Origin of the sequence: Streptomyces sp. NPDC088147 (assembly GCF_044741565.1) — a bacterium.
Taxonomy (GTDB): Bacteria; Actinomycetota; Actinomycetes; order Streptomycetales; family Streptomycetaceae; genus Streptomyces.
Genome location: NZ_JBIUSY010000009.1, coordinates 57,672 through 114,967, shown reverse-complemented (window position 1 = coordinate 114,967; position 57,296 = coordinate 57,672). Strand labels below are relative to the sequence as shown.

47 protein-coding genes, 3 pseudogenes and 1 riboswitch (1 of these 51 only partly in view) are annotated in these 57,296 nt (G+C 71.5%); of the genes and pseudogenes, 34 read left to right on the top strand and 16 right to left on the bottom strand.

Features of this window, described 5'->3' with window-relative positions:
* Positions 1-84: 84 nt before the first annotated feature.
* The 5 genes from ACIOGX_RS29370 (at position 85) to ACIOGX_RS29350 (ending at position 4,921) form a co-directional block, all read left to right on the top strand.
* A complete protein-coding gene (locus tag ACIOGX_RS29370; protein ID WP_129772192.1) occupies positions 85-462 on the top strand; it encodes a YraN family protein in 378 nt (125 codons plus the stop codon).
* Positions 462-2,081 (top strand): YifB family Mg chelatase-like AAA ATPase, encoded by a 1,620-nt coding sequence (locus ACIOGX_RS29365; RefSeq protein ID WP_401917668.1) that lies wholly within the window; start codon positions 462-464, stop codon positions 2,079-2,081. Before ACIOGX_RS29370 ends, ACIOGX_RS29365 begins: the two co-directional genes overlap by 1 nt.
* Positions 2,078-3,220, top strand: coding sequence for a DNA-processing protein DprA (gene dprA / locus ACIOGX_RS29360; RefSeq protein ID WP_401917666.1), 1,143 nt, complete (start codon positions 2,078-2,080; stop codon positions 3,218-3,220). The genes ACIOGX_RS29365 and dprA overlap by 4 nt, the downstream gene beginning before the upstream one ends.
* A 245-nt stretch (positions 3,221-3,465) precedes the next feature.
* Positions 3,466-4,302 (top strand): RNA polymerase sigma factor WhiG, encoded by an 837-nt coding sequence (gene whiG / locus ACIOGX_RS29355; protein WP_129772189.1) that lies wholly within the window; start codon positions 3,466-3,468, stop codon positions 4,300-4,302.
* A 79-nt stretch (positions 4,303-4,381) separates the two neighbouring features.
* A complete protein-coding gene (locus ACIOGX_RS29350; protein ID WP_356511586.1) occupies positions 4,382-4,921 on the top strand; it encodes a TetR/AcrR family transcriptional regulator in 540 nt (179 codons plus the stop codon).
* Positions 4,922-5,178: 257 nt separating this feature from the next.
* Here the strand turns inward: ACIOGX_RS29350 and ACIOGX_RS29345 are convergent.
* Positions 5,179-5,595, bottom strand: a pseudogene (locus tag ACIOGX_RS29345) (peptidoglycan DD-metalloendopeptidase family protein); the annotation flags it as partial.
* Positions 5,596-5,984: 389 nt separating this feature from the next.
* On the opposite strand from ACIOGX_RS29345, the gene rpsB reads away from it, so the two are divergent.
* The 9 genes and pseudogenes from rpsB to ACIOGX_RS29300 form a co-directional block, all read left to right on the top strand.
* Positions 5,985-6,908 (top strand): 30S ribosomal protein S2, encoded by a 924-nt coding sequence (rpsB, locus tag ACIOGX_RS29340; RefSeq protein WP_356511424.1) that lies wholly within the window; start codon positions 5,985-5,987, stop codon positions 6,906-6,908.
* Between the two features lie 93 nt (positions 6,909-7,001).
* Entirely contained in the window at positions 7,002-7,838 is an 837-nt protein-coding gene (gene tsf, locus ACIOGX_RS29335) for a translation elongation factor Ts (protein ID WP_030351727.1), read from the top strand.
* Positions 7,839-7,994: 156 nt separating this feature from the next.
* Positions 7,995-8,774, top strand: coding sequence for a UMP kinase (gene pyrH, locus ACIOGX_RS29330; RefSeq protein WP_129772187.1), 780 nt, complete (start codon positions 7,995-7,997; stop codon positions 8,772-8,774).
* A 126-nt stretch (positions 8,775-8,900) separates the two neighbouring features.
* Entirely contained in the window at positions 8,901-9,458 is a 558-nt protein-coding gene (gene frr, locus ACIOGX_RS29325) for a ribosome recycling factor (protein ID WP_030351725.1), read from the top strand.
* Complete coding sequence (locus ACIOGX_RS29320; RefSeq protein ID WP_356511429.1) at positions 9,458-10,528, top strand: phosphatidate cytidylyltransferase; 1,071 nt, start codon at positions 9,458-9,460, stop codon at positions 10,526-10,528. The genes frr and ACIOGX_RS29320 overlap by 1 nt, the downstream gene beginning before the upstream one ends.
* Before the next feature lie 212 nt (positions 10,529-10,740).
* Positions 10,741-11,853, top strand: a complete 1,113-nt coding sequence (gene rlmN / locus ACIOGX_RS29315) for a 23S rRNA (adenine(2503)-C(2))-methyltransferase RlmN (RefSeq protein WP_129772185.1) — start codon at positions 10,741-10,743, stop codon at positions 11,851-11,853.
* A 56-nt stretch (positions 11,854-11,909) separates the two neighbouring features.
* Positions 11,910-12,035: riboswitch (TPP riboswitch) on the top strand.
* Between the two features lie 83 nt (positions 12,036-12,118).
* Entirely contained in the window at positions 12,119-13,258 is a 1,140-nt protein-coding gene (locus tag ACIOGX_RS29310; RefSeq protein WP_401917662.1) for a thiamine ABC transporter substrate binding subunit, read from the top strand.
* 71 nt (positions 13,259-13,329) lie between these two features.
* Positions 13,330-14,943, top strand: a complete 1,614-nt coding sequence (locus tag ACIOGX_RS29305; protein ID WP_401917660.1) for an ABC transporter permease — start codon at positions 13,330-13,332, stop codon at positions 14,941-14,943.
* Positions 14,943-15,974, top strand: a pseudogene (locus ACIOGX_RS29300) (ABC transporter ATP-binding protein); the annotation flags it as partial. The gene ACIOGX_RS29305 and the pseudogene ACIOGX_RS29300, both read left to right, overlap by 1 nt.
* Before the next feature lie 142 nt (positions 15,975-16,116).
* Here ACIOGX_RS29300 and ACIOGX_RS29295 read toward each other — a convergent pair.
* The gene (locus tag ACIOGX_RS29295) at positions 16,117-16,791 is read right to left on the bottom strand and encodes a response regulator transcription factor (RefSeq protein WP_356511437.1); all 675 of its coding nucleotides are present in this window, start codon (positions 16,789-16,791) and stop codon (positions 16,117-16,119) included.
* Positions 16,785-18,005 carry a sensor histidine kinase gene (locus ACIOGX_RS29290; protein ID WP_401917947.1) on the bottom strand — a complete coding sequence of 407 codons (1,221 nt, stop codon included), beginning with the start codon at positions 18,003-18,005 and terminating at the stop codon, positions 16,785-16,787. The genes ACIOGX_RS29295 and ACIOGX_RS29290 overlap by 7 nt, the downstream gene beginning before the upstream one ends.
* 172 nt (positions 18,006-18,177) lie before the next feature.
* On the opposite strand from ACIOGX_RS29290, the gene ACIOGX_RS29285 reads away from it, so the two are divergent.
* Complete coding sequence (locus tag ACIOGX_RS29285; RefSeq protein WP_401917658.1) at positions 18,178-19,377, top strand: glycosyltransferase 87 family protein; 1,200 nt, start codon at positions 18,178-18,180, stop codon at positions 19,375-19,377.
* On the top strand, positions 19,374-20,444 hold the full coding sequence (locus ACIOGX_RS29280; protein ID WP_401917656.1) for a glycosyltransferase family 4 protein: 1,071 nt from the start codon (positions 19,374-19,376) through the stop codon (positions 20,442-20,444). Before ACIOGX_RS29285 ends, ACIOGX_RS29280 begins: the two co-directional genes overlap by 4 nt.
* Positions 20,445-20,509: 65 nt before the next feature.
* On the opposite strand, the gene ACIOGX_RS29275 is transcribed toward ACIOGX_RS29280, so the two are convergent.
* From ACIOGX_RS29275 to ACIOGX_RS29255, 5 genes are all read right to left on the bottom strand, one after another.
* A complete protein-coding gene (locus ACIOGX_RS29275; protein ID WP_401917654.1) occupies positions 20,510-21,634 on the bottom strand; it encodes an LOG family protein in 1,125 nt (374 codons plus the stop codon).
* Positions 21,635-21,844: 210 nt separating this feature from the next.
* Entirely contained in the window at positions 21,845-23,188 is a 1,344-nt protein-coding gene (locus ACIOGX_RS29270) for a hypothetical protein (protein WP_401917652.1), read from the bottom strand.
* On the bottom strand, positions 23,170-23,898 hold the full coding sequence (locus tag ACIOGX_RS29265; RefSeq protein WP_356511447.1) for an ATP-binding cassette domain-containing protein: 729 nt from the start codon (positions 23,896-23,898) through the stop codon (positions 23,170-23,172). Before ACIOGX_RS29265 ends, ACIOGX_RS29270 begins: the two co-directional genes overlap by 19 nt.
* A gap of 183 nt (positions 23,899-24,081) precedes the next feature.
* Positions 24,082-25,461 carry an aspartate aminotransferase family protein gene (locus tag ACIOGX_RS29260; RefSeq protein WP_356511449.1) on the bottom strand — a complete coding sequence of 460 codons (1,380 nt, stop codon included), beginning with the start codon at positions 25,459-25,461 and terminating at the stop codon, positions 24,082-24,084.
* Positions 25,446-25,949, bottom strand: coding sequence for an Lrp/AsnC family transcriptional regulator (locus ACIOGX_RS29255; protein ID WP_129772176.1), 504 nt, complete (start codon positions 25,947-25,949; stop codon positions 25,446-25,448). Before ACIOGX_RS29255 ends, ACIOGX_RS29260 begins: the two co-directional genes overlap by 16 nt.
* A gap of 193 nt (positions 25,950-26,142) precedes the next feature.
* On the opposite strand from ACIOGX_RS29255, the gene ACIOGX_RS29250 reads away from it, so the two are divergent.
* Together ACIOGX_RS29250 and ACIOGX_RS29245 are read left to right on the top strand one after the other, a co-directional pair.
* The gene (locus tag ACIOGX_RS29250) at positions 26,143-27,582 is read left to right on the top strand and encodes a gamma-aminobutyraldehyde dehydrogenase (RefSeq protein WP_356511451.1); all 1,440 of its coding nucleotides are present in this window, start codon (positions 26,143-26,145) and stop codon (positions 27,580-27,582) included.
* 341 nt (positions 27,583-27,923) lie between these two features.
* A complete protein-coding gene (locus ACIOGX_RS29245) occupies positions 27,924-28,793 on the top strand; it encodes an MIP/aquaporin family protein (RefSeq protein ID WP_356511589.1) in 870 nt (289 codons plus the stop codon).
* 22 nt (positions 28,794-28,815) lie between these two features.
* On the opposite strand, the pseudogene ACIOGX_RS29240 reads toward ACIOGX_RS29245, so the two are convergent.
* The 4 genes and pseudogenes from ACIOGX_RS29240 to ACIOGX_RS29225 all read right to left on the bottom strand — a co-directional run.
* A pseudogene (locus tag ACIOGX_RS29240) lies at positions 28,816-29,415 on the bottom strand (histidine kinase); the annotation flags it as partial.
* A 49-nt stretch (positions 29,416-29,464) separates the two neighbouring features.
* On the bottom strand, positions 29,465-30,280 hold the full coding sequence (locus ACIOGX_RS29235; protein WP_356511453.1) for an SAM-dependent methyltransferase: 816 nt from the start codon (positions 30,278-30,280) through the stop codon (positions 29,465-29,467).
* Between the two features lie 97 nt (positions 30,281-30,377).
* Complete coding sequence (locus ACIOGX_RS29230) at positions 30,378-31,151, bottom strand: glycerophosphodiester phosphodiesterase (protein ID WP_356511591.1); 774 nt, start codon at positions 31,149-31,151, stop codon at positions 30,378-30,380.
* 2 nt (positions 31,152-31,153) lie between these two features.
* A complete protein-coding gene (locus ACIOGX_RS29225) occupies positions 31,154-32,179 on the bottom strand; it encodes an adenosine deaminase (RefSeq protein WP_384766452.1) in 1,026 nt (341 codons plus the stop codon).
* Between the two features lie 167 nt (positions 32,180-32,346).
* Between ACIOGX_RS29225 and ACIOGX_RS29220 the strand changes: the two genes are divergently transcribed.
* Entirely contained in the window at positions 32,347-33,138 is a 792-nt protein-coding gene (locus tag ACIOGX_RS29220; protein ID WP_356511457.1) for a DUF4190 domain-containing protein, read from the top strand.
* On the opposite strand, the gene ACIOGX_RS29215 is transcribed toward ACIOGX_RS29220, so the two are convergent.
* Entirely contained in the window at positions 33,128-33,769 is a 642-nt protein-coding gene (locus ACIOGX_RS29215; RefSeq protein ID WP_401917648.1) for an NADAR family protein, read from the bottom strand. The genes ACIOGX_RS29220 and ACIOGX_RS29215 overlap by 11 nt on opposite strands.
* 211 nt (positions 33,770-33,980) lie before the next feature.
* Here ACIOGX_RS29215 and ACIOGX_RS29210 point away from each other — a divergent pair, with 211 nt between their 5' ends.
* The 8 genes from ACIOGX_RS29210 to ACIOGX_RS29175 all read left to right on the top strand — a co-directional run bounded on the left by ACIOGX_RS29210 (position 33,981) and on the right by ACIOGX_RS29175 (position 43,926).
* Positions 33,981-35,501: a gamma-aminobutyraldehyde dehydrogenase gene (locus ACIOGX_RS29210; RefSeq protein WP_383962864.1), complete on the top strand. Its 1,521-nt coding sequence runs from the start codon at positions 33,981-33,983 to the stop codon at positions 35,499-35,501.
* 42 nt (positions 35,502-35,543) lie between these two features.
* Positions 35,544-36,791, top strand: a complete 1,248-nt coding sequence (locus tag ACIOGX_RS29205; RefSeq protein ID WP_356511463.1) for a spermidine/putrescine ABC transporter substrate-binding protein — start codon at positions 35,544-35,546, stop codon at positions 36,789-36,791.
* A 75-nt stretch (positions 36,792-36,866) separates the two neighbouring features.
* Positions 36,867-38,051, top strand: coding sequence for an ABC transporter ATP-binding protein (locus ACIOGX_RS29200; protein WP_401917645.1), 1,185 nt, complete (start codon positions 36,867-36,869; stop codon positions 38,049-38,051).
* Positions 38,048-38,980 (top strand): ABC transporter permease, encoded by a 933-nt coding sequence (locus ACIOGX_RS29195; RefSeq protein ID WP_356511467.1) that lies wholly within the window; start codon positions 38,048-38,050, stop codon positions 38,978-38,980. Before ACIOGX_RS29200 ends, ACIOGX_RS29195 begins: the two co-directional genes overlap by 4 nt.
* On the top strand, positions 38,980-39,774 hold the full coding sequence (locus ACIOGX_RS29190) for an ABC transporter permease (RefSeq protein WP_356511469.1): 795 nt from the start codon (positions 38,980-38,982) through the stop codon (positions 39,772-39,774). Before ACIOGX_RS29195 ends, ACIOGX_RS29190 begins: the two co-directional genes overlap by 1 nt.
* Before the next feature lie 36 nt (positions 39,775-39,810).
* Positions 39,811-41,259, top strand: a complete 1,449-nt coding sequence (locus ACIOGX_RS29185; protein ID WP_401917643.1) for an NAD(P)/FAD-dependent oxidoreductase — start codon at positions 39,811-39,813, stop codon at positions 41,257-41,259.
* A 200-nt stretch (positions 41,260-41,459) separates the two neighbouring features.
* Positions 41,460-41,948: a hypothetical protein gene (locus ACIOGX_RS29180; RefSeq protein WP_401917641.1), complete on the top strand. Its 489-nt coding sequence runs from the start codon at positions 41,460-41,462 to the stop codon at positions 41,946-41,948.
* Between the two features lie 151 nt (positions 41,949-42,099).
* On the top strand, positions 42,100-43,926 hold the full coding sequence (locus ACIOGX_RS29175; RefSeq protein WP_401917639.1) for a chitinase: 1,827 nt from the start codon (positions 42,100-42,102) through the stop codon (positions 43,924-43,926).
* Here the strand turns inward: ACIOGX_RS29175 and ACIOGX_RS29170 are convergent.
* Entirely contained in the window at positions 43,880-44,455 is a 576-nt protein-coding gene (locus ACIOGX_RS29170; RefSeq protein WP_401917637.1) for a phosphatase PAP2 family protein, read from the bottom strand. The genes ACIOGX_RS29175 and ACIOGX_RS29170 overlap by 47 nt on opposite strands.
* Before the next feature lie 471 nt (positions 44,456-44,926).
* Complete coding sequence (gabT, locus tag ACIOGX_RS29165; RefSeq protein ID WP_401917635.1) at positions 44,927-46,261, bottom strand: 4-aminobutyrate--2-oxoglutarate transaminase; 1,335 nt, start codon at positions 46,259-46,261, stop codon at positions 44,927-44,929.
* A 295-nt stretch (positions 46,262-46,556) separates the two neighbouring features.
* Between gabT and ACIOGX_RS29160 the strand changes: the two genes are divergently transcribed.
* The 5 genes from ACIOGX_RS29160 to ACIOGX_RS29140 all read left to right on the top strand — a co-directional run bounded on the left by ACIOGX_RS29160 (position 46,557) and on the right by ACIOGX_RS29140 (position 54,704).
* Positions 46,557-48,740 carry an ATP-binding protein gene (locus ACIOGX_RS29160; RefSeq protein WP_401917633.1) on the top strand — a complete coding sequence of 728 codons (2,184 nt, stop codon included), beginning with the start codon at positions 46,557-46,559 and terminating at the stop codon, positions 48,738-48,740.
* Positions 48,741-48,917: 177 nt separating this feature from the next.
* Positions 48,918-50,558 carry a PucR family transcriptional regulator gene (locus ACIOGX_RS29155; RefSeq protein WP_401917631.1) on the top strand — a complete coding sequence of 547 codons (1,641 nt, stop codon included), beginning with the start codon at positions 48,918-48,920 and terminating at the stop codon, positions 50,556-50,558.
* Between the two features lie 198 nt (positions 50,559-50,756).
* Positions 50,757-52,202, top strand: a complete 1,446-nt coding sequence (locus ACIOGX_RS29150) for an aldehyde dehydrogenase family protein (RefSeq protein WP_356511485.1) — start codon at positions 50,757-50,759, stop codon at positions 52,200-52,202.
* 166 nt (positions 52,203-52,368) lie between these two features.
* A complete protein-coding gene (locus tag ACIOGX_RS29145; protein WP_356511487.1) occupies positions 52,369-54,342 on the top strand; it encodes an acyl-CoA dehydrogenase family protein in 1,974 nt (657 codons plus the stop codon).
* Between the two features lie 179 nt (positions 54,343-54,521).
* A complete protein-coding gene (locus ACIOGX_RS29140; protein WP_356511489.1) occupies positions 54,522-54,704 on the top strand; it encodes a hypothetical protein in 183 nt (60 codons plus the stop codon).
* Positions 54,705-54,787: 83 nt separating this feature from the next.
* Here the strand turns inward: ACIOGX_RS29140 and ACIOGX_RS29135 are convergent, their stop codons facing one another.
* A complete protein-coding gene (locus ACIOGX_RS29135) occupies positions 54,788-55,984 on the bottom strand; it encodes a glycoside hydrolase family 64 protein (protein ID WP_401917628.1) in 1,197 nt (398 codons plus the stop codon).
* A 196-nt stretch (positions 55,985-56,180) separates the two neighbouring features.
* On the opposite strand from ACIOGX_RS29135, the gene ACIOGX_RS29130 reads away from it, so the two are divergent.
* Together ACIOGX_RS29130 and ACIOGX_RS29125 are read left to right on the top strand one after the other, a co-directional pair.
* The gene (locus ACIOGX_RS29130) at positions 56,181-56,672 is read left to right on the top strand and encodes a nucleotidyltransferase domain-containing protein (protein ID WP_401917944.1); all 492 of its coding nucleotides are present in this window, start codon (positions 56,181-56,183) and stop codon (positions 56,670-56,672) included.
* Between the two features lie 105 nt (positions 56,673-56,777).
* A protein-coding gene (locus tag ACIOGX_RS29125) for a hypothetical protein (RefSeq protein ID WP_401917626.1) crosses the window boundary here: on the top strand, positions 56,778-57,296 show its 5' portion. Its footprint extends 273 nt past the window's final position; 519 of the gene's 792 nt are visible here — the first part of the coding sequence; its start codon is at positions 56,778-56,780; its stop codon lies beyond the right edge, outside the window.

The window sequence follows — 57,296 nt, the reverse complement described above, 5'->3', positions numbered from 1 at the left end:
TGTTTTCCACAACCACCGGGTTGTCCACCAAGATCCACTAGTTGCGGGCGGTCGCGTCAGAGTCGGTGCCGGAGGTGGTGCCGAATGAACGCGACGGGGGCACTGGGGCGGTACGGCGAGGATCTGGCGGCGCGGCGGCTGGCCGACGCGGGGATGACCGTGCTGGCGCGCAACTGGCGGTGCGGCAGGGTCGGCGAGATCGACATCGTGGCCCGCGACCGGGACAGCGGGGGCCGGGACGTGCTGGTCGTCTGCGAGGTGAAGACCCGCAGGGCCGGCTGGTTCGAGCATCCGATGGCCGCGGTCACGCCGGTGAAGGCGGACCGGCTGAAACGGCTCGCGCACTGCTGGCTGGAGCGGTACGGCGGTCCGCCGCCCGGCGGGGTGCGGATCGACCTGATCGGGGTGCTGCTGCCCGGCCGGGGCGCGCCCGTGGTCGAGCACGCCCAGGGGGTGGCCTGATGGGGTTCGCGCGTGCGTGCTCGGTGGCGCTGCTGGGCGTCGAGGGTGTGGTGGTCGAGGTCCAGGCGGATCTGGAGCCGGGAGTGGCCGCCTTCACCCTGGTGGGGCTGCCCGACAAGAGCCTGGTGGAGAGCCGCGACCGGGTGCGGGCGGCCGTGGTGAACTCCGGGGGCGAGTGGCCGCAGAAGAAACTCACGGTGGGGCTGAGCCCCGCGTCCGTGCCGAAGGGCGGCAGCGGCTTCGACCTCGCCGTGGCCGCCGCGGTGCTCGGGGCCGCCGAACGGATCGATCCCCGGGCCATCGCCGATCTGGTGCTGATCGGGGAGCTGGGCCTGGACGGACGGGTCAGGCCGGTACGCGGGGTGCTGCCCGCCGTGCTCGCGGCGGCCGAGGCGGGCTACCGCCAGGTCGTCGTCCCCGAGCAGACGGCGGGCGAGGCTTCCCTGGTACCGGGGGTCTCGGTCCTCGGGGTACGGACCCTGCGCCAGCTCATCGCCGTACTGACCGACGAGCCGGTGCCCGAGGAGCCACCGGAGAGCACGCGGGGACGTCCCGACGCGATGCTCGCGGGGCTGATGGTGCCCGGCGCCGGGGTCGGCACCGGTCTGGCCGCGGGCGCCGGGACGGGCGACGGACACCGGCCCGATCTCGCGGACGTGGCGGGCCAGGAGTCGGCCCGTACGGCGCTGGAGGTGGCCGCGGCCGGCGGGCACCATCTGCTGCTCCACGGACCGCCGGGCGCGGGGAAGACGATGCTGGCGGAGCGGCTGCCCGGCGTCCTGCCGCCCCTGACCGGACAGGAAGCCCTGGAGGTCACGGCCGTGCACTCGGTGGCGGGCATGCTGCCGCCCGGCGAGCCGCTCGTCGGCGCCCCGCCCTACTGCGCCCCGCACCACTCGGCGACCATGCAGTCCCTGGTGGGCGGCGGGAACGGGCTTCCGCGGCCGGGCGCGGTGTCGCTGGCGCACCGGGGGGTGCTCTTCCTCGACGAGGCGCCGGAGTTCTCGGGCCGGGCGCTGGACGCCCTGCGGCAGCCGCTGGAGTCCGGCCATGTGGTGGTGGCACGCAGTGCCGGGGTGGTGCGGCTGCCCGCGCGGTTTCTGATGATCCTCGCGGCCAATCCCTGCCCGTGCGGGCGGCACACGCTGGTCGGCGCGGCGTGTGACTGTCCGCCCTCGGCGATCCGCCGCTACCAGGCCCGGCTGTCCGGGCCCCTGCTCGACCGGGTCGATCTCCGGGTCGGCGTCCGGCCCGTCCACCGCGCGGATCTGCTGGGGCAGGGCGGCAGGGGCGAGTCCACGGCGGCGGTGGCCGTGCGGGTACGGGAGGCCAGACAGCGGTCGGCGGCCCGGCTGGAGGGCACACCCTGGACGGTGAACAGCGAGGTGCCCGGCCATGAGCTGCGCACGCGCTGGCCCGTCGCCCCCGGAGCGCTCGCCGCGGCCGAACGCGATCTGGAGCGTGGCCTGCTCACCGCGCGCGGCCTGGACCGGGTGCTGCGGGTGGCCTGGACAGTCGCGGACCTTGCCGGGCGAGCCCGGCCGGAGTCGCGCGATGTGGCGCTGGCGCTGGAGCTGCGTACCGGCGTGGCCCGGGGCGCGGCGGGAGCGGCGTCATGACCATCGTCGCCCCGGCGGAGCGGCTGGCGCGGGCCGCGCTCACGCGGATTCTGGAACCGGGGGACGAGTGCGGCGGACGGTGGCTGCGGAGATTCGGGGCGGCTCGGCTGCTGGAGCTGCTCACCTCACCGGACGCCGGGCCTGAACAGCTCACCGAGGTCGGTGAGCCGCGGCTCGGCGGCTACCGGATACGGGCGGCGAGGGCCGACCCCGAACGCGATCTGGCGGCGGTGCACACGCTCGGCGGCCGGTTCGTCTGCCCCGGCGACCGGGAGTGGCCCAGCCAGCTCGACGACCTGGAGGCGGCAGCGCCCATCGGGCTGTGGGTGCGCGGCGCGGCGGATCTGCGGCTCTGGTCCCTGCGCTCCGTCGCGGTGGTCGGCGCCAGGGCGTGTACTCCGTACGGGGCACATATGGCGGCGAGTCTGGGCTCCGGTCTGGCGGAGCGTGGCTGGGTCGTGACCTCCGGTGGAGCGTTCGGTGTGGACGGCGCCGCGCACCGCGGTGCGCTGGCGGCCGACGGCGCCACCGTGGCCGTCCTCGCCTGCGGGGTCGACGTGGCCTATCCCCGCGGTCATACGGAGCTGATCGGACGCATCGCCGAACAGGGCCTGGTCATCGGTGAATTACCGCCGGGCGACCATCCCACCCGCAGCAGGTTCGTCCTCCGCAACCGCGTGATCGCCGCGCTCACCAGGGGCACGGTCGTGGTGGAGGCGGAATACCGCAGCGGATCCCTGGTCACCGCGCGCGCGGCGCAGCGGCTCGGCCGCTTCACGATGGGCGTGCCCGGCCCCGCCACCAGCGGTCTCTCGGCGGGCGTGCACGAACTGCTGCGCGGTGAGGGAGTGCTGGTCACGGACGCCGCGGAAGTGATCGAGCTGGTGGGGGACATGGGCGAGCTGGCACCGCTCCGGCGCGGCCCCGTACTGCCCAGGGATCTGCTCGATCCGGTCAGCGCACGGGTACTGGAGGCGCTGCCCCCGCGGGGAGCCTCGCGTGGGCCGGAGATCGCGCGCGGCGCGGGTACCACCACGGACGAGGCGCTCGGCAGATTGTACGAACTGCACTCGTTGGGGTTCGTCGAACGGCATGGCGACGGCTGGCAGTTGGCCGCCGCGCGGCGAGGCGGTACTTGACCTGGGGCATTCGGGTGAAAAGGTGATGCGGATGACCCCTGCCTCTCGATCCGTGACGCACCAGGGGCCGGCGCGAGCGGCGTCGGCTCCGGATCGACGGTGTGGTCGGCGGCGTCCGTCGGGGCGGGTGCGGTCGCCCGTTCCTCGCTCAGCGCGATGCGTCAGTCACGCTACGCTCACCAGCGTTCCGGCCCCCGAGACAGATGTCCCCCCGCACGTCACAGCAGAACGGCTCAAGGCGACGCATGCCCCAGCACACCTCCGGGTCTGACCGCGCGGCGGCGCCCCCTGCCGCCCGGAGCGGCGTGCGGCCCCCCGCGCCCTCGTCGCTCGACGAGTTGTGGCGGTCGTACAAGGCCACGGGCGACGAGCGGCTGCGCGAGCAGTTGATCCTGCACTACTCGCCCCTGGTGAAGTATGTGGCGGGCCGGGTGAGCGTCGGACTGCCGTCCAATGTCGAGCAGGCCGACTTCGTCTCCTCCGGGGTCTTCGGTCTGATCGACGCGATCGAGAAGTTCGACATCGAGCGGGCCATCAAGTTCGAGACCTACGCGATCACCCGTATCCGCGGCGCGATGATCGACGAACTCCGCGCCCTGGACTGGATCCCGCGCTCCGTGCGGCAGAAGGCCAGGGCCGTCGAGCGCGCCTACGCCACGCTGGAGGCCCAGCTGCGGCGTACGCCCTCGGAGCCCGAGGTCGCCGCCGAGATGGGGATCGCGCTGGAGGAACTGCACGCGGTTTTCAGCCAGTTGTCCCTGGCGAACGTCGTGGCGCTGGAGGAACTGCTGCATGTCGGCGGCGAGGGCGGTGACCGGCTCAGCCTCATGGACACCCTGGAGGACACCGCCGCCGACAACCCGGTGGAGGTCGCCGAGGACCGTGAGCTGAGACGGTTGCTCGCGCGGGCCATCAACACCCTCCCCGACCGGGAGAAAACGGTCGTCACGCTCTACTACTACGAGGGCCTCACGCTCGCCGAGATCGGCCATGTCCTCGGGGTGACGGAGAGCAGGGTCAGCCAGATCCACACAAAGTCCGTGCTGCAGTTGCGGGCGAAGCTGGCCGACGTCGGACGCTGACGCTGTGGGGGCGCCCGCTCATCCGTAGAGTGGAGGCGTGCCCAGGATTCGAGCGGCCTCCGTGGCCGAGCACCGGACCATGCAACGAGGCGCCCTGCTGGACGCCGCGCGCTCCCTGCTGTCCGAAGGCGGTACGGACGCGCTGACCTTCCCCGCACTCGCCGAGCGCACCGGCCTCGCCAGGTCCTCCGTCTACGAGTACTTCCGCTCGCGCGCCGCCGTCGTCGAGGAACTGTGCGCCGTCGACTTCCCGGTCTGGGCGGCCGAGGTCGAGGCGGCCATGGCCGGGGCGCAGACGCCGGAGGCCAAGATCGAGGCGTATGTGCGCCGTCAGCTCGCGCTGGTCGGGGACCGGCGCCACCGCGCGGTCGTCGCCATCTCCGCGAGTGAGCTGGACGCCGGGGCCCGGGAGAAGATCCGTGCCGCGCACGGCGGGCTGATCGCCATGATCGTGGAGGCTCTCGGCGAACTGGGCCATGAACAGCCCCGGCTCGCCGCCATGCTGCTCCAGGGCGTCGTGGACGCGGCCGTCCGACGTATCGAGCTCGGCGCGGCCGAGACGCCTCCGGAGATCGCCGAGGCGGCCGTCTCCATGGCGCTGCGCGGCGTACGGGGCTGAGGGCCCGGCACGTACACCGACGGCGCGTACACCGTCGGCACGTACACCGTCGGCGCGTACGCCGGCGGATGCGCCGTCAGTGTCCACCGCGCGCCCCACCGCGCTCGTACCGGCTCCGGCTCCGGCTCGGGGACACCGAAGACGGGCAGGAGCCGCGACGGGCCCCGGCGCAGCAGCGCGCGGGGCAGCAGGGACAGCGGGTTCAGATGGACCCTGCCCCGCAGCAGACCCCAGTGCAGACATCCCGGCGCGCAGTGGGACGGAGCGCCCGTCATCGTGGCGACCCGCTGGCCCGCCGTCACGTCGTCTCCTTCGGCGACGAGGGGTGACACCGGTTCGTAGGTGGTCCGCAGTGGCGGATCCCCCGTACCGGTCAGCGTGATCGAGAGCACCCCGCGCCCCGCCACCCGGCCCGCGAAGGAGACCCGGCCCGCTGCCGCCGCGTGTACCGGCGCCCCGGCCGCCGCGGCCAGGTCCACCCCGCGATGACCGGGGCCGTACGCCGTGGCGGGCGGCTCCCAGCCCCGCAGCACCGCCGGGCCCGGACGCGAACCCACGGGCCAGGCCCGGCCCTCGCCGGCGCCGGGCACCTGAGCGGCCACCGCCTCCGGCGCGGCCCACAGCCCGAGCGATGCCAGGACGACGGCGACGAGTACGCCGAGCGCGAGTGGCATGAGCGGTACGCGGCGCGGCCGGAGCGGTACGCGGCGCGGCACGAGCGGTACGCGGCGCGGGGCGAGAGGGACGCGTGTGCCGAAGGGGTTACGGAAAGTAGTCATGCCTGACACGGTCCCGCAGGACGGCACCATCGCGCTGATCATGAACGGGATCTGTGGAGTACCGACCGGTTGTGGACAACGCCGTCACCCAGGGGTGCGAAGGTCCCGTACACTTCTTGTGGCGATCCGGGTCACCGGGTCGACTTCGCACGCCCCGCCATCGGCCCCTTCGCGCCGATGTCAGCGCTTCTCGGTCTCGGTCTTCCGTGGCACAGCGCATCGGGGCGTCAGGCGCGACTGCCGTCCGGCGGACGCGACAACCGAGTATCTCAAGGAGTACGGCCATGGCCGTCGTCACGATGCGGGAGCTGCTGGAGAGCGGCGTCCACTTCGGTCACCAGACCCGTCGCTGGAACCCGAAGATGAAGCGCTTCATCTTCACCGAGCGCAACGGCATCTACATCATCGACCTGCTCCAGTCGCTGTCGTACATCGACCGCGCCTACGAGTTCGTCAAGGAGACCGTCGCGCACGGCGGCTCCATCATGTTCGTCGGTACGAAGAAGCAGGCCCAGGAGGCCATCGCCGAGCAGGCGACGCGCGTCGGCATGCCCTACGTCAACCAGCGCTGGCTGGGCGGCATGCTCACCAACTTCTCCACCGTCTACAAGCGCCTTCAGCGTCTGAAGGAGCTTGAGCAGATCGACTTCGAGGACGTGGCCGCCTCCGGCCTCACCAAGAAGGAGCTGCTGGTCCTCTCCCGCGAGAAGGCCAAGCTGGAGAAGACCCTCGGTGGTATCCGCGAGATGCAGAAGGTGCCCAGCGCCGTCTGGATCGTCGACACCAAGAAGGAGCACATCGCCGTCGGTGAGGCGCGCAAGCTCCACATCCCGGTCGTCGCGATCCTCGACACCAACTGCGACCCCGACGAGGTCGACTACAAGATCCCGGGCAACGACGACGCGATCCGCTCCGTCACCCTGCTCACCCGCGTGATCGCCGACGCCGTCGCCGAGGGCCTCATCGCCCGTTCCGGCGTCGCCACCGGTGACTCGAAGCCGGGCGAGAAGGCCGCCGGCGAGCCGCTCGCCGAGTGGGAGCGCGACCTGCTCGAGGGCGAGAAGAAGGACGACGCCGAGAAGCCGGCCGAGGCCGAGGCCAAGGCCGAGGGCGACGTCCAGACCTCCGCCGAGACGGAGAAGGTCGCCGACGCGGAGCAGGCCGAGGCCCCCGCCGAGGCTCCGGCCGCGGACACCGAGCAGGCCTGACCTTCCCCAGGTTCGGTAGTTGACGGCGGGGGCCCACCGGCCCCCGCCGTTCACCCGTAGATCCTTCAGACCTTCGAGAGAGAATTACAGATCATGGCGAACTACACCGCCGCTGACGTCAAGAAGCTCCGTGAGCTCACCGGCGCCGGCATGATGGACTGCAAGAAGGCGCTCGACGAGGCCGACGGCAACGTCGACAAGGCCGTCGAGCTTCTCCGTGTCAAGGGCCAGAAGGGCGTCGCCAAGCGCGAGGGCCGTTCGGCCGAGAACGGCGCTGTCGTCTCCCTCATCTCCGAGGACAAGACCTCCGGCGTTCTGCTCGAGCTGAAGTGCGAGACGGACTTCGTCGCCAAGGGTGACAAGTTCCAGACCGTCGCCAACACGCTCGCCGCCCACGTCGCCGCGACGTCCCCGGCCGACCTCCCGGCGCTGCTCGCCTCCGAGATCGAGGCCGGCAAGACCGTGCAGGCGTACGTGGACGAGGCGAACGCCAACCTGGGCGAGAAGATCGTCCTGGACCGCTTCGCGCAGTTCACCGGCGGTTACGTGGCCGCCTACATGCACCGCACCATGCCCGACCTCCCGCCGCAGGTCGGCGTCCTCGTCCAGCTGGACAAGGAGAACGCCGAGGTCGCCAAGGACGTCGCGCAGCACATCGCCGCCTTCGCGCCGAAGTACCTCAGCCGCGACGAGGTCCCGGCCGAGACGGTCGAGAACGAGCGCCGCGTGGCCGAGGCCACCTCGCGCGAGGAGGGCAAGCCCGAGGCCGCCCTGCCGAAGATCGTCGAGGGTCGTGTCAACGGCTTCTTCAAGGACGTCGTCGTGACGGAGCAGGCGTTCGCCAAGGACAACAAGAAGTCCGTCCAGAAGGTCCTGGACGAGGCCGGTGTCGCCCTGACGCGCTTCGTGCGCATCAAGGTCGGCGTCTGAGTCTGTACGCGATCAACCCAAGACCCCGATAGGGTCTGACGCAGTCGTCCGGGTACCTGCCGGGCGGCCGCAGATCTGACGAGGAGGCCATTGCCGCACAGGGAACCGCAAGGACCCCGGCAATGGCCTTCTTCGTATGCGCACGAGGAGATCTCCATGGAACAGGCCGACACAAGCGACGACGGCAAGAAGAGCGACGACGGCAGGAACCACGGCCGCGGACGCTTCATGCTGAAGCTGTCCGGTGAGGCGTTCGCCGGACGGGGAGCGCTCGGCGTCGACCCCGATGTCGTCCACGCCATCGCCCGCGAGATCGCCGCCGTCGTCCGGGACGGCGCCCAGATCGCGGTCGTCATCGGCGGGGGCAACTTCTTCCGGGGCGCCGAACTCCAGCAGCGCGGCATGGACCGGGCGCGCTCCGACTACATGGGCATGCTCGGCACGGTCATGAACTGCCTCGCGCTCCAGGACTTCCTGGAGAAGGAGGGCATCGACTCCCGTGTCCAGACCGCCATCACCATGGGGCAGGTCGCGGAGCCGTACATCCCGCTCCGCGCCGTGCGCCACCTGGAGAAGGGCCGCGTCGTGATTTTCGGCGCCGGTATGGGCATGCCGTACTTCTCGACCGACACCACGGCCGCCCAGCGCGCGCTGGAGATCGACGCCGAGGCATTGTTGATGGGGAAGAACGGGGTCGACGGGGTGTACGACTCCGACCCCAAGACCAACCCCGCCGCGGTCAAGTTCGACGCCCTGGAGTACGGCGAGGTGATCGCCGGAGATCTGCGGGTCGCCGACATGACCGCCATCACGCTGTGCCAGGACAACAAGCTGCCGATCCTCGTCTTCGAATTGCTGAAGGAAGGCAATATCGCGCGTGCGGTCAAGGGTGAGAAGATCGGCACGCTCGTGAGCGACCAGGGCACCCGGAGCTGATCCGGGGCCGCCCCGCACGGGATGGACAAAGCCCTGCCGGTCGGACACCGTGCAGGACAAGACGCGACGCAGGTTCCGCCGGCCGATTCGCACGCCGGGCCCACTCAAGACACGCAGGAGCAAGTGGTGATCGAAGAGACCCTCCTCGAGGCCGAGGAGAAGATGGAGAAGGCCGTCCTGGTCGCCAAAGACGACTTCGCCGCGATCCGCACAGGGCGGGCGCACCCGGCGATGTTCAACAAGATCGTGGCCGACTATTACGGTGCCCTGACCCCGATCAACCAGCTCGCCTCGTTCGCCGTGCCCGAGGCGCGGATGGCCGTGGTGACCCCGTTCGACAAGAGCGCGCTGCGCAATATCGAGCAGGCGATCCGCGACTCCGACCTCGGCGTCAATCCGAGCAACGACGGCAACATCATCCGGGTGGTGTTCCCCGAGCTGACGCAGGACAGGCGCAAGGAGTTCATCAAGGTCGCCAAGACCAAGGCCGAGGACTCGAAGATCTCGATCCGCGCGGTCCGCCGCAAGGCCAAGGAGACCATCGACAAGCTGATCAAGGACGGCGAGGTCGGCGAGGACGAGGGCCGCCGCGCCGAGAAGGAGCTCGACGACACCACCGCGAAGTATGTCGCGCAGGTGGACGAGCTGCTGAAGCACAAGGAAGCCGAGCTGCTCGAAGTCTGATGAACGACTCTTCCCGGGGAGCCTCGTCGACAGCCGGATACTGGGGACCGACCGACCCGGGGGCTGTCCCGGCGGGTCCCGCATACGATGAGCATCCCGCACAGCAGACTCGGCCCATGCCCATCGTGCCCGACGGACCCGCCGACAGCGGGAACCAGGATGACGACCGGGGGGCCGCTCGGCCGGGCGGCCCCCTGTTCCGTGACAAGACCCCGCAGGAGCCCATGGCAGCCCCTCCGCCACCCCCGCCGAAGAAGCGGGCCGGACGCGATCTGCGTGCGGCCATAGGGGTCGGTATCGGGCTCGGCGCGGTGGTCGCGGCCTCGCTCTTCATCGTCAAGGCCGTCTTCATCGGCGTCATAGCGGTCGCGGTGGTGATCGGGCTGTGGGAGCTGACCTCACGGCTCCACGAGAAGAAGGGCATCAAGGCACCGCTCGTGCCACTCGCCGTCGGCGGCGCCGCGATGGTCGTCGCCGGGTACGCGCGGGGGGCGGAGGGTGCCTGGGTCGCGATGGCCCTCACCGCGCTCGCGGTGCTGATCTGGCGGATGACGGAACCGCCCGAGGGCTATCTCCGAGATGTCACGGCGGGGGTCTTCGCCGCGTTCTACGTGCCGTTCCTGGCCACCTTCGTCGCGATGATGCTCACCGCGCACGACGGCCCGTGGCGGGTGCTGATGTTCCTGGTGCTGACGGTCGTCAGCGACACGGGCGCGTACGCGGTCGGCTGGCGCTTCGGTACGCACAAGCTGGCGCCCCGTATCAGCCCCGGCAAGACCTGGGAGGGGCTGGCCGGAGCCGTCGGCTTCGCGATGGCGGCCGGTGCGCTCTGCATGGAGTTCATGATCGACGGCGGGGTCTGGTGGCAGGGACTGCTGCTCGGGCTCGCGGTCGCGGCCAGTGCCACCCTCGGTGATCTCGGCGAATCCATGATCAAGCGGGATCTCGGCATCAAGGACATGGGCACGCTGCTTCCGGGCCACGGCGGGATCATGGACCGGCTGGACTCCCTGCTGCCCACGGCGCCCGTGGTCTGGTTGCTGCTGGTGCTCTTCGTGGGCTCCGGATAGTGCTCTCGTCCCCGGCGAGGTCGGCCCGTCGCGGCACTACCCGTACCGGTTACCCTGAAAGGGCTCGCCGCTCACGGGTGGCGGGCCCTTTTTGAGCCCCGCGGCTGTGAAGCCGTTCCCGTGAGGTCTCCCGGCACCGGCACCGTCCTGCCGTACTCCCCGCCACGGCGGGGGTAGCCCGGCCTCGCCGCACCGAGGAGATTTGGTTTTTCATGGCCCCGCCGACACCCGGAGAACTCACTTTCGTCGCGCCTCGCGGAGCCAAGAAGCCCCCGCGGCATCTCGCCGACCTCACCCCCGCCGAGCGCCGCGAGGCCGTCGCCGCGATCGGTGAGAAGCCGTTCCGCGCCAAGCAGCTGTCGCAGCACTACTTCGCGCGGTACGCGCACGACCCCGAGCAGTGGACCGACATCCCGGCCGCCGCGCGCCAGAAGCTCGCCACGGAGCTGCTGCCCGACCTGATGTCGGTGGTACGGCACATCTCGTGCGACGACGACACCACGCGCAAGACCTTGTGGCGGCTGCACGACGGCACCCTCGTCGAGTCGGTGCTGATGCGCTACCCGGACCGGGTCACCATGTGCATCTCCTCGCAGGCGGGCTGCGGGATGAACTGCCCGTTCTGCGCCACCGGCCAGGCCGGTCTGGACCGTAATCTCTCCACCGCCGAGATCGTGCACCAGATCGTCGACGGGATGCGCGCGCTGCGTGACGGCGAGGTTCCCGGCGGTCCCTCGCGGCTGTCCAACATCGTCTTCATGGGGATGGGCGAGCCGCTCGCCAACTACAACCGGGTGGTCGGGGCGATCCGCCGGCTCACCGACCCCGAGCCGGACGGTCTGGGCCTCTCGCAGCGCGGGATCACCGTCTCGACGGTCGGTCTGGTGCCCGCGATGCTGCGCTTCGCCGACGAGGGCTTCAAGTGCCGGCTCGCCGTCTCCCTGCACGCGCCCGACGACGAACTGCGCGACACCCTCGTGCCGGTCAATACGCGGTGGAAGGTGCGGGAAGTGCTGGACGCCGCCTGGGAGTACGCGGAGAAGTCGGGCCGCCGGGTCTCCATCGAGTACGCGCTGATCCGCGACATCAACGACCAGGCGTGGCGCGGCGACCGGCTGGGCCGGCTGCTCAAGGGCAAGCGGGTGCACGTCAATCTGATCCCGCTCAACCCGACGCCCGGCTCGAAGTGGACGGCGTCGCGCCCCGAGGACGAGAAGGCGTTCGTCGAGGCGATCGCGGCCCACGGCGTGCCGGTGACCGTACGGGACACCCGGGGCCAGGAGATCGACGGGGCGTGCGGACAGCTGGCCGCCTCCGAGCGGTAGGAGCCGGAGGAGTCGGTACGGCGCCACGGGGTAGCCTTGGCCTGAACGTATTGCATATTTTCCGACAGGGGAGCGCCACAGCGCTGAGAGTGCGGCACATGTCCGTGGGAGCGGGCAGCGGTCGCAGACCCTCTGAACCTTGCCCAGGTCATTCTGGGTAGGAAGTTCGGACACCACTCAAGCTGTAGCGCCCTGCCCGGAGTCCGGACCGTACGGACCCCGGGCAGGGCCGCGTCTTCTCCTGGACATCCCAGGAGGAAAGTCAGTGAGCAGTACCCGTATTCGTCCCGCCCGTACGCGTACCGGCACGAGAAGGGCGGCGGCCGGCGCGCTCGCCGCCGCGCTCGGCGTCTCGGCGCTCGCCGCCTGCGGCGGGTCCGGCGGCTCCGCGTCGTCCGGTGACGGCGGCAGCGGCAGCCCGGAGTCCAAGACCGTCACCCTCGTCAGCCATGACTCGTTCAACGCCTCGCCCGCCGTGCTGAAGGAGTTCACCAAGGAGACCGGTTACACGGTCAAGGTCCTGAAGAGCGGCGACGCCGGGGAGGCCCTCAACAAGGAGATCCTGACGAAGGGTTCGCCCCAGGGCGATGTCTTCTTCGGTGTCGACAACACCCTGCTCTCCCGCGCCCTCGACAACGGCCTGTTCACGCCGTACAAGGCGAAGGGCCTGGACCGCGTCGAGGAGAGCGCGCGGCTCGACAAGGACAAGAACCGGGTCACCCCGGTCGACACCGGCGACATCTGCGTCAACTACGACAAGAAGTACTTCACGGACAAGAAGCTGACGCCGCCGCGGACCTTCGACGATCTGATCAAGCCCCAGTACAAGAACCTCCTCGTCACCGAGAACGCCGCGACCTCCTCACCCGGCCTCGGCTTCCTCCTCGGCACGGTCGCGCGGTACGGCGACAAGGGCTGGCAGGACTACTGGAAGAAGCTGAAGGACAACGGAGTCCAGGTCGTGGACAGCTGGGAGCAGGCGTACAACGACAGCTTCTCCGGCTCCGCGGGCGGCAAGAAGGCCAAGGCCGACCGGCCGCTCGTCGTCTCGTACGCCTCCAGCCCGCCCGTCGAGGTGCTGTACGCCGACCCCCGGCCCGAGGAGGCGCCGACCGGGGTCTCCACCGGGACCTGCTTCCGGCAGACCGAGTTCGCCGGGCTGCTGGGCGGCGCGAGGAACGAGGCCGGCGGCAAGGCGCTGCTGGACTTCCTGATCGGCGAGAAGTTCCAGGCGGACATGCCGCTGAACATGTTCGTCAACCCCGTGGTCAAGGACGTCGCGCTGCCGGAGCTGTTCACGAAGTTCGGCGCGACCGTCGACACGCCCGAGGCCGTGGCGCCCGACACGATCGCCGCCCACCGTGAGCAGTGGATCCAGTCGTGGTCCTCACTCGTAGTGAAGTAACCGCCAGGACGCCGGGGGGAGGACGGCCGGGGCGCGGCCGGGGGCGCGGAAACGCCGTACGGCTCGCGCTCATGGCCGTGCCCGTCGCCTTCTTCGCGGTCTTCTTCGCCTATCCGGTGGCCGCGATCGTGGGCCGGGGGCTGAAGACGGACGGCGGCTGGCAGGTCGGCCGGATCGGGGACGTACTGGCCCGCCCGGACATCCTCGGCGTCCTGTGGTTCACCACCTGGCAGGCGCTCGCCTCCACCGCGCTGACCCTGCTGATCGCGCTGCCGGGCGCGTATGTCTTCGCCCGCTTCGACTTTCCCGGCAAACAGCTGCTGCGCGCGGTCGTCACCGTCCCGTTCGTGCTGCCGACCGTCGTGGCCGGCACCGCCTTCCTGGCGCTGCTCGGGCGCGGCGGACTCCTCGACGACCTGTGGGGCGTACGGCTCGACACCTCCGTCTGGGCGATCCTCCTCGCGCATGTCTTCTTCAACTACGCGGTGGTCGTCAGGACGGTGGGCGGGCTGTGGGCGCAGCTCGACCCGCGCCAGGAGGAGGCGGCCCGGGTGCTCGGCGCGGGACGGCTCGCGGCCTGGTGGCGGGTGACGCTGCCGGCCCTCGGCCCCGCCGTCGCCGCCGCCGCGCTGATGGTCTTCCTGTTCACCTTCACCTCCTTCGGGGTCGTACAGATCCTGGGCGGCCCCGGCTTCTCCACCCTTGAGGTGGAGATCTACCGGCAGACCGCGCAGCTCCTCGATCTGCCCACCGCCGCCGTGCTCACGCTGGTGCAGTTCGCGGCGGTCGGCGCGGTCCTCGCGGTGCACGCGTGGACCGTACGGAGGCGGGAGACCGCGCTGCGGCTGGTCGACCCCGCGCTGACCGCACACCGGCCGCGCGGCGCCGGGCAGTGGGCGCTGCTCTGCGGGGTGCTCGGCACCGTACTGCTGCTGATCCTGGTGCCGTTGGGGGTGCTCGTCGAACGCTCCCTGGGTGGTCCCGGCGGGTACGGATTCGACTTCTACCGGGCCCTCGGATCGGTGGAGTCCAGCGGCGGCACCTTCCTCGTACCGCCGCTGGAAGCGGTCTGGAACTCCCTGCGGTACGCGCTCGTCGCGACCGCCGTCGCGCTGGTGGTCGGAGGACTGGCCGCCGCCGCGCTCACCCGGCGCGCGGGCCGTCTCGTGCGGGGCTTCGACGCGCTGCTGATGCTGCCGCTCGGTGTCTCGGCCGTGACCGTCGGCTTCGGTTTCCTGATCACGCTGGACAAGCCCCCGCTGGATCTGCGCGCCTCCTGGATCCTGGTGCCGCTCGCCCAGGCGCTGGTGGGGGTCCCCTTCGTCGTACGGACCATGCTGCCGGTGCTGCGGGCGGTGGACGGTCGGCTGCGCGAGGCGGCGGCCGTGCTCGGGGCGTCGCCGCTGCGCGCCTGGCGGGAGGTGGATCTGCCGCTGGTACGGCGGGCGTCGCTGGTCGCCGCCGGGTTCGCGTTCGCCGTCTCGCTCGGCGAGTTCGGCGCGACGGTCTTCATCGCGCGCCCGGACCGGCCGACGCTGCCGGTGGCCGTCGCACGGCTGCTGGGGCGGCCGGGTGAGCTGAACTACGGCCAGGCGATGGCCCTTTCCACGGTCCTGATGGTGGTGTGCGCGGTGTCGCTGCTGGCGCTGGAACGTATCCGTACCGACCGCTCGGGAGAGTTCTGATGGCCTTGCTGACCCTGTCGGACGTGACCGTACGGTTCGGCTCCCGCACCGCGCTCGACGCGGTGGATCTGGAGATCGCCGAGCACGAGATCGTCTGTGTGCTCGGACCGAGCGGCAGCGGCAAGTCGACGCTGCTGCGGGTGGTCGCCGGGCTCCAGGAGCCGGCCGGCGGACGGGTGGCGCTCGACGGCTCCGACCAGTCGGGGGTACCGGTGCACCGGCGCGGCGTCGGCCTGATGTTCCAGGACCATCAGCTCTTCCCGCAGCGTGACGTGCGCGGCAATGTCGCCTTCGGCCTGCGGATACGCGGCGCCACCCGGGACGAACAGGACCGCCGCGTCGCCGAGTTGCTCGACCTCGTCGGGCTGCCGGGGGCCGGCCGCCGGGCCGTCGCCGAGCTGTCGGGCGGCGAACAGCAGCGGGTCGCGCTGGCACGGGCGCTCGCGCCGAGGCCGCGGCTGCTGATGCTGGACGAACCGCTCGGCCAGCTCGACCGCGGCCTGCGCGACCGGCTCGTGGTCGAACTGCGCGGTCTGTTCGGACGGTTGGGCACGACCGTGCTCGCCGTCACCCATGACCAGGGGGAGGCCTTCGCGCTCGCCGACCGGGTGGTGGTGATGCGCGACGGCCGTATCGCCCAGACCGGCACCCCGCTGGAGGTCTGGCAGCGGCCCGCCTCCGCCTTCGTCGCGCGGTTCCTCGGCTTCGGCAATGTCGTGGACGCGACGGTGAGCGGCGCCGTCGCCGACACGGTCTGGGGCAGGGTCCCGGTCCCCGACGGATCGGCCCAGGGCGAGCGGACGGTGCTGGTCCGGCCCGCGGGGGTACGTCTCGTGGACCCCGGCGAAGGGCTGCGCTGCACGGTCGGGGCGCGTACGTTCACCGGCGGCCGGGTCACCGTACTGCTACGGCCCGGCGCACTCACCGGCGCACCGGACATCGAGGCCGAGTGCGGGCTGCGCGAGGCGCCGGAGGAGGGCGCGGAGGTGGGGGTCGCCTTCGCCGCCGAGGAGGTGGTGGTGCTGGCCGCCCAGGACCGGCCGGGCATGAGGGCGGGGGATCAGGACCGGCCGGGCATGAGGGCGGCGGATCAGGACCCGCAGAGCGTGCGGGCATCGGACCGGGGCCGGCCGGGCGTGCGGGTGGCGGACACGGCCGGGCCGTCCCCGAACCTCACGGGTCATGGCGCCCCGCGCCCGGCCGCACCAGACCGAGTTCGTACGCCAGGATCACCGCCTGCGCCCGGTCCCTGAGCCGCATCTTCGCGAACAGCCGGTTGATATGCGTCTTGACCGTGTGGTCCGAGATGGTGAGCCGGCCGGCGATCTCGGCGTTGGACAGACCGCGCGCGATCAGTACGAGCACCTCGGCCTCGCGCGCGGTCAGCCCGTCCAGCGTGCGCACGGGCAGCACCGACTCGCGCTGCCGAGCGAACTCCGCGATCAGCCGCTTGGTGACCTCGGGCGCGAGCAGCGCGTCGCCCCTGGCCACGACCCGTACGGCGTGCAGCAGTTCGGGAAAGGTCGCGTCCTTCAGGAGGAAACCGCCCGCTCCCGCCGCGAGCGCGTCGTACACGTACTCGTCGAGATCGAAGGTGGTCAGGATCAGCACCTTCGTCGATCCACCGGACGCGGCGAGGATCTCGCGGGCCGCCTCGATGCCGTTCTTGTGCGGCATGCGGATGTCGAGCAGCGCCAGATCGGGCCGGTGCTCGGCGGCGGCCCGGACCGCCTCGACGCCGTCCTCCGCCTCCGCCACCACGGTGATGTCGTCCTGCGTGGCCAGCAGATTGACGAAGCCGGTCCGTACGACCGCCTGGTCGTCGGCCACGATCGCCCTGATCACCAAGGGAGTTCCGCCTCCACGAGAAAACCGCCGTCAGGCCCCGGACCGGCCGTGAGCCGGCCGCCCAGCAGGGCGGCCCGTTCCCGCATCCCCGCCAGACCGTGTCCCCAGGGCCGGCCGGCGGCGGGCCCCGGACCGTCGTCGCCGACCCGGATGGCCAGCCGGTCGGCGAGATAGCCGATCTCCACCAGCGTACGGGCGCCGGGCGCGTGCCGGCGCGCGTTGGTCAGCGCCTCCTGCACGATGCGGTACGCCGACAGCTCCCAGGAGGCGGGCAGTCCGTTCCGCTCGCCCGCGGCGCCCCGCTCGCCGGTGAACCGCAGCTCCGCCTCGCCGCCCACCGCGCGGTGCTGCTCCAGCAGTTCGTCCAGCGTGTCGAGCGACGGCGGCGGCGCGGTCGCGGCCTTCTCGTCGGGACGGGTCCGCAGCACCCCCAGCAGCCGCCGCAGTTCGGCCATCGACGAGCGTGCCGTCCCGGCGATGTCCTGGAACGCGGTCCGGGCCTCGGGCGAGAGGCCGGGCGTGGTGTACGCCGCGCTCTCCGCCTGCACCGCGATCATCGAGACCGAGTGGGAGACGACATCGTGCAGTTCGCGGGCGATCGCCGCGCGCTCGGCCTCCGCCGCCCGGCGGCGCTCCATCGCGATCAGCCGTTCCTGCGCGGCGCTCCGTTCGCGCCGGGTCTCCTCGCGTGCCCGTACGGCGTCCCCGGTGCTGACGGCGCCGAGGACCACGGCGGTCAGGACGAAGGTCTCGGCGAACCACCCGAGGGAGAACGCGTCGCCTCGCCGCAAGGAGGGGATGAGGTCCCGGGCGGTGCGCTGCCAGGTACTGATGTGCACCAGATTCGCCGCCAGCGCCGCGAGAAACCCACCGCCGACGAGCAGCGCCGGGTGCTGTACCCGCTGTCGGCCGAGGGTGTAGCAGCCGATCAGCCCGGCCGCCGCCGCTGTGGCGTAGAGACTGGACGAGGGACTGGCGGTGAAGCTGATCAGAACCGACGCCACCGTCAGAATCGACACCGCGGGCAGAGCCCGGCGCCACATCAGGGACGCCGCCGAGACCAGCACCCCCGCCGAGACCGTCGGCCCGGCCGGCAGGCGCCACAGCTCCGCCGCCGCACAGCCCGTCAGCAGGGCTCCGGTGACCCAGGGATACGCGGGGCAGCCGACCGTGCGGCGCAGCCGTGCCCGCAGGGTCCCGAATCGGTCGTTCATACCGCTCATACCGCTGATTCTTCGGCATCCTCGCCGGTCACCGCGTCGGAGTACGGGTTGATCCCCGGCCCGGATCTCGTACCACGGGGTGACTCCCGGGACCGGAGCCACGGTTGACGTGCCGGGCATGCCCCTTTCCTAGCCTCGGAGCCACGCCAGGAAAGGGGGGTTCATGCCGGCTCAAGGGGGGCCGCGGCCGGCGCGGCACCGGGTGCTCGGCTGGGCGGCGTGCGCGGTCGTGGCGCTGGTCTTCGGCCTCGTGTCCGGTCCGGCTCCGCACCGGGTGTGGGGAGGGATCGCCGCGGCCGGCTACGCGGCGGCGGCGCTCGCGGCCGGGCGGCCGGGCGGCGGCGTGCGGAGGTCCGCGGTCGTGGCGGTGACGGGCGCGGTGGCGCTGCCGCTGCTGCTGCTCGTCGCCACCGGCCGGGGGCAGCTGGAGGTCGACGTCGTGGAGCGCTCCGGGGAACTGCTCCTGCGCACCGGCAGCCCGTACCTCCCGGAGCCCGCGGGACTCGCCGACTACAACCCGTATCTGCCCGGCATGGCGGTCTTCGGCGCGCTCCCGGGCGATGCGCGCTGGTGGCTCGCCGCCTGCTTCCTCGGCGCCCTGACGCTCGCTGTACGGCGGAGCGCGCCGGTGCTGCTGATCGCCGCCTGTCCTCCGGTGGCGCTGCCGCTCGCGGTCGGCGGAGTCGATTTGCCGGTCGCCGGGCTGATGTGTCTGGGACTGACGCTCGCCGGACAGGGCCGGGCGGGGCGCGCCGGGCTGGTGCTCGGCGCCGCCGCCGCGCTCAAGTGGACGGCCTGGCCCGCGCTGCCGGTGGCCGTCGCGCTGCTCGCCGCGCGCTCCGGACGGCGGCCCGCGCTGCGCTGCGGGGCCGTGGCTCTCACGTCCGGCGCGGCGGCCGTCGTGCCCGTCGCGCTCGCCGACCCCGCGGGCTTCCACCGCAATGTCATCGCCTTCCCGCTCGGTCTCACCACGACCCCGTCACCCGCGGCCACGCCGTTCCCCGGCCGGCTGCTCGCCGATCACGTGCCGGGCGGCGCGCTGGTCGCCTCCGTGCTGCTCGCCGTCGCCGCCGTACCGCTGGCCGGCTCACTTCTCGTACGCCCGCCCCGCACCGTCGCGGCGGCGGCCCGGCGGCTCGCTCTCGGGCTCACCGTGGCGATCGCGCTCATGCCGGCCAGCCGGTTCGGCTATCTCGTCCATCCGCTGGTGCTGCTGGCCTGCTCGGTCCGGTTCGTACCGCGAGGCCCGCTTCCGCTTCCGCAAGGAGGGACCCCGTGCCCGGAACTCAGCCCCGGACGCTCGTTGTCACCAATGACTTCCCGCCCCGGCAAGGAGGTATCGAAACCTTCGTCCGGGCCATGACGGACCGGTTTCCGCCGGGCGGGGTGGTCGTGTTCACCTCGTCCGAGCGCGGGGCCGCCGCCCATGACGCCGATCTGCCCTACCCCGTCGTCCGGGACCGCGCCGCCACCCTCCTGCCGACTCCCCGCGCCACCTCCCGCGCGGTGGAACTGGCCCTCCGGTACGGCTGCGACCGGGTGTGGTTCGGGGCCGCGGCGCCGCTGGGCCTGATGGCGGGGCGGCTGCGGCGCGAGGCCGGGATACGGCGGCTCGTCGCCACCACGCACGGTCATGAGGTGTGGTGGGCCCGGACGCCGGGCGCGCGCGGGCTGCTGCGGCGGATCGGGACGGGGGTCGACACCATGACCTGTCTCGGGGAGAGCACCCGCGCGCCGATAGCCGCCGCGCTCGGCGCGGAGGGGCGCGGAGCGTCCGGCGCCGCCCGGCTGGAACGGCTCGTTCCGGGCGTCGACCCCGACGCCTTCCGGCCCCGGGACGACGGCGGAACGGTCCGGGAGACATACGGACTCGGCGACCGGCCCGTGATCCTGTGCGCCGCCCGGCTCGTCGCCCGCAAGGGGCAGGACGCGCTGATCCGCGCACTGCCCCGGGTACGCGCCGCCGTCCCGGACGCGACGCTCCTGCTCGTCGGCGCGGGACCGTACGCGCGCGGACTGCGCCGGCTGGCGGCGGCGCGGGGCGTGGAGCGCGAGGTCGTCTTCGCGGGCGGGCATCCGCACGCCGCGATGCCGCCGTTCTTCGCCGCCGCCGATGTCTTCGCGATGCCCTGCCGCACCCGCAGGGCCGGCCTGGAGGTGGAGGGCCTGGGCATCGTCTACCTGGAGGCCGCGGCGGCCGGACTGCCCGTTCTGGCGGGCGATTCGGGCGGGGCGCCCGACGCCGTGCGCGACGGGGAGACGGGACATGTCGTGGACGGCCGCCGCACCGACGAGATCGCGGACCGGCTCGTGGCGCTGCTCCGCGACCGCGAGGCCGCCCGGGAGATGGGGCGCAAGGGGCGCGAGTGGGTGCGTACGGAGTGGGACTGGGACCGTTCGTACGACCGGCTCGCCGCGCTGCTCGCCTGAGCCGCCGCCGCCAGCCCGCCGCCGCCAGCCCGCTGCCGCCGCTCACCCCGCCGGCAGCCCGCCGCTCACCCCGCCGCGAGCCGGGCGAGCGCCGCAGGTGCCTCGTCCACCGTGTCGACGAGCGCGATACGGGACTCCATCCGGCGTTCCCGCGCGAGCGCCGTCAGCAGCGGCCAGGCGGGCAGCCGCTCCGTCCAGTGGGCCCGGTCGACCAGGACCATCGGGGTCGGCTCGCCGCGCGACTCGTAGTAGTTCGGCGTCGCGTTGTCGAAGATCTCCTGGACGGTGCCCGCCGCGCCCGGCAGGAAGACCACGCCCGCGTTGGAGCGCGCCAGCAGGCCGTCCTCGCGGGTGGCGTTCGCGAAGTACTTGGCGATGTGCGCGGCGAAGGCGTTGGGCGGCTCATGGCCGTAGAACCAGGTGGGGATCCCGACCGACGCCTCGCCCTTGGGCCAGCGCGCGCGGACGGCGAAGGCGGCCCGCGCCCAGTCGGCTATGGAGGGGACGAACGACGGTGCCTTCGCGAGCATGCCGAGCGCCTCGTCGAGCATGTCGTCGGGGTGGGAGGCCGCGTACGCGCCGAGGTTCGCGGCCTCCATGGCGCCGGGGCCGCCGCCCGTCGCCACGGTCAGCCCGGTACGGGTGAGCGAGCGGCCGAGCCGTGCCGCGCCGGCGTACGCGTCGGTACCGCGCGCCATCGCGTGTCCGCCCATCACCCCCACCACCCGGGCGCCCACGAGGAGTTCGTCCAGGGCGTCGGAGATCGCGTCGTCGTGCACCGCGCGCAGCATGGACGCGAGGACGTCGCCGTCCGCCTTGGTCCGCTGGAACCACGCGTAGGCGCGCGCGTCGGGCGTGGCCTCGTAACCGCCCTCCGCCAGCCCCTCGAAGAGCTGGTCGGGCGAGTAGACGAACCCCCGGTAGGGATCGAACGGGAGATGGGGAACGGGCGGGAACACCATCGCGCCGTCGGACCGGACCTTGTCGGCGGCGCGGGGCTCCATGGGACAGCCGAGGAAGACGGCGTCGGCGGTGTCGGTACGGAGCAGTTCGGGCGTACGGGCCGTCAGATCGACGGACTGGAGCCGGTATCCGCCGAGCGTGCCCGCCCGCACGACCCGGTCGAACTCGTCGAGGGTCTCTATCTCGTGGTCCTGGGCGTGCGCGGGGGACAGGGCGTCGTTCGGCATGGGGTCACGATAGGGCGTGGCCGGCGGGGTGTTGCCGCCAGGGGCCCCGCCCTCCGGCCCGTCGGCCCCGTCTCCCGGGCCCGTCGTCCTCCGGAAATCCGGAACCCGCCGCCCCCCCCGAAATCCGGAACCCGCCGCCCCCCCCCGAAATCCGGAACCGGCCGTGCCCCGCACTCGGGCGGGGCACGGCCGGTCCGGGAGGAGCGACGCTCAGTTGGTCAGCGGGACCGCCGCCAGGGCCGCCACGGCCCAGGTCAGCGGGGCGAACACCACGAGGATCGTGGTCGCGCGCACCGCCGCCGCCGTCCGCAGGAGCGTGGCGGGGGCACCGAGCCGGTACAGGGACTCGGTGGTGGAGACACGGGCCTGCTTGGCCTCCAGAACCGCCGTCAGAACCGTGGCCACCGTGCAGCCGATCACCAGGGCCGCGCCGAGGCCGGTGAGGGGGCCGAAGGGCCGTTCGTCACCGGGCCCGTACAGGGTCGCCGCGGCGAACGCGCCCGACACCACCGCGCACAGCACACCCAGCGGGCGTCCGATACGGCGTGCCTCGGCCATCAGCGTGCGGCCCGCCAGCAGCCGGATCGCGCCGGGCCGCACGGCCTGGAGCAGCAGGCCGCAGAGATGGGTGATCCCCGGCCCGGCCAGCGCCAGGCCGACCGCCGTCAGCGCCCAGCCCGCGAGCACTCCGGCGGAACTGCCGTCGAAGTGGCCCGGCAGCGGCGGTGGGGTGCCGCCACCGCCCCGGCTCGCGTACGTCTCGACCGCGAGCCCGGCCGCCGCGATCGCGACACCCCACGGCAGACCGGCGGGCGTCGGCCCCGGTTCGGGGACGCGGGCGGGCGGCAGGACCCTCGGCTCGTTGACGGCGGCGTCCGGGGCCTTCGCCGCGTCCGCGGCCTCCGCCGCCTCGATGGCCTTGCCCGACGCCGTACGCGTATCGGCATCCGGATCCGTATCCGCGGCCATGTCCGTGGCCGGGTCCGTCGCCATCACCATGGCGTTGACGGGCCGGACCGGCAGCCGGGCGGGAGCGGGCGGGAGCCCGGCCGTGGTGCGCGTCCGCAGCGCCAGCCAGGTCGCCGCCGACGCCAGCACCGGCACCGCGGCCAGCAGCGTCAGCGCCGCGCCCAGCGGCAGCGGCCGGCCCGCGGCGAGCAGTTTCGCGGCCTCGCCGTCGAACGGCATCCCCGTCAGATCACCGCGCAGATGCAGGAAGAACAGCAGCGCCACCGCGCTGCCCAGCGTGCACGACACGGCGGTCGACGCCGCGGCCAGCGCCGCGAGCCGCGACGGGCCGAGGCCCACCGCCGACAGCCCGGAACGGGGCAGGGTGCTCTGATCGGTACGGGCCGTGGCGACCGCGAACTGCACCGTCGCGGCCAGCGGGATCAGACACCAGAGCAGCCGGGCCTGGGACCCGGCCGGATGGTCCAGTGCCCAGCCCAGTGTGCACAGGAGAAGGAAACCGACCCCGGCGGAGGCGGCGGCGACCAGCAGCCGGCGCAGCAGGACCAGGGGGTGGGCGCCGCGGCCTAGACGGAGAGCGAGCACGCGGCCCGGCCTTCCGCCTCGGACGGCCGGAGCGAGTTGACCCGGCGTCCGTCCACCAGTGAGACCGTACGGTCGGCCAGCGCCGTGAGCTCCTCGTCCAGAGTGGCCAGGACGACGGTGATCCGGTGCGAGCGGGCCGCGGTGGTCAGCGTGCGCAGCACCTGCGCGCCGTCCGTGAGATGCAGCGCCGCCGCCGGCTCGTCGGCGAAGAGCACCGAGGGCGTGGTGACCAGTGCGCGGGCGACGGCGACACGCTGCCGCTGCGCCTGGTACAGGGCGTACGGACGTTTACGGGCGCAGCCGCCGATGTCGAGGCGCTCCAGCCATTCCATCGCCGCGGCCTTGGCGGCGCGATGGGACGAGCCGCGCATCAGCAGCGGCAGGGCCGCGTTCTCCCAGGCGTTGAGTTCGGGGACGAGGGACGGCTCGGGGCCGATCCAGCTGAAGCGGTCGCGGCGCAGATGTTCGCGGAGCGCCGGGCTCATGGTGTGGACCGGCGAGCTGTTGAACCAGACCTCGCCCTCCTGCGGCACCAGCTGACCCGACAGACACCGCAGCAGAGTCGTCTTGCCGCTGCCGCGCGGGCCGTTGACGGCGAGGATCTCACCCTCGCGCACCCCGAGCGAGACGCTGTCGAGTGCGGGGGAGCCGTTGTGGGAGTAGTTCAGAGAACGCGCCCAGAGCACGTCGTTGTCCGGTGGGGCCACCATTGGCGTACACCTCGGTTCGGATTTACCTCCCCCGTCCGGGGGAACGAAGGCGGCGACGATCGGTCACTGGGCACGGTAGGGATTCGAAGCCGGGAGTACGGACAGCACACGGCCCGGGTGCCGCCCTTCTCACTCGAAAGGCGGCACCCGGGCCGTCATGCGGGGGTGGGAACCCCGTCACCGTCAGAGCTTGGTCCACGCCTCCGTCAGCACCGACCGCAGGATTCCCTCGATCTCGTTGAACGTCGACTGGTCGGAGATCAGCGGCGGCGCCAGCTGCACGACCGGGTCACCGCGGTCGTCGGCCCGGCAGTACAGGCCGTTCTCGTACAGCTTCTTGGAGAGGAAGCCGTACAGGACGCGCTCCGTCTCCTCGTCCGTGAACGTCTCCTTCGTGGCCTTGTCCTTCACCAGCTCGATGCCGTAGAAGAAGCCGTTGCCGCGGACGTCACCGACGATCGGCAGGTCGTGCAGCTTGTTCAGCGTGTCGAAGAAGGCGGACTCGTTGTCCAGGACGTGCTGGTTGAGGCCCTCGCGCTCGAAGATGTCGAGGTTGGCGAGGCCGACCGCCGCCGAGACCGGGTGACCGCCGAAGGTGTAGCCGTGCAGGAAGGTGTTGTCGCCCTCGTAGAACGGCTCGGCGAGCCGGTCGGAGACGATGCACGCGCCGATCGGGGAGTAGCCCGAGGTCATGCCCTTGGCGCAGGTGATCATGTCCGGTACGTAGTCGAACTTGTCGCACGCGAACATCGTGCCGAGCCGGCCGAAGGCGCAGATGACCTCGTCGGAGACGAGCAGGACGTCGTACTGGTCGCAGATCTCGCGGACCCGCTGGAAGTACCCGGGCGGCGGCGGGAAACAGCCGCCCGCGTTCTGCACCGGCTCCAGGAAGACCGCCGCGACCGTGTCCGGGCCCTCGAAGAGGATCTGCTGCTCGATCTGGTCGGCGGCCCAGCGGCCGAAGGCCTCGGGGTCGTCGCCGTGCAGCGGCGCGCGGTAGATGTTGGTGTTCGGCACCTTGTGCGCGCCCGGGACCAGCGGCTCGAACGGCGCCTTCAGGGCCGGCAGACCGGTGATCGACAGGGCTCCCTGCGGTGTGCCGTGGTAGGCGACGGCGCGCGAGATGACCTTGTACTTGGTCGGCTTGCCGGTCAGCTTGAAGTACTGCTTGGCGAGCTTCCAGGCGGTCTCGACCGCCTCGCCGCCGCCCGTGGTGAAGAAGACCTTGTTGAGGTCGCCCGGCGCGTAGTGGGCGAGCCGCTCGGCCAGCTCGACGGCCTTGGGGTGCGCGTACGACCAGACCGGGAAGAAGGCCAGCTCCTGCGCCTGCTTGTAGGCGGTCTCGGCCAGCTCGTGGCGGCCGTGCCCGGCGTTCACCACGAACAGCCCCGAGAGACCGTCCAGGTAGCGCTTGCCCTGATCGTCGTAGATGTAGGTGCCCTCACCACGCACGATGGTGGGCACGGGTGCGTTCTCGTACGACGACATGCGGGTGAAGTGCATCCACAGGTGGTCGTACGCGGTTTTGGAGAGGTCCTTGCTCACGGCTATCGGGTTCCCCACATGTAGGTCTGCTTCTTCAGCTTGAGGTAGACGAAGCTCTCGGTGGAGCGCACGCCGGGGAGCGCGCGGATCCGCTTGTTGATCACGTCCAGCAGGTGGTCGTCGTCCTCGCAGACGACCTCCACCATCAGGTCGAACGAGCCCGCGGTCATCACCACGTACTCGCACTCGTCCATGGCCGACAGCGCGTCCGCGACGGGATCCAGATCACCCTCGACATGGATGCCGACCATCGCCTGGCGCCGGAAACCCACGGTGAGCGGGTCGGTGACGGCGACGATCTGCATCACGCCCTGGTCGAGCAGTTTCTGCACGCGCTGGCGCACGGCCGCCTCGGAGAGGCCGACGGCCTTGCCGATCGCGGCGTACGGACGCCGCCCGTCCTCCTGGAGCTGTTCGATGATCGCGAGGGACACGGCATCGATGGACGGCGATGATCCGTTCCCGGTCCTGGAGTCTGTCCTGGAGTCTGCGCTGCGACTGGCCACGCGCTTCACTGTGCACTGCGACTCGTCTGTCCCGCAACCCTGTATCGATGAAATTCGTTGTTAAGGCGATCGAATCTCACCGAATCCGAAGTTGTGGGGGGTCCGGCCTGTCGAAAGCGTCGACCGACCGATTAGGGTGGGTGTCTCACCCATCGGACATTCCGATACGTAACTTCCGACAGGAGGGGTGGCAGTGACCACCGAGCTGCGCCGGCTGCGTAACTACATCAACGGAGAGTTCCGGGACGCCGCGGACGGGCGGACCATCGACGTGGTCAACCCGGCCACGGGCGAGGTGTACGCCACCTCCCCGCTCTCGGGACAGGCCGACGTCGACGCCGCCATGGAGGCCGCCGCGGCCGCCTTCCCGGCCTGGCGCGACACCACCCCGGCCGAACGCCAGAAGGTACTGCTCAAGATCGCGGACGCCTTCGAGGAGCGGGCGGAGGATCTGATCGCCGCCGAGTCCGAGAACACCGGCAAGCCGCTGGAGCTGACCCGCACCGAAGAGATCCCGCCGATGGTGGACCAGATCCGCTTCTTCGCGGGTGCCGCCCGGATGCTCGAAGGCCGCTCGGCCGGGGAGTACATGGAGGGGCTCACCTCCATCGTCCGCCGCGAGCCGGTCGGTGTCTGCGCGCAGGTCGCGCCCTGGAACTACCCGATGATGATGGCCGTGTGGAAGTTCGCGCCGGCCCTCGCCGCGGGCAACACCGTGGTGCTCAAGCCGTCGGACACCACCCCGGCCTCGACCACGCTGATGGCCGAGATCATCGGGGCGATCGTCCCCAAGGGCGTCTTCAACGTCATCTGCGGCGACCGCGACAGCGGCCGGGCGATGGTCGAGCACCCGATCCCGGCGATGGCCTCGATCACCGGTTCCGTACGGGCCGGCATCCAGGTCGCCGAGTCGGCGGCCAAGGACGTCAAGCGCGTCCACCTGGAGCTGGGCGGCAAGGCGCCGGTCGTCGTCTTCGAGGACGTCGACATCGCGAAGGCCGTCGAGGACATCGCGGTGGCGGGCTACTTCAACGCGGGCCAGGACTGTACGGCCGCCACCCGCGTCCTCGTCCACGAGTCGATCCACGACGAGTTCGTGACGGCGCTCGCGAAGGCCGCGGCCGACACGAAGACCGGCGCCGCGGACGACGAGGACGTGCTGTACGGCCCGCTCAACAACGCCAGCCAGCTGAAGCAGGTCTCCGGCTTCATCGAGCGGCTGCCGGCCCACGCCAAGGTCGAGGCGGGCGGCCACCGGGTCGGTGACAAGGGCTACTTCTACGCCCCGACCGTCGTCTCCGGCCTCAAGCAGGACGACGAGATCATCCAGAACGAGGTCTTCGGACCGGTCATCACCGTCCAGTCCTTCACGGACGAGGCGCAGGCGCTGGAGTACGCCAACGGCGTCGAGTTCGCGCTCGCCTCCTCGGTGTGGACCAAGGACCACGGCCGCGCGATGCGGATGTCGAAGTCCCTGGACTTCGGCTGCGTGTGGATCAACACCCACATTCCGCTGGTCGCGGAGATGCCGCACGGCGGCTTCAAGAAGTCCGGCTACGGCAAGGACCTCTCGGCGTACGGCTTCGACGACTACACGCGTATCAAGCACGTGATGACCTCGCTCGACGGCTGACCGGGCCGCCGGGGCGGGTCCCCGGCCGACGCGGAATTCCCGTGGGAAGGGCGGGCGGCGGACTTCTTGTCCACCGCCCGCCCTTTTCGTTCGCGCGCGGCGGAAAACCCTCACCCGAATGGCTCCCCGGCCCGTGTGACAGGCCCTCAGCTGTGCGCCGCACTCGCCGGGCGCATTCCACCGGACGGTCCTACAGTCGCTTCTATCAAGGCCCGCTCGGGCCGTCTGATGGATGTCCGAAGCCTGTCCGAAGCCTGTCCGAAGCAGGAGGAGCAATGGCGACCACCAGTGCGACCACCAGTACAAAGCGCCGGGGCTACCATGAAGGACTCAATGGCGAACTGCTCGCGGAATTCCTGGGAACGTTCGTACTGATCCTGCTGGGCTGCGGGTCGGTCGCCGTGGCCGTCGCCGGACTCCCGGGTTCGGGCCGCCAGACGGTCGCCTTCGGCGCGGCGAACTGGCTCATCATCTCGTGGGGCTGGGGGCTCGGCGTGGTCTTCGGGGTCTACGTCTCCGGAGGTATCAGCGGAGGGCATATCAATCCGGCCGTCACGCTCGCCTTCGCCGCGCGCCGCGGATTCCCCTGGAAAAAGGTCCTGCCGTACTGGGGCGCACAACTCCTGGGCGCCTTTCTCGCCGCCGCCGTGGTCTTCGCCGCGTACAGCTGGGCCATCGACGATTTCAATGACAAGGCCGGAGTCGCCAGGGACGAGTCACTCTCCACCTTCTCGATCTTCGCCACCTTCCCGGCCGAATACTTCGGTAATTCCTGGTGGGGTCCCTTCCTGGACCAGATCATCGGAACCGCGATTCTCCTCATTCTGGTCTGCGCGCTCGTCGACAGCCGCAACAGCGCGCCCCTGTCCAATCTCGCACCGTTCCTGATCGGTCTGGTCGTCTTCGCGATCGGTCTGAGCATCGGGACGAACGCCGGATACGCGATCAACCCCGCGCGTGACTTCGGTCCGCGACTGTGGACGTACATCGTGGGCTGGGGGGACATCGCGCTACCGGGCACCTTCCAGTGGTTCAGCGGCTATTTCTGGATCCCGATCGTCGGACCGCTCGTCGGGGGGCTCATCGGGGTCTTCGTCTACGACCTGTTCATCGGGAAGGTGCTGACGGCCCGCGCCAAGGAGGCGCCGCCGGAGACGCTCAGGGCCGAGGACCCGGGACCGTCGAGGGACGACCCGGGCGCCGACCTGTGAGGCCGCGGGCCTACGCGGGCGGGGCCTGGACCACCGTGACGCTGACCGCGTGCGACAGGATGTCGTGCATCTCCCGGGCGATCCGGGCCCGTTCACGCGCCGTCGCCTGCTCGGCCTCGATACGGTTCGCCCGTTCCAGCTGAGCCGCCCGGTCCTCGACCGCCGCCGTATAGGCCCGGCGGGTGTGGGTCAGCCGGCCGAACGCGTACGCCGCGCCGAACACGAAGAGCGAGAACAGCAGCTCCCTCGCCTCCCCTGAGTTCAACGCGACCCCCGGGGGGACCAGCGCGAAGGTCAGTACGGCGGCGGGGACGCGGCGGCGGGCGGGGGACAGCGCGGCGACGGTGTAGAGCGCCATCAGACTCGTGTACGGCAGCGGCTGGCCCGGACCGTCGAGCGTGAACCTGTAGAGGATCTGCGCCACCACGACGGCCAGCAGGACGGTCACGGGCGCCCGGCGCCGCCGGACCAGCGGCAGCACGGCCAGCGTGGTCAGACCGTACGACGGCCAGTCGGCGGGCGGCAGTCCCGGCCCGCGCGGCACGACGAACGGAATGGTCACCGCCGCCTGGATGAGCAGGGCCACCCCGATGTCGACGGCGCACGGACCGGCGCCGGGCAGCGCTCGGCCACGCGCCCCCGCCCCTTCGCTCCTCCCTGTTCCCGGCACGTCAGGGCTTGCGGGCCACCACGCCGAACTGGGCCACCTCCGCCGCGCCGTCGTCCCGGCGCGGGTCGGGGCGCCAGCGCGCGCAGGAGACGATGCCCGGCTCGAACAGTTCGAGACCGGCCACGAAGGACTCGATGTCCGCCCGGCCGCGGGCCGTGATCGGCGGAGTCGCGTTCTCGTTCCAGAACCGCATGGCCTCCGCGTTGCCGTCGCCGCCCAGCTCCAGCGTGGGGTGGGTGAGCACCAGACAGCTGCCGGAGGGTACGGCGGCCAGCAGCTTCCGTACGATCGACCGCGCCTCGTCCGTGTCGAGGACGAAGTTCAGGATGCCGAGCAGTATGACCGCCACCGGCTGCCGCAGATCGAGCGTCGGCTCGACGCCGGCCAGGATCGCGTCCGGATCGTGGGCGTCCGCGTCGATGTACTCGGTGACACCCTCCGCCGAACCCGTCAGCAGCGCGCGGGCGTGCGCCAGCACGATCGGATCGTTGTCGACGTAGACGATCCGGGACTCGGGCGCGATCCGCTGCGCCACCTCGTGGGTGTTGTCGACGGTGGGCAGGCCCGTGCCGATGTCCAGGAACTGCCGTACGCCCAGGTCCCCGGCGAGATGCCGGACCGCCCGGCCGAGGAACGCCCGGTCCGCGCGCGCCACTTCCCCGATGCTCGGGTACATGCCGGTGATCCGGTCGCCGACCGCGCGGTCGACCAGATAATTGTCTTTTCCGCCCAACCAGTAGTTCCAGACGCGCGCGTTGTGGGCGATGTCGGAGCGGATACGTCCCGTCGCGCGCGCGTTGTCGTGGTCGTCGGACATATCCGCTCCTCTGCTCCTGTCGCGCCCGTCGTGATCACCGGAGGGGACCGTCGATCACGGCAGGGGGCTCGTCATGCCCGACCGTATGCCCGGGGGCTCAGGAACGACGAGTCCCCAGGAGCGCCGCCAGGACATCGATCCGGTTGGTGGTGACGGAGTCGACGCCGTGCGCGATCAGCCGGCGCATGCTGCGCCGGGTGTCCGCGGTCCAGGCGGAGACCAGCAGGCCGTCCCGGTGGTCGCGGTCGGCCAGCTCCCGGCTGACCAGCCCGAACCGGTAGTTGAGCCAGCGTGGCCGCACCGCCGCGAGCAGGGCCGGACGCGGGGGCGCGAGCGTTGTCCATGTCATGGCGATCTCGGCGCGCGCGTCGGCCGCGCGGACGGCGAGCATCGCGCCGGGGCCCGCGCAGTAGTACACGCGCTCGGCGGCGTCGCAGTCGCGCACCGTGCCGATGATCGTGCGTACCGACTCCTCGGTCGCGCCGGGAAGGTCCACCATGAAACGCGTCCCGTCCGTGGCCGCGTTCCCGCTGCCCGCGTTCTCGCCGGGCGCGCCGTCCGGGTCCGGCGCCGTGAGGGCTTCGCGCAGCGTCGGGACACCGCCGTCCGTCAGCGCGCGCAGCTCCTCGTACGTCAGCTCCGCCAGCCGCCGGTCATGGCCCCAGAGCCGCTTCAGCGTGGAGTCGTGCAGCAGCACGGGCACGCCGTCGCGGGTGAGCCTGACGTCGATCTCGACCGCGTCCGCGCCCCGCCGCCGCGCGGAGCGCACGGACGGGAGGGTGTTCTCCCGTACGCGGTAGGGATCACCGCGGTGGCCGACGGCGACGACGGTCCGCGCGGCGGTGTCCCGGTCCGTCCGGTCGCCGGCCATCGTCAGCGCGCGAGCCACTGGGCGGTGTACGCGTCGATCTCGGCGGCGAGACGCTTCTTGCCGTCCGTGTCGAGGAACGAGGCTTCGACACCGTTCTTCGCGAGATCCGCGAGACCGCGCTCGTCCAGGCCGAGCAGCCGGGCGGCCACCCCGTACTCCTTGTTGAGGTCCGTGCCGAACATCGGCGGGTCGTCGCTGTTGACCGTCACCAGCACACCGGCCGCGACCATCGCCTTGATCGGGTGCTCGTCGAGATCGAGAACGGCGCGGGTGGCGATGTTGGAGGTCGGGCACACCTCCAGCGGGATGCGGCGCTCGGCGAGGTACGCGAGCAGCTCCGGGTCCTGGACGGCGCTCGTGCCGTGGCCGATGCGCTCCGCGCCCAGGTCGTGCAGCGCGTCCCAGATCGTCCCCGGACCCGTCGTCTCACCGGCGTGCGGCACGGAGTGCAGGCCCGCGGCGATCGCGCGGTCGAAGTACGGCTTGAACTGCGGCCGGGGCACCCCGATCTCGGGGCCGCCGAGACCGAAGGCGATCAGTCCCTCGGGCCGCAGGTCCACCGCGAGCCTCGCGGTCTCCTCGGCCGCGGGCAGCCCGGCCTCGCCGGGGATGTCGAAGCACCAGCGCAGCACGACCCCGAACTCGGCCTCGGCGCTCTTCCTGGCGTCCTCGATCGCCTCCATGAAGCCCTGCTCCGGGATACCGCGGCTGGTCGAGCTGTACGGGGTGACCGTCAGCTCGGCGTAGCGGATGTTCTGGCGGGCCATGTCACGGGCGACCTCGAAGGTCAGCAGCCGGACGTCCTCGGGGGTACGGATCAGATCGACGACGGAGAGATAGACGTCGATGAAGTGCGCGAAGTCGGTGAAGGTGAAGTAGTCGGCGAGCGCCTCGGGGTCGGCGGGGACCTTGGAGTCCGCGTGCCTGGCGGCCAGTTCGGCCACGATACGGGGCGACGCCGATCCGACATGGTGCACATGCAGTTCGGCCTTGGGCAGCCCCGCGATGAAGGGGTGCAGATCGGTCATCGGGGTCCTCCGGATGCTGGGGCGGGTGCCAAGAGGGAGCGGCCGTGGGCAGGGACGGGACCTCCGCACCCTGCCCGGGGCCGCTCGGGTCAGGGATCATCGTAGGCCGGGCCGTTTCCGTGTGGAGCGGAGCCCGTAGCATGACGGAATTACGATGGGGGAGGCCCATGTCAGACAAGAGCGAGCAGCCGCCGGGCGGCTACGAGCCGGGTGATCCGTGGGCTCCGCCCGAGCAGCGGATTCCGCTGGACAAGCCGGCGCCGCTGCCGCCGCCGCCGATATCACCCGAGCTTCCGGGACAGCAGCAGTCAGCGGGGGCCGCCCCGTACCCACAGCCCCCGCGGCCGTCGGCGGGATCGGTGCACAACCAGCCGACGATCACGGACGCGCCGACCGGAGGGCCCGAGTTCGGCGCCGTGCCCCCGCCGCCCACCGCTCCCGGGGGACCTGCCCAGCCCGCCCCCGGTCCCTACGGCTACCCGGGCGCCTCGCCCGTCCAGCACCCCGCCGCTCCGTACGGCGCCGGCGCGGGACCGGGACAGGCCCCGGGCTATGGCTATCCCGGCTACCCCGCGGCCCAGCCCTATCCGGGCATGCCCGGGTACGGCCAGCCCGGCTGGCAGCCCCCGGCGAACGGTATGGGCGTCGCCGCGATGGTGCTCGGCATCCTGTCCGTCTGTCTGTTCTGCCTCTACGGCATCGGCGGCATCGTCCTCGGCGTACTCGCGCTGATCTTCGGCATCGTCGGCCGGAAGAGGGTGCAGCGGGGCCAGGCCACCAACGAGGGCCAGGCCCGCGCCGGTGTCATCCTCGGGTCGATCGGTATCGCACTCGGCGTCATCTTCCTCGGCTTCATCATCTGGGGCATCACCCAGGCGATCAACGAGGAGCGGAACAACGACTACGACAGCACCTACGACGACTACAGCACCTCGCTGGTGGTCGACGTCACCCGCTAGACCCGGCAGACCCCGGGGTCGCGGCGACGGACGCGGTCCCAGTCGCCGTCCCGGTCGCGGTTCCGGCCTCGGTCCGGAGCCGCTCACGCGCCTCCATCAGCGCCAGGCCCAGGAGATTCAGCCCGCGCCAGCGCGCCGGATCCAGCGCCCGCTCGTCGTCCGAGGCCAGCCCGATGCCCCAGATCCGGTCCATCGGGCTGGCCTCGACGAGTATCCGGTCGCCCGTGGCCAGCAGGAATCCGCGCAGCGCGGCATCCTGCCCGAATTTGTGGACGCTGCCCTCCACCACGATGCCGAGGCGCTCGCGCTCCCAGACGGCCTCGTCGAAAGCGCGCACCAGCCGCCCCGCCTTCTTGGCGAGCGCGGGATTCGCCGCCTCCAGAACGGCGCGCTCGGCCCGCTCGTCCCCGAAGAGCCGTGCCTTGCCCGCCATCATCCAGTGCTCGGCCGTCGCGTATTCCACCCCGTCCACCGCGAACGGCGACGGCCACCACTGACTGAGACAGCTCGCGCCGAGCGTGCCGTCCCGGCGCGGGGCGTGCCCCCAGAAGAGCAGGTACTTCTCACGCCCCGAGTGCCCCGAGGGCTCCGAATGCACTGAGCGCCCCGAGGGCTCCGCGTTCTTCCCCATGCATGCGAGTCTGGCAGCCACCACTGACATTCCGTCCGCGGATCAGCACGCTGACGCGACACATGGTCGACCGATTCCGTCGCGTAACCAAAAGGCAACAACGGAATCCCTTGTTGAGGTGGCAGTGCTCTGTCAGGATCGGCACTCAATCGAAGCCGGAACAACAGCCGGAACAACAGCTGACCAACCAGCTGGAACATCGGAGAGCGTCATGGCCAACCGCTTCCAGGTGCGGGACCGCTTCGCGGACGGTGCGCAGTTCATCGGCGGGCGGTCGCGTCCGGGCACCTCGGGACGTACGCACGCCGTCGTGAACCCGGCGACCGGCGAGGAGCTGTACGCGTACGAACTGGCGGGCCCGGCCGATGTCGACGCCGCCGTCGCCGCCGCGCGCGAGGCGTTCCCCGGCTGGTCGGGCACCACCCCGGGGGAGCGCTCCGACGCCCTGCACCGGTTCGCGGCCGTCCTCGCCGAACAGGCCGACGACTTCGCGTACGCCGAATCGCTCCAGTGCGGCAAGCCGATCAAGCTGTCCACCGAGTTCGATGTCCCCGGCACCATCGACAACACCGCCTTCTTCGCGGGCGCCGCACGCCATCTCCAGGGCGCCTCGGCCGGTGAGTACAGCGCCGGTCACACCTCGTACGTACGCCGCGAGCCGATCGGCGTCGTCGGCTCCATCGCGCCCTGGAACTACCCGCTCCAGATGGCCGCCTGGAAGATCCTCCCGGCCGTCGCCGCGGGCAACACCATCGTGCTCAAGCCCGCCGAGAACACCCCCTTCACCTCGCTGATGTTCGCGCGGGCCGCCCAGCGGGCCGGACTGCCCGACGGCGTGATCAACATCGTCTGCGGCGCGGGGCCCGACGCCGGGGAACGTCTCGTCGGCCACCCCGATGTCGTGATGACCTCGTTCACCGGCTCCACCGCCGTCGGAAAGCGCGTCGCGGAGATCGCCACCGCCACCGTCACACGCCTCCATCTCGAACTCGGCGGCAAGGCGCCCTTCCTGGTCTTCGACGACGCCGACCTGGAGGCCGCCGTCCACGGCGCGGTCGCCGGTTCCCTCATCAACGGCGGCCAGGACTGCACGGCCGCCACCCGCGCCTATGTGCAACGGCCGCTGTACGACGCCTTCGTCGGCGCCGTCGCCGAACTGATGGAGACCGTGCGCATCGGTGACCCCTTCGATCCCGCCACCGACCTCGGCCCGCTGATCTCGCACACCCACCGCGACCGGGTGGCCGGCTTCGTCGACCGGGCCCGCGGCCACGCCCGGATCGTCACCGGCGGCGAGGCGCCCGGCGGCGTGTGGAAGGACGGCGCGTACTACCGCCCCACCCTCGTCGCGGACGCCGCCCAGGACAGCGAGATCGTCCAGTCCGAGATCTTCGGCCCGGTCCTGGTCGTCCTGCCCTTCGACTCCGACGACGAGGGCATCCGGCTCGCCAACGACACCCCGTACGGCCTCGCCGCCTCCGCCTGGAGCCGCGACGTCCACCGCGCCGGCCGGGCCACCCGTGAGATCAAGGCCGGCTGCGTCTGGGTCAACGACCACATCCCGATCATCAGCGAGATGCCGCACGGCGGATACAAGGCCAGCGGGTTCGGCAAGGACATGTCGGCGTACTCCTTCGAGGAGTACACGCAGGTCAAGCATGTGATGTACGACAACACCGCGGTGGCCAGGAAGGACTGGCACCGCACGATCTTCGGGGACCGCCCCCAGTGACCGTCCGCCCGCAGTGACCACCCACCCGAAAGGGCACAGCGCATGGAGCAGTACGAGCCCGACCGCCTCTCCGGGGCCCAACTGGCCGCGATGCGGCGCAGCCTGACCAGCGGCAGGGGTGCCCTCACCCGCCGTTCCATGCTGCGCGCCACCGGTGTCGGCGCGCTCACGATCGGCGGGCTCGCCGGTCTGAGCGGCTGCGGGATCCCGCCGGCCAAGCGGGAGGGCGACGGCCCGGCGTCCACCGACCACTCGGCCGACGAGAAGCGGGTCGTCTTCTCCAACTGGACCGAGTACATGGACGTCAGCGAGGACGAGAAGCACTACCCGACGCTGGAGGCGTTCACCAAGCGCACCGGCATCGGCGTCAAGTACACCGCGGACATCAACGACAACGTCGAGTTCTTCGGCAAGATCCAGCCGCAGCTGGCGGCCGGCCAGGACACCGGCCGTGACCTCATATGCGTCACCGACTGGCTCGCCGCCCGCATGATCAGGCTCGGTTACGCGCAGAAGCTCGACCCCGCCCAACTGCCCCACGCGTTCGCGAACCTCTCCGGCCAGTTCCGCTCACCCGACTGGGACCCGGGACGCGCCCACAGCTACCCCTGGACCGGCATCCCCACCGTCATCGCCTACAACGCGAAGGCCACCGGCGGACGGACGGTCGACTCCGTGTCCCAGCTGCTCGACGACCCGCGGCTCAAGGGACGCGTGGCCTTCCTCTCCGAGATGCGCGACTCCATCGGCATGACCCTGCTCGATCTGGGCAAGGACCCGGGCAGCTTCACCGACGACGACTTCGACGCGGCCGTCGCCCGTCTCCAGAAGGCCGTCGACAAGAAGCAGATCCGCCGCTTCACCGGCAACGACTACACCGCCGACCTCGACAAGGGCGATATCGCGGCCTGTGTCGCCTGGGCCGGGGACGTCGTCCAGCTCCAGACCGACAACCCGGACATCAAGTTCGCCATCCCCCGCAGCGGCTACATCATCTCCAGTGACAATCTCCTGGTCCCGGCCAAGGCGCGGCACAAGACCAACGCCGAGAAGCTCATCGACCACTACTACCGGCCGCCGGTCGCCGCCCAGCTCGCCGCGTACATCAACTACGTCTGCCCGGTCGACGGGGTGCGCGCCGAACTCACGAAGATCGACAAGTCGATGGCCGACAACACACTGATCCTCCCGGACGCGGCGATGGCCGCCGCCTCGCACGCCTTCCGCTCCCTCAGCGCCGAGGAAGAGACGGCGTACGAGCAGAAGTTCGCCAAGCTCATCGGCGCCTGACGCCGTACCTCCCCCATCGCCGGGGACGGCCTGGTCTCAGCCCGTCCACCTCTCTCATCCCCGGGACCGTTACCCATGACAGAGACTGCATCCACCAGCCGGGGCGGCGGCGACGTCCGCCTGTCCGGGATCAGCAAGACGTACGGATCCTTCCGCGCCGTCCAGCCGCTCGATCTCACCGTGCCGCAGGGCTCCTTCTTCGCTCTCCTCGGTGCGTCGGGGTGCGGCAAGACCACCACCCTGCGGATGATCGCGGGCCTGGAGGAGCCGACCACCGGCACGGTCCACCTGGGCGACAAGGACGTCACCGGCCTGCCCCCGTACAAGCGGCCGGTCAACACCGTCTTCCAGAGCTACGCGCTCTTCCCGCACCTCGACATCTACGAGAACGTCGCCTTCGGACTGCGCCGCCGCGGCATCACGTCCGTACGCAAGCAGGTCGGCGAGATGCTCGATCTCGTCCAGCTCGGCGACTTCGCCAAGCGCAAGCCGCACCAGCTCTCCGGCGGCCAGCAGCAGCGGGTCGCCGTCGCCCGCGCCCTGATCAACCACCCGCAGGTGCTGCTGCTCGACGAACCGCTCGGCGCCCTCGACCTCAAGCTGCGCCGCCAGATGCAGCTGGAGCTGAAGCGCATCCAGACCGAGGTCGGCATCACCTTCATCCATGTCACCCACGACCAGGAGGAGGCCATGACGATGGCCGACACGGTCGCGGTGATGAACGGAGGCGTGGTCGAGCAGCTGGGCAGCCCCGCCGATCTCTACGAGAACCCGGACACCACCTTCGTCGCCAACTTCCTCGGCACCTCCAACCTCATCGAGGCCGAGGTCGCCGAGATCCACGGCGACGACCTGGTGGTCACGGCGGGCGGCGCCGCGCTGCGGCTGCCCGCGGGACGCTGCTCCGCCCCGACCTCGCGCGGCGGCAGGCTGCTGGTCGGCATCCGGCCCGAGAAGATCTCGCTGGCGCACGCGGACGACGCGGCCGGCATCCCCGACGGACGCAACCGCATCACCGGACGGATAGCCGACTCCAGCTTCATCGGGGTCTCCACGCAGTACGTGATCGACAGCCCCGTCTGTCCGGAGTTCGAGGTGTACGCGCAGAACGTCGAGCGGGACAGCCGGCTCGCCCCCGGCGCCGAGGTGGTCCTGCACTGGAACCCGGCGCACAGCTTCGGTCTGGACGCCGCCCAGTCCCCGCTCGCCGGGACCGTGGGCTCCGCGGGCGCCGAGACGGTGGACGAGGAGGTCTCGTGACGCTCACCGAGGCACCCCCCGCCGCGCCCGCCACCCCGCCGGACCTCCCCGTACGCAAGGCGTCCACGCGCAAGCGGCTCGTCCCGTACTGGCTGCTGCTGCCCGGCATCCTCTGGCTGCTGGTCTTCTTCGCGCTGCCGATGGTCTACCAGGCCTCGACGTCCGTACAGACCGGCTCCCTGGAGAAGGGCTTCGAGGTCACCTGGCACTTCCAGACCTACTGGGACGCGCTCCAGGAGTACTACCCGCAGTTCGTGCGCTCCCTGCTGTACGCCGGCACGGCCACGATCCTGTGTCTGCTGCTCGGCTACCCGCTCGCGTATCTCATCGCCTTCAAGGCCGGACGCTGGCGCAATCTGCTGCTGGTCCTCGTCATCGCCCCGTTCTTCACCAGCTTCCTGATCCGTACGCTCGCCTGGAAGACGATCCTCGCCGACGGCGGCACGGTCGTCGGCCTCCTGGACTCCCTGCACGTGCTGGACGTGACCAGCTGGCTCGGCTGGACCGAGGGCGACCGCGTGCTCGCCACCCCCATGGCCGTGGTCTGCGGACTCACCTACAACTTCCTGCCCTTCATGATCCTGCCGCTCTACACCTCGCTGGAGCGCATCGACGGGCGGCTGCACGAGGCCGCGGGCGATCTGTACGCCACGCCGCTGACCACCTTCCGCAAGGTGACCTTCCCGCTCTCCCTGCCCGGCGTCGTCTCCGGCACCCTGCTCACCTTCATCCCGGCGAGCGGTGACTACGTCAACGCCGAACTGCTCGGCTCCACCGACACGAAGATGGTGGGCAGCGTCATCCAGACGCAGTTCCTGCGGGTCCTGGACTATCCGACGGCCGCCGCGCTCTCGTTCATCCTCATGGCGATCGTCCTGCTGATGGTCACCTTCTACATCCGCCGAGCAGGGACGGAGGACCTGGTCTGATGCGCTGGCTCCGACGCAACATCGTCGTCATCGCGGGCGTGGTGACGCTCGGCTATCTGATCGTGCCCAACGTCGTCGTGATGGTCTTCTCCTTCAACAAGCCGAACGGGCGCTTCAACTACTCCTGGCAGCGCTTCTCGCTGGACGCCTGGAAGGATCCGTGCGGGGTCGCCGACCTGTGCGGCTCGCTGACGCTCTCGCTCCAGATCGCCGCCTGGGCGACGCTCGGCGCCACCGTCCTCGGCACGATGATCGCGTTCGCACTGGTCCGCTACCGCTTCCGGGCCCGCGGCTCGATCAACTCACTGATCTTCCTGCCGATGGCGATGCCCGAGGTCGTGATGGCCGCCTCGCTGCTGACGCTCTTCCTCAACCTGGGCGCGCAGCTCGGCTTCTGGACCGTGCTCATCGCACACATCATGTTCTGTCTCAGCTTCGTGGTGACCGCCGTCAAGGCCCGCGTCATGTCGATGGACCCCCGGCTGGAGGAGGCGGCACGGGATCTCTACGCGGGGCCCGTGCAGACCTTCGTACGGGTCACGCTGCCGATCGCCGCCCCCGGGATCGCGGCGGGCGCCCTGCTCGCCTTCGCGCTCTCGTTCGACGACTTCATCATCACCAACTTCAACGCCGGCTCGACCGTGACCTTCCCCATGTTCGTCTGGGGCTCCGCGCAGCGCGGCACGCCGGTGCAGATCAATGTCATCGGGACGGCGATGTTCGTCATCGCCGTACTGCTGGTGGTCGGCGGCCAGCTGATCAGCAACCGGCGGAAGAAGACCGCCACCACCTGAGCGGACCTCACCCTCCCCCGTAAGGAGTTGGAAGACATGGCCCCAAGCGCCATGCGTACCGCCACCGCGGCGCTCTCCGCCGCATCGCTCTCCGACGCGCGGCCGGTCCCGTACTGGCTGGACGACCCCGGCAGGCCGGGGGCCCTGCCGGCCCTCACCGGCGACGAACACTGCGACCTGCTCGTGATCGGCGGCGGCTACAGCGGGCTGTGGACCGCGCTGCTCGCCAAGGAACGCGATCCGGAACGCGACGTCGTCCTGATCGAGGGCCGCGAGGTGGGCTGGGCCGCCTCCGGCCGCAACGGCGGCTTCTGCGCCGCCTCCCTCACCCACGGCTTCGGCAACGGGCTCGCGCGCTGGCCGGGTGAGCTGCGGAAACTGGAGGAGCTGGGCGAGCGCAATCTCGACGCCATCGAGGCGACCGTCGCCCGCTACGCCATCGACTGCTCCTTCGAGCGCACCGGCGAGATCGACGTCGCCACCGAGCCGTACCAGCTGGACGACCTCCACGAGCTGTACGAGGAGGGGAAGCGCCACGGCCGCACCGGGCTGGAGTTGCTCGACCGGGACGCGGTGCGCGCCGAGGTCGACTCGCCGACGTTCCTGGGCGGGCTGTGGGACCGGCGCGGCGTCGCCATGCTGCACCCGGCCAAGCTCGCCTGGGGCCTCAAACGCGCCTGCGCGGACCTCGGGGTGCGCCTCTACGAGAACACCCCCGGGCTGGAGCTGGCGCGTACCGGGACCGGAGCGGGAGCCGGGTCCGGGATGGCCGTCCGTACGCCGTACGGGCGGATCTTCGCGCGCCGGGTCGCGCTCGGCACCAACGTGTTCCCCTCGCTGGTCCGGCGCGTGCGTCCGTACACCGTCCCGGTCTACGACTACGCGCTGATGACCGAGCCGCTGACCGAGGCACAGCGCGCCGCGATCGGCTGGAAGAACCGTCAGGGGCTCGGCGACAGCGCCAACCAGTTCCACTACTTCCGGATCACCGACGACCACCGCGTCCTGTGGGGCGGTTACGACGCGATCTATCCGTACGGCGGGCGGCTCGACACGGCGCTCGACCACCGCCCGGAGACCTATCTCAAGCTCGCCGGCCACTTCTTCCACTGCTTCCCGCAGCTGGAGGGGGTGCGCTTCAGCCATGCCTGGGGCGGCGCCATCGACACCTGTTCGCGCTTCTCGGCCTTCTTCGGCACGGCGTACGACGGCCGGGTCGCGTACGCCGCCGGCTACACCGGGCTCGGCGTCGGGGCGACCCGCTTCGGCGGGGAGGTGATGCTCGATCTCCTGGCGGGCGAACGGACCGAGCGCACCGCGCTGGAGATGGTCAGGACCAAGCCGCTGCCCTTCCCGCCCGAACCGGCCGCATGGGCCGGGATCGGTCTCACCAAATGGTCGCTGGCCCGCGCGGACGCCCGGGGCGGACAGCGCAATCTGTGGCTGCGGACCATGGACCGGCTGGGGCTGGGCTTCGACAGCTGAGCCGCGCCGCCGGACCCCTGTGAGCCGGATCCGCCGGACCCTGTGAGCCGGATACCGGGAACCCTGTGATCCGGATGTCAGGACCCCTGTGATCCAGATCACCGCAAGATCACCGGCCGAACCCGCGTCATCGACCGGCACCCTCCGTGTCTCCTCCTTGTGGACAGATTGTCCAACAATACGGAGGGGAGGCCGGGCAGATGACCGGCTCAGGGGCGAACAACGCGGTGGAGTGGCTGATCTCGGTGGCACCGGATCCCGAAGCCTGCCGGCGGGAGTGGGAGCGCAACCCCCTGGGGGTGGCTCTCCTGCCCGCGGGCAGGCGCTGGGACGTACTGATCCTCCCCGGTGAACTGGGCTATCCGACCCTCGACGTGCTGACCAGGCTCGTCGACCGGCCGGGGCCCGTGCTCGCCGACTTCGGCGACGCGCGTATGGGGTTCCTCGTGCCGCCGGGCACGGTCGCGCGCTGGCTCGGTACGGGTGTACGCGGCGCCGGCTCCGGTACCTGGATCGTCGTGCCGTACCCGGGGCGGACGAGCGGCGGCATGCGCTGGCTGATCCCGCCGGACGGCTCGGGCACCCTCACCGACGCGTCACTGCTGGAACTGGCCATGCACGAGGCCGCGGCGAACATCGCCGCGGGAGACCGGGACGGCGACGGGGGCGGGGAGGGCGGCGCCGTGTGACCCGGGAGCGCGGGGGGAGTGGGCGAGCGGGCCGAGCGGGGAAGCGGGGGCGGTTCCGGGACGGCGCTGTCAGAGGTCTTGACCAAGCAATTGGTCTGGACCATGCTGTGCGCGCTCCGCCACCTCATTTCCCCCATGCCCGGAGGCAGTTGTGGAACGCACCAGACGTCCTGCTCCGTACCCAAGACTGGTGGCCGCCCTCGCGGCCGCCGTACTCACCGCGGGCGGACTCGTCGCCGCCGCCCAGACGGCACGGGCCGCCGACGCGGACATCGCCCGCAACGGCGGCTTCGAGTCCGGCCTGACCGGCTGGAGCTGCACGGCGGGCAGCGGCGCCGTCGTCACCACCCCCGTCCACGGCGGCGGCGGCGCGCTCAAGGGGACCCCCGCGGGCAGTGACAACGCCAAGTGCTCGCAGACCCTCACGGTCAAGCCGGACTCCGCGTACACACTGAGCTCCTGGGTCCGCGGGGGCTACGTCTATCTCGGCGCCTCCGGCACCGGCACCACCGACGTCTCGACCTGGACGCAGTCCGCGTCCGACTGGCAGAAGCTGACCACGAGCTTCCGCACCGGCCCGAGCACCACCTCGGTGACCGTCTACACCCACGGGTGGTACGGCACGCCCGCCTACTACGCCGACGACCTCACCCTCGTCGGTCCCGGCGGCACTCCGGAGCAGCCCCCGGCCGTCCCCACCGGCCTGAGGGCGGGCACCGTCACCTCGACCTCCGTGGCGCTCTCCTGGGCGCCCGTCACGGGAGCCACCGGCTACACCGTCTACCGCGGCGGCACCAGGGCACTGGACGTCAGCGGCACCTCGGCCACCGTCACCGGACTCAGCCCCGCCACGGCGTACAGCTTCCAGGTCGCCGCCACCAACGCCACCGGCGCCTCCACGCTCTCGCCCGCCGTCACCGCCACCACCTCCGCCCCGGGCGGCGGCGGAGGCGGCGGCGCGGACCTGCCCGCCCACGCGCTGGTCGGCTATCTGCACTCCAGCTTCGCCAACGGCTCCGGCTACACGCGGATGGCCGATGTGCCCGCCTCGTGGGACGTCATCAACCTCGCCTTCGGCGAACCCACCTCGGTCACCTCCGGCGACATCCGCTTCAGCCTCTGCCCGGTCGCCGAATGCCCGAACGTCGAATCCGCCGCCGAGTTCAAGGCGGCGATCAAGGCCAAGCAGGCCGCGGGCAAGAAGGTCCTGATCTCCATCGGCGGCGCGAACGGCCAGGTCCAGCTGTCCACCACCGCCGCCCGCGACGCCTTCGTCTCCTCGGTCTCCAAGATCATCGACGAGTACGGTCTGGACGGCCTGGACATCGACTTCGAGGGCCACTCGCTCTCGCTGAACACCGGCGACACCGACTTCCGCAACCCCACGACCCCGGTCGTCGTCAATCTCATCTCCGCGATCAAGACCCTCAAGGCCAAGTACGGCGCGGACTTCGTCCTCACCATGGCCCCCGAGACCTTCTTCGTCCAGCTCGGCTACCAGTTCTACGGATCCGGCCCCTGGGGCGGCCAGGACCCGCGCGCCGGCTCGTACCTCCCGGTGATCCACGCGCTGCGCGACGACCTCACCCTGCTGCACGTCCAGGACTACAACTCCGGCCCGATCATGGGTCTGGACAACCAGTACCACTCGATGGGCGGCGCCGATTTCCATATCGCCATGACCGACATGCTGCTCACCGGCTTCCCGGTCGCCGGTGACACCACGAAGGTCTTCCCGGCGCTCCGCCCCGACCAGGTGGCCATCGGCCTGCCGGCCTCGACCCAGGCGGGCAACGGCCACACCTCACCGGCCGAGGTGAACAAGGCGCTGAACTGCCTGACCAAGAAGACCGACTGCGGTTCCTACCAGACCCATGGCACCTGGCCCGCCCTGCGCGGACTGATGACCTGGTCGATCAACTGGGACCGCTTCAACCAGTGGGAGTTCTCGCGGAACTTCGACGCGTACTTCGGCTGACATCGCGCGATCCGGCCACGCGGAGGGCCCGCTCCAGAGCCAGGAGCACCATCCCGCACAGCGCCAGGCTGCCGAGGACGTCCAGCGGCCAGTGGTAGCCACGCAATATGAGACCGGTGCCCGTCGCCAGGGTGAGCAGGACGGCGGCGGGCACCGCCCGGTTCCGCGGCCGGCCGGGCGCGAGGAGCAGCGCGGCGGCGCCGTACGCGACCATCGCCGTCGCCGTGTGCCCGGACGGGTAGTACCCGGTGGCGTCGGTGAACAGTCCCGGCCGGTCGGTCCAGATCTTGAGCGGTACGACCAGAGCGGGCACGGCGGCCATCGCGAGCGCCGCCGTCAGCGGCCGTGCGCGCTGCCCGCGCCACAGCGCGTATCCGATGGCCACGGCCAGTACGGGCACGGCGACGAGCATGCTGCCGAGATCGGCGAGGAATTCCGTCAGTGGTCTGGGCCCCTGGCCCGCGAGCGCGTGACCGGCGCGCTCGTCGGCCGAGCGCAGCGGACCCCCTGCGGACACCTGCCAGGTCACGAGCGTGAAGAGGGCCGCGCACAGCGCGAAGGGGAGCCAGAACCGCCGGGCGGGGCGGGGGAAGAAGGACGGCCGCCCGGGAACAGGGGGGGTAGTTCCGGGGCGGCCGTGCGGACCGGTGTGCCGCGCGCCCCGGGGGGTGTGGGGCGGGCGGCCATCCGATCGGTGAGGTGCTCCAGAGCCGGAGGCTCCAGTGGTGTGCGCGAAGGCACGACCAAAGCGACGCTGGGGATGCCCCGCTCTGGTGTCGCCCGCAGTCCCCTGCGAGCGGGGTGTTTCTCTCATCTGCGGAAACGGTACGTCAGGCACGCGGGCACCGACAGTCCGAAACGCATCCCGCCATCGGCCCCGCACACCTTCTTCACAGGCCCTGACAGGTGTGGCGGACCGGGGCCGCCGCTGCGGTCCCGGTCCCTGTTCCGGCAGCTCAGACGGCCGGTTCCGGCGGCGCAGATGGCCGGTTCCGGCGGCTCAGACGGTGGCGAGCGCCTGCTCGATGATGTCCAGGCCCTCGTTCAGCAGGTCCTCGCCGATCACCAGCGGCGGCAGGAAGCGCAGCACATTGCCGTAGGTGCCACAGGTCAGGACCAATAGCCCGGCCGCGTGGCACGCCTTGGCGAGCGCGGCCGTCGCCTCCGGGGCCGGCTCCTTGGTCTCCCGGTTCTTCACGAGTTCGATCGCGATCATGGCGCCACGGCCGCGCACGTCACCGATCAGGTCGTACTTCTCGCGCAGAGCGGAGAGCCGGCCCTTCATGACCGTCTCGATACGGCGGGCCTTCGCGGCGAGGTCCTGTTCCCGCATCGTCTCGATGGCGCCGAGCGCGGCGGCGCAGGCCACCGGGTTGCCGCCGTACGTGCCGCCGAGGCCGCCCGAGTGCGCGGCGTCCATGATCTCGGCGCGGCCGGTGACGGCGGCGAGCGGCAGACCGCCCGCGATGCCCTTCGCGGTGGTGATCAGGTCGGGGACGACACCCTCGTCCTCACACGCGAACCACTGGCCGGTACGGCAGAAGCCGGACTGGATCTCGTCCGCCACGAACACGATGCCGTTGTCCTTGGCGAACTTGGCCAGCGCGGGCAGGAAGCCCTTGGCCGGCTCGATGAAGCCGCCCTCGCCGAGCACCGGCTCGATGATGATCGCGGCGACGTTGTCGGCGCCGATCTGCTTGCTGATCTGGTCGATGGCCTGGGCGGACGCCTCGGGGCCGCAGTTCTCGGGACCGGTCGGCCAGCGGTAGCCATAGGCGACCGGCACCCGGTAGACCTCCGGCGCGAACGGTCCGAAGCCGTTCTTGTACGGCATGTTCTTCGCGGTCAGCGCCATGGTGAGGTTCGTACGGCCGTGATAGCCGTGGTCGAAGACGACCACGGCCTGGCGCCCGGTGTACGAACGGGCGATCTTCACGGCGTTCTCGACGGCCTCGGCGCCCGAGTTGAACAGCGCCGACTTCTTCGCGTGGTCACCCGGCGTCACCTCGGCGAGCCGCTCACAGACCTCGACGTACCCCTCGTACGGCGTGACCATGAAACAGGTGTGGGTGAAGTCCGCGAGCTGGGCGGAGGCACGGCGTACGACGGCCTCGGCGCTGGCACCGACCGAGGTCACGGCGATCCCGGAACCGAAGTCGATCAGCCGGTTGCCGTCCACGTCCTCGAGGATCCCGCCGTCGGCGCGGGCGGCGAACACGGGCAGCACGGACCCGACGCCGCCGGCGACCGCGGCGGTGCGGCGGGCCTGCAACTCCCGCGACTTCGGACCGGGGACGGCGGTGACGAGGCGGCGCTCCTGCGGAATGGCGGTCATGAGGGGCTCCTGGGGGTGTTTCCGGGGTCTTCTTCGGCTTTCTTCGCAGGCTAGGGGTGGCGGAGGGGTGCGGGCATGCGCCGTTCGGTAGTAACCGGGGCGTGTCGTTGTCCGTGACGGACAGGTGGCGCCCCCGGCGGGGCCGGAAGGCACGGCGGGGCGGCCCGACACCCGGCGGGCGCGGAACGGTGAACTACCCGTGCACGGGCACTAGATTGACGCTTGCACACGAGATCGACGCTTGCACACGGCGGACTGCGCAGCGCGGGCCCGACTGGTCAGGGGGCAGGGGTTCATGGACACCGACGGCACGCACGACTCACAGGGCACGCGCGCCACCCCTGTGCCGCGGCCGGCGGGGCCGCCGCCCACACCACCGCCGATGCCGACGACCTCGCCGTCACCGGCGGGCCCGCCGTCCGGTGCCTTCGAGCCGGCCGGCGCCTTCGCCCCGGGCGCCTTCGAAGCGGCTCCGCCCGCGCCGGAACGCGCCCCGGACAGCGGCCCGACGCTGGGCGAGTGGCTGCGGGTGCCCCGGGTCGCGGACGCGCCCGGGACATGGGCGTACGGACACCGGCCGCGCCCCCCGGAGGAGCCGGAGCGCACGCCGGTGCGGCAGCTGGTCAGCGGAGCACTGATCTCGCTCCTCGCGGGCCTGCTGCTCTGGTCGCTGCTGTGGAACGGCTATCTGGGCGGTTTCTGGCTCTGGCCGCTCTTCCTCCTCACCCCGGACCGCTGGTGGATCGGTACGCAGGAAGGCGCCATCGCCCAGGGCGTCTACAACGCGCTGGTCATCGGCGGGCTGCTGGTCCTCTTCGGACGGCTCGGCCGCTGGCCCGAGCTCGCCCGCCGCGTCTTCGGCCGGGTCCCCGGGGTCGCGCCCCAGGAGACCCCGCCGCCCCCCGGCCCCGAGGACGATCTCGCCGAGTGGCCCCAGCTCCGGGCCGCCGGCCAGGGCGAGACCGCCGCACGGCTCGCCGCCGAGGTGCGGGACGGGCGGATGAACGACGTCGACTACGCGCGGATCCGGCGTGCCTGGCACTCCGTACGGGCCGATCCCTCCCGGCTCACGGCGTTCGCCGACGCCGTGCGCGGCCAGGGCGCCGCGGCCTGCGTCCACCCCTCGGGCAAGCGCGACCTGCCCGTCCGCGCGGCCCGGCACGATCTGCTCGTACGGCAGGTCCGGCTCGGCACGGTCCACGACGGGGAGCGCAATCCGTATCCCCGGCGCGGTACGGGGCTCGCGCTGGACCCGGTCCTGCTGGGGACCTCGCTGCTGGCCGTGGGGCCGCCGGGCGCGGGCAAGACCCATGCCCTCGTCCGGCCGGTCGTCGAGTCGCTCTCCCTCCAGGCACTCGCGGGACAGACCGTCGTCATCGCCGTCTGCGCCGCCGGAACCCAGCTCGGCCCCGACAGCGCCTACGACGTCGTGATCCGCCTCGGCGACCCGCGGTCGGTGTACGACCTCGATCTGTACGGGGGGACGGACGACCCGGACGAGGCCGCCGCCGTACTCGCCGAGGGCCTCGTCGGCGATCTCACGGACACCGACGGCAGGCGGGCCACCACCGCGCTCGCGCAGCTGCTCGGACCGTTCCGCGCCGCGCACGGCCGACTGCCCGCCGTACCCGAGCTGCGCGAGCTGCTCGACGGCACGCCCGCCGCGCTGGCCGCCCTGCGCGAGGCGCTCGACGCCGGGGGCCACCACGCCATGCGGCGTGAACTCGACACCAGGGAACGCCAGTCCGCGGCCCCCGGAGACGCGGGGAGCGCGCTCGCCGACCGGATCGCGCTGCTCGACCGTCCGGCGTTCGCGGGCTTCTTCGACACCAGCGGCAGAACCCGGCCGTTCTCGCTGCGCACCCTGGAACATCCCCTCCGGGTCCGTATCGACCTGCCGGAACGCGGGCACGCCGAGGCCTCGCGGATGCTGGCCAGGCTCGTCCTCGCCCAGTTCACGGCGAACGCCGCCGTACGCGCCGACCGCTCGCTCTTCGCCTGTCTCGTCCTGGACGACGCGACCCGCACCCTCACCGGCCAGACCCTGCGCGGGGTGCAGCGGCTGCGGTCGGTGAACGCGGGCGCGCTGCTCACCCTGCGCACGCTCGATGATGTGCCGGAGGCGCTGCACACCGCGCTGCTCGGGGCCGTCGGCTGCCGGATGGCCTTCTCCGGGATCACCACCTGGGACGGCAAGCGCTTCGCGGAGGCCTGGGGTACGGAGTGGGTGGAGACCCGGGACGTCACCCAGCGCACGGTCTTCGCCGACCAGCCGCTGACCCGGGCCATCCACGCGTTCCGGAAGCTGGTCACCGGCAAGGCCGTGACGACGGACGCGGTGACCGTACGGAAGGTCGAGCGCGAGCGCTGGTCGGCCTCCGAGCTGGCGCACTCGGTGCCCGCGGGGCACGCGGTGCTGTCCCTGCGGACGGTGGGGGGCGACCACGCGCCGCCCCTGCTGGTGGACCTGCGGAACTGATCCCGCGGCCCGGCCACGCGGGCCCGGCGCCACCCGGGCACCGCCGGCCCGGCCGCCGGCTCGTACAAGCTGGCAGAATTGAGGGACGCCGTTCATACGGGACGGCGTAATCGTCCGAGGTGGCGTCATCCAGCCGTCGCCCTGCCCCTCCCTCGTCGAAGGCCCTACGGTTCCACCATGCCGCCCACCCTCGCCTCGCTCGTCCAGCATTCGGCGCTCAACCTCACCGTGCGTGCGGGGGAGGACCGGCTCCAGACGCCCGTGCGCTGGGTCCACGCGAGCGAGCTGGCCGACCCCGTGCCGTACATGGAGGGCGGGGAACTCCTCCTCATCACGGCGACGACCCTGGACGCGGGTGATCCGGAGGCCATGCGGCGCTATGTCCGCAGGCTGGTCGGCGCCGGGGTCGTCGGGCTCGGCTTCGCCGTCGGCGTCAACTACGAGGACGTCCCGGAGGCACTCGTCGAAGCCGCGCGGGAGGCCGGGCTGCCGCTCCTGGGCGTCCCGCGGCGCACCCCCTTCCTCGCCATCAGCAAGGCCGTCTCGGCGGCTCTCGCGGCCGACCAGTACCGCGCGGTCACCGCGGGGTTCGAGGCGCAGCGGGAGCTGACCAGCGCCGCTCTCGTCGAAGGGCCCGCGGCGCTGCTGGCCCGGCTCGCCGCGCATGTGGACGGCTGGGCGGCGCTGTACGACGCGTCGGGCGCCGTCGTCGCCGCCGCGCCCGAGTGGGCCGCGCGACGGGCCGCCCGGCTGACCGGCGAGGTGGAACGGCTGCGGGAGCGGCCCGCGCCCGCGAGCGCGGTGGTCGGGGCGGCGGGAGACGCGCCGCACGAGGCATCGGGCGGCGCCGAGGACCGGGTCGAGCTCCAGTCCCTGGGCACGGGACGGCGGATGCGCGGCGCGCTCGCCGTCGGTACGGGAGCCGCGCTGGGCACCGCGGAGCGGTACGCGGTCCACTCGGCGATCGCCCTGCTGACGCTGACCACGGAGCGGTCGCGCGCCCTTCAGGCCGCCGAACAGCGGCTCGGCTCGGCCGTGCTGCGGATGCTGCTCTCCGGCCATCCCGACCACGCGCGTGCCGTGGCCGGTGATCTGTACGGGGGCCTGCTCGACGCCCCGTTCCGGCTGCTGGTCGCCGAATCGGCCGAATCGGCGAAACCCGCGAAGCAGTCGACGCCCGTGCCGGACCCGGAGGCCGGCCATCCGCTCCAGCTCCTCACGGAGGCGCTGGAGGCCGCGGCGGCACGGGCGGGTGAGGCGCTGCTCGCGGTCCCCGACGGCGGGGAACGGCTCATCGTCCTCGCCGTGGACGGCGGGGCGGTGGTCACGGCCTGCGAGGGATACGCCCGGCGCGAGGCCGAGGACGCCGGGGTCGTCATCGGGCTCTCCGCGCCCACGGGCCCGATCGCGGCGGCGGGCGCGTACAAACAGGCCGAGCAGGCCCTCTCGGTGGCCCGCAGACGCGGCCGGGCGCTGGTCGAGCACGAGGAGCTGGCGGCGGGGTCGATCCTCCCGCTGCTCGCCGACGACGCGGTACGCGCCTTCGCGGACGGCATGCTCCGCGCCCTGTACGAGCACGACGCGAAGGGCCGCGGGGACCTGGTGGCCTCGCTGCGGGCCTGGCTCTCCCGCCACGGCCAGTGGGACGCGGCGGCGGCCGACCTCGGGGTCCACCGCCATACGCTGCGCTACCGCATGCGCCGGGTGGAGGAGATCCTCGGCCGCTCGCTGGACGACCCGGACGTACGGATGGAGCTGTGGCTGGCCCTGAAGACGACGGCGTCGCCCCTGTCCGTGCCCGCTCCCTCGACCGAGTAGCCGGGTACACCCGGACGAGCCGGACAGGGCCTGACCCGCCGCGGCGCCCACGCCGGCGGCCACGCGCGGCAGGCGCTTACGACAATGCGTAGCACGCCCCGCACCCCACCACTCCACCCCGGACAAACGACCACCCGGGTCCGCACCCCTACCGTGGAACCAGACACCGCCATCTCTTCGGAAGGGCCCGGACTCGCAATGACTTCCACCCACGCTTTCTGGCTCGCCGGCCGCCAGGCCACCGGCGAGGACACCTTCGACGTCACCTCCCCCTGGGACGGCCGGCACGTCGGCACCGTGGCCGTGCCGACCGAGGACCAGGTCGAGGAGGCCGTGGCCGCCGCGCACGCGGTCCTGGACGAGTTCGCCGCGACGCCCGCGCACGTACGGGCCGCCGCGCTCGACCATGTCTCCCGCAGGCTCGTCGAGCGCACCGAGGAGATCGCCCGGCTGATCTCCGCCGAGAACGGCAAGCCCCTCAAGTGGGCCCGGGGCGAGGTCGGCCGCGCCGTCTCCGTCTTCCGCTTCGCCGCCGAAGAGGCCCGCCGCTTCAACGGCGGGGAAGCCCAGCGCCTCGACACCGACCCGGGCGGCGCCGGCCGCCTCGCCCTGACCCGCCGCTTCCCCCGTGGCGTCGTCCTCGGTATCGCGCCGTTCAACTTCCCGCTCAACCTCTGTGCCCACAAGATCGCCCCGGCCATCGCCGTCGGCGCCCCGATCATCCTCAAGCCCGCCCCGGCGACCCCGCTCTCCGGACTTCTCCTCGGCGAGCTGCTGGCCGAGACGGACCTGCCGGCCGGCGCCTGGTCCGTACTGCCCGTGCCGAACGACCGGATGCCCGCCCTCGTCCAGGACGAGCGGCTGCCGGTGATCTCCTTCACCGGCTCGGACAAGGTCGGCTTCGCGATCATGGACTCCGTCCCGCGCAAGCACTGCACGCTCGAACTCGGCGGCAACGGCGCGGCCGTCGTCCTCGCCGACTACGCGAGCGAGAAGGACCTGGACTGGGCCGCGACCCGGATCGCCACCTTCTCGAACTACCAGGGCGGCCAGTCCTGTATCTCCGTCCAGCGCGTGATCGCGGACGCCTCGGTGTACGAACGTCTCGTCCCCAAGGTCATCGCCGCCGTCGAGGCCCAGGTCACCGGCGACCCCGGCGACGACGCCACCGATGTGGGGCCGCTCGTCAGCGAGGACGCGGCCAAGCGCGTCGAGTCGTGGGTCGACGAGGCGGTACGGGCCGGCGCCCAGCTGCTCACGGGCGGCAAGCGGGACGGAGCGACCTACGCGCCGACCGTCCTGTCCGAGGTCCCCGCGGACGTCACCATCTCCTGCGAGGAGGTCTTCGGGCCCGTCCTCACCCTGCGCCGCGTCGAGAGCGAGACCGAGGCGTTCGAGAGGGTCAACGACTCGAAGTACGGCCTCCAGGCAGGGGTGTTCACCCATGACATGCAGGCCGCCTTCCGCGCCCACCGCGCGCTGGAGGTCGGCGGCGTGATCATCGGCGACGTCCCCTCGTACCGCGCCGACCAGATGCCGTACGGCGGCGCCAAGCAGTCCGGCGTGGGCCGAGAGGGCGTGCGGTTCGCGATGGACGACTACACCTACGAGCGCGTCATGGTGCTCACGGGCCTCGCCCTCTAGAAGGAGCCACCGGGGGCGCTCCTGGAGCGCCCCCGGCGCCCTCGTCACGGTCCCGCGGCCCGCGCCACGACTGGTGCGCGCCGCGGGAATCGGGTAGATACGGACGAGTAGTACCAGGCCGGTCGATCCGTCTCTGGACCCGACTCCGCGGCGAGGTGAGTTCCTCATGTCCGCCCCATCCGCACCCTCAGCAGCATCCGCACCGCAGGAACCCCAGGGCAGGCCCAGGGTCTCCGAGCGGGAAGCACGCCAGGTCGCCGAGGCGGCCCGGGAACAGGGCTGGCGCAAGCCGAGCTTCGCCAAGGAGATGTTCCTCGGCCGCTTCCGCCTCGATCTCATCCATCCGCACCCGATGCCGGCGTCCGAGGACGTCAAGCGCGGCGAGCAGTTCCTCACGAAGCTCCGCGAATTCAGCGAGACGAGGATCGACGGCGCGCTGATCGAGCGCGAGGCCCGGATCCCCGACGAGGTGATCAACGGCCTCAAGGAACTGGGCGCGCTCGGTATGAAGATCGAGACCAGATACGGCGGGCTCGGTCTCACCCAGGTGTACTACAACAAGGCCCTGGCCCTCGTCGGCTCCGCCAGTCCGGCGATCGGCGCGCTGCTCTCCGCCCATCAGTCGATCGGCGTACCGCAGCCGCTGAAGCTGTTCGGCACCCAGGAGCAGAAGGACACCTTCCTGCCGCGCCTGGCCCGCACCGACATCTCGGCCTTCCTCCTCACCGAGCCGGACGTGGGCTCCGACCCCGCCCGGCTGGCCACGACCGCCGTCCCCGACGGCGACTCGTACGTCCTCGACGGCGTGAAGCTGTGGACGACCAACGGAGTCGTCGCCGATCTGCTCGTCGTGATGGCGCGCGTACCGAGGACGGAGGGCGGGAAGGGCGGCATCACGGCGTTCGTCGTCGAGGCCGGCTCCCCGGGCATCACGGTCGAGAACCGCAACGCGTTCATGGGCCTGCGCGGTCTGGAGAACGGGGTGACCCGCTTCCACCAGGTCAGGGTCCCGGCCGCGAACCGTATCGGACCCGAGGGCGCGGGGCTGAAGATCGCCCTCACCACCCTCAACACCGGCCGGCTCTCGCTGCCCGCGATGTGTGTGGGCGCGGGCAAGTGGTGTCTGAAGATCGCCCGCGAATGGTCGGCCGCCCGTGAGCAGTGGGGCAGGCCGGTCGGCCGCCACGAGGCCGTGGGCGCGAAGATCTCGTTCATCGCGGCCACCACCTTCGCGCTGGAGGCGGTCGTGGACCTGGCCTCCCAGATGGCGGACGAGGACCGCAACGACATCAGGATCGAGGCGGCCCTGGCCAAGCTGTACGGCTCCGAGATGAGCTGTCTGATGGCCGACGAACTGGTCCAGATCCGGGGCGGCCGGGGCTTCGAGACCGCGGACTCCCTGGCCGCGCGCGGCGAACGTGCCGTACCCGCCGAACAGATGCTCCGCGATCTGCGGATCAACCGGATCTTCGAGGGCTCCACCGAGATCATGCATCTGCTGATCGCGCGCGAGGCGGTCGACGCCCATCTGGCGGTCGCGGGCGACATCATCGATCCGGACGCGTCGCTCTCGGACAAGGCGCGGGCCGGTGCGCAGGCGGGCCGGTTCTACGCCCGCTGGCTGCCGAAGCTGGTCGCGGGTCCCGGGCAGCTGCCCGGCTCGTACGCGGAGTTCCACCCGGCGGGGTATCCGGACCTGTCGACGCATCTGCGCCATGTCGAGCGCAGCGCGCGCAAGCTCGCCCGCTCCACGTTCTACGCCATGTCGCGCTGGCAGGGCCGGATGGAGACCAAGCAGGGCTTCCTCGGCCGGATCGTGGACATCGGCGCCGAGCTGTTCGCCATGAGCGCCGCCTGTGTACGGGCGGAGCTGATGCGGACGAGCGGTGACCACGGCCGCGAGGCGTACCAGCTGGCGGACGCCTTCTGCCGGCAGGCCCGTATCCGGGTCGAGGAGCTCTTCACCCGGCTCTGGTCCAACACGGACGACCTGGACCGCAAGGTCGTGAACGGCGTCCTGGCCGGTACGTACACCTGGCTGGAGGCCGGTGTCATCGACCCGAGCGGCGACGGCCCCTGGATCGCGGACGCGACCCCGGGACCCTCCCAGCGGGAGAACGTGCACCGTCCCGTCCACTGAGCCGACGAGGTCGTGAGGTCCCGGCCGGATCGTGTCCGCGTACGGACGCGATCCGGCCGGTCCGCACGTTTGCCCGAATGGCGAGTAAAATAAAGGTGAATATGTAGGAATGTAGAGATACCTACAGAATCTCCCGCCCGTGCCGGGCGGGGCCCACCGACCTCTGTGAGGGGGTTGCCATGGCCAGGGACGCCGACTTCTACGCACATGGCCGGCCGGAGAACCCGCGGCTCCCGGAGGACAGGCCGCGCGGAGGCGGCCCGAAGGGTCCGCCCCCGGTCCACAGCACGGCCTGGAAGGTCATGGCCGTCGCCATCGCGATCGTCGTGATCATTCTGGCGGGGATCCTGCTGTTCCCGTGAGGGCCTCCCGGCCCGCCCATCGCCCCGTCCCGTGACCGGAGTCGAACGCCGGTCACGGGACGGTCGCGTTCGCCCGGCGGGTGTCAGTTGAACGGATCGAGCGTGATGTACGCCTGCTGCGGGTCACCGTCGTGCACCAGCGACTCGTGGGCGCCGACATCGTCGAAGGCGAAGGCGTACGCCTTGCCGTCGGCCATCTGCGCGTGGATCTTCCTGGCGTAGTGGTTGGTGACCGTGTCCTGGTAGAAGTTCGCCGCACTCGTGTCCGGCTGGTTGGGGTTGACCAGGAGCGTGGAGCGGTTGAACCCCGCGCAGAGCGTGCGCGAGATCGGGCCGCGTACGAGGTCGTTCGGCGCGTCCAGCAGCTTGTAGCAGCCGAAGATCGAGTCGGCGTCGGGCTTCTGGAACGAGGTGACGACCGCGCCCGCGCTGTTGGTGAAGTTCATGGTGTTGCCCGAGACCCGGCCGAAATACTTGGTGTTCGGCTGGTCCCCGAACGGGGTCACCGTCAGCGTGGACGTGGTGTACCTGCTCCACACCCGGTTGATGTAGTCGTCCATCACGGACGCCGGCAGATTGCCGGCCCCGATGCCGTGACCGGGCGAGAGGGCGCGCAGGATCGTGCCGTCGGACCGGGTCTGGATCAGATTGGCCCAGCCGCCGGGCTGGCTCCTGAGGGAGTCGAAGAAGCCCTTGTAGCCGCCGGCCTTGAGGTGGCCGGTGGTCTTGGTGGTGCCGTTGGGGGCCTTGACGCCGACGGCGTAGGGCGCCGAGAACATGTCGACCTGTGTGCTGTTGATCCACAGCCCGGCGTCGTTGAGGGTGTACTCGGTCCAGTTGAACAGGATGTTCCGGTTCGGGTCGGACGGGTTCTGCACCGCGGGCTGCACCAGCCCGCCGGTCGTCAGCCTGAAGTCGAGCTTCTGGCCGTACGAGAAGTAGACCCGGCCGGAGAACTTCGGCATCCGGATCGTCTTGGACTGCCCGTTGGCGGGCCCGGCGATCGACGCGTCGGGCGCCGGGGTGGGGGGATTGCCGCCGGCGGGCCAGGGGTGGAACGTGCCGTTCGCGTCGGCCCAGCCCTGCTGGCCCGTCGTGAGCAGCGTGCCGAGGTTGTAGATGTAGACCGGGTCCGTGCGCCCGGAGCTGTTCGTGATGGTGAGCGGAATGGTCGTGGGAACGGCGGCCTCCGCGGGGGCCGCGGGACCGGCGGCCGTGAACCCCGTTGCGAAGATCACCGCTGCGGCGAGTACCGCGAGCAACTTTCTGGTACCAAGCACGCTCTACCTCCTGGCGTGTGGGGGATGAGAGCGCTCTCATCCCCTCAGGCAGGGGTTGAGAGCGCTCTCAGAATCGGGCCGCGGGTGAGGTGTGTCAATGCGCCCGGCCCAACTCGTCCCCGGCAGCCGGTGCCTTCCGCGACCGCGAAATCGGTTGGCGGCGCCCGGAACTGACGGCGTATCGTCCCGCCGCGTGATGACCGTCGACGACGTACTGTCCGTGCTGACCCTGCTGCGGAAGGCCGACGCGGACGTCTGGATCGCCGGGGGCTGGGGCATCGACGCCCTGCTCGGCGCCCAGACCCGCCCCCACCGTGATCTGGACCTCCTGCACCGCGCCGACCAGGAGCCCCGGGTCATCGAGGCGCTGTCCGGCGCGGGCTTCACCGAGACCCTGGACTGGCGCCCGGTGCGTTTCGTCCTCGCCCGCCCGACGGGAGAGGAGATCGACTTCCACCCCCTCTCCTTCGCCCCGGACGGCTCGGCGCTCCAGTCGTCATTGGACCCGGAGAAGCCCTACGTGTACCCGGCGGAGTGCTTCACCACGGGCACCATCGGGGGGACGGCGGTCCGGTGCATCTCGGCCGGGCAACAGGTCCTGTTCCACCAGGGGTACGAGCCGGCCGACCGGGACCGCCACGACATGGCCGTGCTCCGTGAGAAGTTCGGCATCACGACGCACTTCTGAGTGCCGGTTCCGAGCGCCGGGCCGGAGCCCCGGAGCGTCTTCGCATGCCCCACAATCGGGAGTCGCGCCGTCAACTCGGCGCGTCGACCGACGACGGGGGCAGGCATGTTCGAGGCCGGGAAGCGGCGGGCACGACGGACACGGCGGGGGCTCGGGGCGGTGGCCGCCGGGCTCGTCCTGGCCGGGGCCGCCGCGTGCGGTGGTGACGGGCAGGGCGCCGACGACGGCAAGGACGGGAAACCGAGCGGGAGAACGGCCGGCAAGCCCACCGCCACCGCCTCCGGGCCCGCCCCGCTGACCGAGGACCGGCTCACCGCCGCGTCCCTCACCGACGGCGAGAGGATCGGCGCGTACACCGCCTCCGAGTACGCCCTCGGCGCGCCGCTCGGCGACGACTACACCGCCGATCCCGCCGTGTGCCAGCCGCTCGTCAGCCTTGCCGAGGGCGCCACCGCGTTCGACCCCGTCGCCGAGGTCCAGCGCAAGGCCGACATACCCGACGAGCTGCTCGGCCTCACCGTCTCCGTACAGCTGCGTTCGTATGCCGCGCCGGACGCGGCCGGTGTGATGAAGGCCCTCGGCACGGCCGGGCGCGAGTGCGCGGGCGGGTTCACCGAGGACCGG

What these genes read in the sequence shown, in the direction of transcription:
- tsf (WP_030351727.1), top strand. Translation starts at nt 7,002, where the DNA reads ATGGCGAACTACACCGCCGCTGACGTCAAGAAGCTCCGTGAGCTCACC.
- ACIOGX_RS29145 (WP_356511487.1), top strand. Translation starts at nt 52,369, where the DNA reads ATGTCCGCCCCATCCGCACCCTCAGCAGCATCCGCACCGCAGGAACCC.
- ACIOGX_RS29230 (WP_356511591.1), bottom strand. Translation starts at nt 31,151, where the DNA reads ATGGCCGGCGACCGGACGGACCGGGACACCGCCGCGCGGACCGTCGTC.
- ACIOGX_RS29225 (WP_384766452.1), bottom strand. Translation starts at nt 32,179, where the DNA reads ATGACCGATCTGCACCCCTTCATCGCGGGGCTGCCCAAGGCCGAACTG.
- ACIOGX_RS29190 (WP_356511469.1), top strand. Translation starts at nt 38,980, where the DNA reads ATGCGCTGGCTCCGACGCAACATCGTCGTCATCGCGGGCGTGGTGACG.
- rlmN (WP_129772185.1), top strand. Translation starts at nt 10,741, where the DNA reads ATGGCCCCGCCGACACCCGGAGAACTCACTTTCGTCGCGCCTCGCGGA.
- ACIOGX_RS29210 (WP_383962864.1), top strand. Translation starts at nt 33,981, where the DNA reads ATGGCCAACCGCTTCCAGGTGCGGGACCGCTTCGCGGACGGTGCGCAG.
- ACIOGX_RS29130 (WP_401917944.1), top strand. Translation starts at nt 56,181, where the DNA reads ATGACCGTCGACGACGTACTGTCCGTGCTGACCCTGCTGCGGAAGGCC.
- ACIOGX_RS29280 (WP_401917656.1), top strand. Translation starts at nt 19,374, where the DNA reads ATGACGGACCGGTTTCCGCCGGGCGGGGTGGTCGTGTTCACCTCGTCC.
- rpsB (WP_356511424.1), top strand. Translation starts at nt 5,985, where the DNA reads ATGGCCGTCGTCACGATGCGGGAGCTGCTGGAGAGCGGCGTCCACTTC.
- ACIOGX_RS29215 (WP_401917648.1), bottom strand. Translation starts at nt 33,769, where the DNA reads ATGGGGAAGAACGCGGAGCCCTCGGGGCGCTCAGTGCATTCGGAGCCC.
- ACIOGX_RS29185 (WP_401917643.1), top strand. Translation starts at nt 39,811, where the DNA reads ATGGCCCCAAGCGCCATGCGTACCGCCACCGCGGCGCTCTCCGCCGCA.
- ACIOGX_RS29205 (WP_356511463.1), top strand. Translation starts at nt 35,544, where the DNA reads ATGGAGCAGTACGAGCCCGACCGCCTCTCCGGGGCCCAACTGGCCGCG.
- ACIOGX_RS29160 (WP_401917633.1), top strand. Translation starts at nt 46,557, where the DNA reads ATGGACACCGACGGCACGCACGACTCACAGGGCACGCGCGCCACCCCT.
- ACIOGX_RS29365 (WP_401917668.1), top strand. Translation starts at nt 462, where the DNA reads ATGGGGTTCGCGCGTGCGTGCTCGGTGGCGCTGCTGGGCGTCGAGGGT.
- ACIOGX_RS29285 (WP_401917658.1), top strand. Translation starts at nt 18,178, where the DNA reads ATGCCGGCTCAAGGGGGGCCGCGGCCGGCGCGGCACCGGGTGCTCGGC.
- ACIOGX_RS29180 (WP_401917641.1), top strand. Translation starts at nt 41,460, where the DNA reads ATGACCGGCTCAGGGGCGAACAACGCGGTGGAGTGGCTGATCTCGGTG.
- ACIOGX_RS29150 (WP_356511485.1), top strand. Translation starts at nt 50,757, where the DNA reads ATGACTTCCACCCACGCTTTCTGGCTCGCCGGCCGCCAGGCCACCGGC.
- whiG (WP_129772189.1), top strand. Translation starts at nt 3,466, where the DNA reads ATGCCCCAGCACACCTCCGGGTCTGACCGCGCGGCGGCGCCCCCTGCC.
- pyrH (WP_129772187.1), top strand. Translation starts at nt 7,995, where the DNA reads ATGGAACAGGCCGACACAAGCGACGACGGCAAGAAGAGCGACGACGGC.
- ACIOGX_RS29265 (WP_356511447.1), bottom strand. Translation starts at nt 23,898, where the DNA reads ATGGTGGCCCCACCGGACAACGACGTGCTCTGGGCGCGTTCTCTGAAC.
- ACIOGX_RS29370 (WP_129772192.1), top strand. Translation starts at nt 85, where the DNA reads ATGAACGCGACGGGGGCACTGGGGCGGTACGGCGAGGATCTGGCGGCG.
- ACIOGX_RS29320 (WP_356511429.1), top strand. Translation starts at nt 9,458, where the DNA reads ATGAACGACTCTTCCCGGGGAGCCTCGTCGACAGCCGGATACTGGGGA.
- ACIOGX_RS29275 (WP_401917654.1), bottom strand. Translation starts at nt 21,634, where the DNA reads ATGCCGAACGACGCCCTGTCCCCCGCGCACGCCCAGGACCACGAGATA.
- dprA (WP_401917666.1), top strand. Translation starts at nt 2,078, where the DNA reads ATGACCATCGTCGCCCCGGCGGAGCGGCTGGCGCGGGCCGCGCTCACG.
- ACIOGX_RS29235 (WP_356511453.1), bottom strand. Translation starts at nt 30,280, where the DNA reads ATGTCCGACGACCACGACAACGCGCGCGCGACGGGACGTATCCGCTCC.
- gabT (WP_401917635.1), bottom strand. Translation starts at nt 46,261, where the DNA reads ATGACCGCCATTCCGCAGGAGCGCCGCCTCGTCACCGCCGTCCCCGGT.
- ACIOGX_RS29290 (WP_401917947.1), bottom strand. Translation starts at nt 18,005, where the DNA reads ATGAACGACCGATTCGGGACCCTGCGGGCACGGCTGCGCCGCACGGTC.
- ACIOGX_RS29305 (WP_401917660.1), top strand. Translation starts at nt 13,330, where the DNA reads ATGGCCGTGCCCGTCGCCTTCTTCGCGGTCTTCTTCGCCTATCCGGTG.
- ACIOGX_RS29350 (WP_356511586.1), top strand. Translation starts at nt 4,382, where the DNA reads ATGCAACGAGGCGCCCTGCTGGACGCCGCGCGCTCCCTGCTGTCCGAA.
- ACIOGX_RS29155 (WP_401917631.1), top strand. Translation starts at nt 48,918, where the DNA reads ATGCCGCCCACCCTCGCCTCGCTCGTCCAGCATTCGGCGCTCAACCTC.
- ACIOGX_RS29200 (WP_401917645.1), top strand. Translation starts at nt 36,867, where the DNA reads ATGACAGAGACTGCATCCACCAGCCGGGGCGGCGGCGACGTCCGCCTG.
- ACIOGX_RS29140 (WP_356511489.1), top strand. Translation starts at nt 54,522, where the DNA reads ATGGCCAGGGACGCCGACTTCTACGCACATGGCCGGCCGGAGAACCCG.
- ACIOGX_RS29220 (WP_356511457.1), top strand. Translation starts at nt 32,347, where the DNA reads ATGTCAGACAAGAGCGAGCAGCCGCCGGGCGGCTACGAGCCGGGTGAT.